Source organism: uncultured Ramlibacter sp., assembly GCF_936925435.1.
Taxonomy (GTDB): Bacteria; Pseudomonadota; Gammaproteobacteria; order Burkholderiales; family Burkholderiaceae_C; genus Ramlibacter.
Window position 1 is genome coordinate 1 of the sequence record NZ_CAKZHQ010000038.1, and the last position, 55,123, is coordinate 55,123.

Genomic DNA, 55,123 nt, shown 5'->3' on the forward strand with positions numbered 1-55,123 from the left:
TCGCCAACCGCAGCCACCGGGAATCTTCAGAATGACGACAACAAGCGACAACATGATCGAGATCTACACCGATGGCGCCTGCAAGGGCAATCCCGGCCCGGGCGGCTGGGGCGTGCTGCTCAAGTCCGGCGGAACCGAAAAAGAACTGTTCGGCGGCGAACTGGGCACCACCAACAACCGCATGGAGATGATGGCCGTGATCCAGGCCCTGCAGGCCCTCAAGCGCCCCTGCGAGGTCACCCTGTACCTGGACAGCCAGTACGTGCTCAAGGGCATCACCGAGTGGCTGCCCGGCTGGAAGGCCAAGGGCTGGCGCACCGCTTCCAAGCAACCGGTCAAGAACGTGGAACTCTGGCAGCAGCTCGATGCTCTTGTCTCCAAGGGGGGGCACAAGATCGACTGGCGCTGGGTGCGCGGCCACAACGGCGACCCGGGCAACGAGCGGGCCGACATGCTGGCCAACCGCGGGGTGGACATGGCACTGGGCCGGGCCTGAGGCGAGCGCAATGTAAAGCGCTGGTGAAGACGGCACGGGAGTTGCGTGTTTGCCACCCGGCGCAGTCCGTTTTCTTAGGCATTTCAGGGGTCGGCCTGCTACATTGGCAGGTTAGTTGCATGTTGTAACCGGCGGGCAGAAGTACTTTTCGACGGACTCTCTTTTCATGGCATCCAAACCCCTTTACATCGTGGTGGCCGCGGTCGGCATCGTGGCCGCTTCCGGCGCTGCCTGGTGGTTCCAGAACAAATCCGGCGGCGCCAAGGCCGGCGCCAGCAGCGAGGCCAGCGCCCCGCAAGCGGCCGCCAGCGGCCCCGGCGGCGGCAGGGCCCCGGCGGTGGAGGTGGCCCGGGTCGAGACCATGAAGCTCACCGATGACGTCCAGGCCGTGGGCAGCCTGCGTTCGCGCCAGGGCGTGATGCTGCGGCCCGAGATCAGCGGCCGCGTCACCAAGCTCAATTTCCGCGACGGCGACCGGGTGCGCAAGGGCCAACTGCTGGTGCAGCTGGACGACCAGTTGCCCCAGGCCCAGGTCCAGCAGGCCCAGGCCGAACTGTCCATCGCCCAGGCCAACCACAAGCGCAACCAGGAACTGGTGGCGCAGAACTTCATCAGCCAGCGCTCGGTCGACGAGAGCGCGGCCAACCTGCTGGTGGCCCAGGCCAAGCTGTCGCTGGCCCAGGCGAGCGCCGCGCGCCTGCGCATCCTGGCGCCTTTTGACGGCATCGCCGGCATCCGCACGGTCAACGTCGGCGACTACCTCAAGGATGGCGCCGACATCGTCAACATCGAGGACATCGACGCCCTCTTTGTCGACTTCCGCCTGCCCGAACGCTTCCAGTCCAAGCTGCAGCGCGGCCAGCGCGCGCTGATCGACATCGACGCGCTGCCCGGCCGCAAGTTCAACGCCGTGGTGCAGGCGGTCGACCCGCTGGTCGACGCCAACGGCCGCTCGGTCGGCGTGCGCGGCTGCATCGACAACCGCAGCCTGGCCCTGCGCCCCGGCATGTTTGCCCGCGTCACCACGGTCTTTGGCGAGCGCAATGAGGCGCGTGTCGTGCCCGAGGAGGCCATCGTGCCCCAGGGCAACCGCCAGTCGGTGATCAAGCTGGTCGACGGGCCCGACGGCGACACCAAGATCGCCCAGCGCGTCGAGGTCAAGGTTGGCATCCGCCGACCCGGTCAGGTGGAGATCACCGAGGGGCTGCAGCCCGGCGACATGGTCGTCACGGCCGGCCAGCAGCGGGTGCAAAAAGACGGCATGCCGGTGCGCGTGATCGAGCTGGCCAAGGCGCCGGCCGGCGGCCCCCGGCCGGCCGGCGCACGTCCCGCAGCAGCAGCGGCCGCCGCCCCGCAGGCCGCTGCCTCGGCGCCTGCAGGCGCCAATCCCTGCGCGATGACGGCATCGGCCGAAGCCCGGCCCGCCAAGTCCTGATCCCGCGGAGAGCTCGCAATGCAACTGGCCGAAATCTCGATCCGCCGCCCGGTCTTCGCCACCGTGCTGTCCCTGCTGATCCTGCTGGTGGGGGCGGTGAGCTTCAACCGCCTGACGGTGCGCGAATACCCCAAGATCGACGAGCCGGTGGTCACGGTGAGCGTCAAGTACCCCGGCGCCTCGGCCGAGGTGATCGAGACCCAGATCTCCAAGCCGCTGGAAGACTCCATCGCCGGCATCGACGGGGTGGACGTCATCACCTCGATCAGCCGGGCCGACCAGAGCCAGATCTCGGTGCGCTTCCGCCTGGAGAAAGACGCCGACGCCGCGGCCGCCGAGGTGCGCGACCGCACCTCGCGCGTGCGCAACCGCCTGCCCCAGGCGATCGAGGAGCCGGTGATCGCCAAGGTCGAGGCCGATGCCTTCCCGGTGATCTTTCTGGCCTTTTCCAGCGACACGCTGACGCCGCTGCAGATCAACGACCTGGTCAACCGCGTCGTCAAGCCGCGCCTGCAGACCGTCACGGGCGTGGCCGACGTGCGCATCTACGGCGAGCGCAAGTACGCCATGCGCGTGTGGCTGGATGCCGAGAAGCTGGCCGGTTACCGGCTGACGCCCCAGGACGTGGAAGACGCCATCCGCCGCAGCAACCTGGAGCTGCCCGGCGGGCGCATCGAGTCGCGCCAGCGCGAGTTCAGCGTCACCTCGCAGACCGACCTGGTGCGGCCGGCCCAGTTCGGCGACATCACCATCAAGACCGCCAACGGCTTCCCGATCAAGATCCGCGATGTGGCGCGGGTGCAGGAAGCCGCAGCCGACGAGCGCAGCGCGGTGCGCCTCAATGGCCGCGACGCCATCTCCGCCGGCGTGATCCGCCAGGCCACCGCCAACCCGCTGGACCTGTCGACGGGCGTGCGTGAGATGCTGCCCAAGCTCAAGCAGGACCTCCCGGCCGACGTGGTGATCGACATCGCCAACGACAACTCGGTGTTCATCGACCGCTCGATCAAGAACGTCTACCGCACCATCGTCGAGGCGGTGGTCCTGGTGGCACTGGTGATCTTCGTCTTCCTGCGCACCTTCCGCGCCTCCATCATCCCCATCATCACCATCCCGGTCAGCCTGATCGGCACCTTCGCCCTGATGGCGATGGCGGGCTTTTCCATCAACACCCTGACCCTGCTGGCCCTGGTGCTGGCCATCGGCCTGGTGGTGGACGACGCCATCGTGATGCTGGAGAACATCTTCCGCCACATCGAGGAGGGGCTGGACCCGTTCTCCGCGGCCATCAAGGGCGCGCGCGAAATCGGCTTTGCGGTCATCACCATGACCATGACCCTGGTGGCGGTGTACGCGCCGCTGGCCTTCACACCGGGGCGCACCGGCCGCCTGTTCATCGAGTTCGCTCTGGCGCTGGCCGGCGCGGTGGTGGTCTCGGGCTTTGTCGCGCTGACGCTCACGCCCATGCTGTGCGCGCTGCTGCTGCGCCACAACCCCAAGCCCAATCGCTTTGACCGGGGGATGGAAAGCATTCTGAACAAGGTCTCGGACAGCTACGGCAGTTTGCTGCGCTGGATCGTGACCACCGGCTACAAGCGCGCGCCGGGCGAGCGCGGCATCGGTGCGCGCGTGCGCAGCTTCTTCGTCCAGGCCCGCTGGATCGTTCTGGGCACGATGCTGGCCAGCGCCCTGGGCATCTTCGTGGTCTATCCGAGCATGCGCGCGGAGCTCTCGCCGATGGAAGACCGCGGCGTCATCTCGGCCACCATCACGGCGCCGGACGGCGCCACGCTGGAGTACACCAATCGCTACGCCACGGCGCTGGAGAAGCTGGGCACGCAGTACAAGGAGTTCGACCGCATCTTCGGCAATGTCGGCAATCCCTCGGTGTCGCAGGCCAACGTGACCTACCGCACGGTCGACTGGGAAGACCGCAAGCGCAGCACCATCGACCTGGCGCGCGAGCTGGGCTCCAAGTTCGGCGCGTTGCCGGGCGTCACTGCCATCCCGATCACACCGCCCTCGCTGGGCCAGGGCTTCCGCGACCGGCCGGTCAACTTCGTGATCCAGACCTCGGACAGCTACCAGAACCTCAACCAGGTGGTGCGCCAGATGATGGACGAGATCGCCAAGCAGCCCGGCATCCTGCAGCCCGACGTCGACCTGCGGCTGAACAAACCCGAGCTGCGCATCGACATCGACCGCGCGCGCGCCGCCGATCTGGGCGTGGGCGTGGACGTGGTGGCCCGCGCCATCGAGACCATGCTGGGCGGGCGCAACGTGACACGCTACAAGCGCGACGCCGAGCAGTACGACGTGATCGTCCAGGTGCAGTCCTCGGGCCGCACCACGCCGGAGGACATCGACAGCATCTATGTGCGCGGCCGCAACGACACGGTGATCCCGCTGTCGACCCTGGTCAAGGTGCGCGAGAGCGTCAGCCCGCGCGAGCTCAACCACTTCGGCCAGCGCCGCTCGGTCACCATCTCGGCCAACCTGGCGCCCGAGTATTCGCTGGGCGAGGCGCTGACCTACCTCAACGGCGCGGCCTCGCGCGTCCTCAAGCCCGGCTACAGCACCGACCTCAACGGCACCTCGCGCGAGTTCCGCAACTCGCAGGGCGCGCTGGCCGTGGTCTTCGTGCTGGCCCTGGTGTTCATCCTGCTGGTGCTGGCGGCGCAGTTCGAGAGCTTCGTCGACCCGCTGGTCATCATGCTGGCCGTGCCGCTGTCCATGATCGGCGCGCTGCTGGCCCTGAAGTGGTCCGGCGGCTCGCTCAACGTGTACTCGCAGATCGGCCTGATCACCCTGGTGGGCCTGATCACCAAGCACGGCATCCTGATCGTGGAGTTCACCAACCAGTTGCGCGAGCAGGGCATGGAGATGGTCGATGCCCTGGTCAAGGCTTCGTCGCAGCGGCTGCGCCCCATCCTGATGACCACCGGTGCCATGGTGCTGGGCGCACTGCCCCTGGCCCTGGCCACCGGCGCCGGCGCCGAGAGCCGCCAGCAGATCGGCTGGGTCATCGTCGGCGGCATGTCGCTGGGCACGCTGCTGACCATCTTCGTCGTCCCCACCATGTACTCGCTGTTCGCTCGCCACAAGGTGCCGGGCGCCAACAAGGCGCAAGCGAAAGAGACGGCCCTGGGGCACCACGACGAGCTGGTGGCCAAGTAAAGGCTTGCGGGGCCATCTTGAGAAGAAAATCGGCCGCCAGACCCCGCCAGATTTGCTGCAAGCGCTATGAAATCGAGAGCGCTGACTGCGCTTGCGCATGCTGAAGCGCCTGCACCACGCCGCCATCATCTGCTCCGACTACGCGGTGTCGAAGCGCTTTTACACGCAGGTCCTGGGCTTGCGCGTCGTGGCGGAAAATTTCCGCTCCGACCGCAACTCCCACAAGCTGGACCTGGCCCTGCCCGATGGCACGCAGATCGAGCTGTTTTCCTTTCCCGGCGCGCCGCCTCGTCCGTCCTACCCCGAAGCGCGCGGCCTGCGCCATCTGGCTTTCGAGGTGGACGATGTCGCGCAGTGCAAGCAGCGCCTCGAATCCATGGGCATTGCGGTCGAAGCAGTCCGCACCGACGAGTACACGCAGCGGCGCTTCGTCTTCTTCGCCGACCCCGACGGCCTGCCGCTGGAACTCTACCAAGCATCGCCATGAAGATCGAACTGGACGACCTGTCGCGCGCGCAGATCCACGCTCTGCTCGAGGAGCACCTGCGCGACATGCGCGCGCAGTCGCCGCCAGAGAGCGTCCACGCCCTGGACCTGGACAGACTGCGCCGGCCTGAGATCAGTTTCTGGTCGGCCTGGGAGGGCCCGCTGCTGCTGGGCTGCGGCGCGCTCAAGGAACTGGACGCGTCGCATGGCGAGGTCAAGTCCATGCGCACGCCGGCGGCGCTGCGCGGTCGCGGCGCCGGGCGCGCCATGCTGGCCCACATCATCGCCACCGCGCGGGCACGGGGCTACCAGCGCCTCAGCCTGGAGACCGGCGCACAGCCGGCCTTCCAGCCCGCGCAGCAGCTGTATGCCAGCGTCGGCTTCACGGTCTGCGGGCCGTTTGGTGACTATGCGCCGGACCCCAACAGCGTCTTCATGACGCTACGGCTGTAGCCGGCTTGCACCTGTCGCTGCATTGACAGCCAGGCTGCGCGCCTGAACCTACATTGGCGCATCTCCTCTCCACAGGGATTCGCCATGCCCAGCCCGGACGACACGCTCGCGCAGATCCGCGCCATCAACCGCAGCGCCGCCTTCAACAGCTGGTGCGCCATCGTGGTCGACAGCGCCGACGCCGGCCAGGCGCAGATCAGCATGGCCTGGCGCGCCGACATGGGCCAGTACGCGGGCTTCCTGCATGCCGGCCTGGTGGGCGCGCTGATCGACACGGCCTGCGGCTTTGCGGCGGCCACGCTGTCGGGCCGGGTGCTGGCCTCGCACTACGCGGTCAACTGCCTGCGCCCGGCGGTGGGCGAGCGCTTCATCGCCCGCGCCCGCGTGGTCAAGCCGGGCAAGACCCAGGTCTTCACCGCCTGTGAGCTGTTTGCCGTGACGGCGGGCGAAGAAAAACTGGTGGCGACGGGCGAGACGCTGCTGGTGCCCGTGGCAGCCTAGCCGCGGGCGGCCAGCGTGGCGGAGGGCGTTTCGCCGAAGCGGCGCTGGTAGTCCTGCGCAAACCGGCCCAGGTGGCCAAAGCCGCAGTCCAGCGCCACCGTCGAGACCCGCGTGCCCTCGTCCGCAGCCTGCAACTGCTCGCGGGCGCGCTGCAGGCGCACATCGCGCAGCTGCTGCATGGGGCTGCGGTCGCGAAAACGCTGGAAGGCATCGAGCAGGGTGCGCACGGGCACGCCGGCCGCGTCGGCGATGTCGGCCAGCCGCACCGGCTCGCCGGCATGCTCCTCGATGTAGACCTCGGCGCGGCGCACGCAGCCTGCCGCAGGCGCCCGGAATTCCGTGTGGTCGCGCCGCCCCGAGGCGGGCGCGTCGCTCCAGGCCTGGCCATCGAGCAGCAACTGCACCAGCAGCCGCTCCAGCTCGGCGGCGATCAAGGGGCGCCGCTGCGCCGTCAGCAGCAAGGTGTCGGAGGTGCTGAGCAGCCGCAGCTGCTCGAACCAGGCCTGCAGTTCGGGGCGGCCCAGGTCCAGCAGGGGGTCGAAGGCGATGGCGCGGCCGCAATGCGCCTCGACGGCGCGCCGGTCCAGCCGCACGACGAATTGCTCGCAGTCGGCCGACAGGTCGGCCACGAAGGTCTGGCCCGGCGCGCAGATCACGCCCTTGCTGGCGCTGGTCTGGACCTGGCGGTCGCCGGTGCGCACCTCGGCGCGGCCCCGCAGGCAGAACATCAGCAGGTGGTAATCCTGCACCGTGCCGACGTCGACCTGCACCGCCTCGCCGAAGCCTATCGTGCCCAGGCCCAGAGCCCCGATGCGCGTGAAGTCCATGTGCGAATGGGGCCGCAGCGCCGGACTCGCCAGCGGGCGCAACTGGTGCGGCTGCATGACGCGCGAGATGCGCTCGCGGGCGTCGTCCAGGTCGTGGGACTCGAACAGCCTGTGCGCGCGCAGGGCAGTGGGATCGAAGGTGCTGGCGGTGGACATCGGCCGGGATGCAGGCAAGAACCAAGCCGCTGGCGTCGGGAAAGCTGACAAAAAGCCTGCGACATCCGGATAGCCGGCGCCGTTGCCTGCGTTGCGTGGATAGCGGCGCGGGGGAGGGCGCCAAACAATGGCTGCAACCCCCCTGCGTAGCTGGAAAGGACCCCAATGGACCAGGCAGTCATCGACACGAGCGCACTCAAGCGAGACACGGACGGCACGCCCGCCGCTCGCGTGGTGCATTTCCCGCACTCCGACGGTTCACGCGTTCCGTACGAGGTATTTAGTTCGCGCGAAGTCTACGAGCGCGAACAGGAGCGCATCTTCCGCGGCCCGGTCTGGAGCTTCGTGGCCCTGGAGGCTGAAATCCCCCAGCCGGGTGACTACAAGAGCACCTTCGTCGGCGACACGCCGGTGGTGGTCACGCGCACGGAAGACGGCGGCCTGGCCGCCTGGGTGAACCGCTGCGCCCACCGCGGCGCCGTGGTCTGCCGCAATGCGCGCGGCAACGCCAAGAGCCATACCTGCGTCTACCACCAGTGGAGCTTCGACACGCGCGGCAACCTGCAGGGCGTGCCCTTCCGCCGCGGCCAGAACGGGGCGCCCGGCATGCCGGCGGACTTCCAGCTCAAGGACCACGGCCTGCGCCAGCTGCGCGCCGACAGCTACAAGGGCCTGGTGTTCGCCACCTTCAGCGAGGACAGCCCGCCGCTGGAGGAGTACATCGGCGAGCAGATGCGGCCCTGGGTCGACCGCGTGATGTGCAAGCCCATCGTCTACCTGGGCTGCACCCGCCAGTACGCCAAGTCCAACTGGAAGCTGTACTACGAGAACGTCAAGGACCCGTACCACGCCAGCCTGCTGCACCTGTTCCACACCACCTTCAACATCTTCCGCGTCGGCATGAAGGCGCGCTCGCTGCCCGACGCCAGGCACGGCCTGCACAGCATCATCACCGCCACCAAGGTGGATGAGTCGGACACCGCCAGCGCCTACAAGAGCCAGGCCATCCGCTCGATGGACGACGGCTTCAAGCTGGAAGACGACTCGGTGCTGGCCTTCGTGTCGGAATACGAGGAAGACTGCACCAACCACATCCAGACCATCTTCCCGCAGCTGGTGCTGCAACAGATCCACAACACCCTGGTGGCGCGCCAGGTGCTGCCCAAGGCGCCGGGGGAGTTTGAGCTGGTGTTCCACTTCTTCGGCTACGCCGACGACACGCCGGAGATGCGGGCGCTTCGCATCAAGCAGGCCAACCTGGTGGGACCGGCGGGCTACATCTCGATGGAAGACACGGAGGCCACCGAGCTGGTGCAGCGCGGCACGGTGCGCGACCGCGATGCCACCTCGGTCATGGACCTGGGACTGGCCGACCCCAACCGCCAGGACACGATGGTGACGGAGAACCTGATCCGCCGCTTCTGGTCCGGCTACCAGCGCCTGATGGGCTATTGAGGAACGTGCCATGAATGCCTTCACCGAAGAAAAAGCCGTGCCCGCCTCACTCGCTTCCATGCTGCTGTGGTTCGAGATCCAGCAGCTGCAGGAGCGCTACAGCGCCGCGCTGGACAACGACCGCCTGGAAGAATGGGCCAGCCTGTTCACGCATGACTGCAACTACGAGATCGTGCCGCGCGAGAACGCCGACCTGGGCCTGCCCATCGGCCTGATCCATTGCGACAACCAGCGCATGCTGCGCGACCGCGTGCTCTCGCTGCGCCATGCCAACATCTACGAAACCCACTCCTGCCGCCACCTGACCTCGGGCCTGCAGATCACCGCGGTGGACGACGACACGGTGGAGGCGGCCTCCAGCTATGTGGTGGTGCAGACCCGCACCGACGGCGCTTCTTTCGTGTACCAGGCCGGCCGCTACCACGACCGCATCGTGCGCACGCCGGAAGGCTGGCGCTACAAGTCGCGCCGCGCCATCTACGACACCTCGCGCGTGATGACGCTGCTGGCCACCCCGATCTGAGCGCCATTCCCATGACACAAGCAGAAGTCCCCGTGGCCCTGGCGGCCTGGCACGACGTCGGAGAGCCCGACGACTTCCAGGACGGCGCGGCCTGGCCGGTGGTGGTCGAGGGCGTGGCGATCGCCATGTTCCGTGACGGCAGCCTGCTGCACGCGCTGCACGACCTGTGCACCCACGGCGCCGCCCGGCTGTCCGACGGCTATATCGAGAACGGCTGCGTCGAGTGCCCGCTGCACCAGGGCCTGTTCAAGCTGGCCACCGGCGAAGCCTGCGGCGGCCCCGTCACCGAGGGCGTGCGGACCTACCCGGTGCGTGTGCACGAGGGCCGCGTCCAGGTCGCCGTGCCGGCCCATCCCTGACATCAACGTTTCAACCCCTGTCTGGAGTTCCCCATGAAGCTCGTGAAAACCACCCGCCACCTCGCCACCGGCCTGGCCCTCGCCCTGGGGGCCGCCCTGGCCACCGGCGTGCAGGCTGCGGACCCCATCAAGGTGGGCCTGGCCCTGGACATCTCCGGCCCCTTCGCCTCCGGCGGCGCCGAGGCGCGTGACGCCATCAACCTGGCGGTCAAGCTGCTGGACGGCAAGCTCGGCGGCCTGCCGGCCGAGTTCCTGCAGGTCGACACCGCCGGCAGCCCGGACCAGGCCAAGCAGGTGGTGGACCGCTTCATCCAGCAAAACAAGATCGACTTCTTCACCGGCCCCACGCCGTCCAACGTGGCGCTGGCCGTGGGTCCGGCGCTGTTCGCCGCCAAGGTGCCCTACATCAGCGGCAACCCCGGCCCCAGCCAGTACGCCGGCGCCCAGTGCAACCCCTACTTCTTCGGCCTGTCCTACCAGAACGACACCTGGGACGAGGCCGCCGGCCAGTACGCCAGCGACAAGGGCTTCAAGAGCGCTTTCATCATCGCCCCCAACTACCCGGCCGGCCGCGACCACCTGACCGGCTTCAAGCGCCGCTTCAAGGGCACGATCGCCGCCGAGGTCTATGGCAAGGTAGGTCAGCTGGACTACGCGGCCGAGCTGGCCCAGATCCGCGCGGCCAAGCCCGAAGCGGTCTTCTTCTTCCTGCCCGGCGGCATGGGCATCAACTTCATCAAGCAGTTCGTCGCCGCCGGCCTGTCCAAGGACGTCACCCTGGTGACCGGACCGGCTTCGGCCGACGAGGACACCATCGCCGCCGTCGGCGAACCCATGCTCGGCCTGTTCAGCACCTCGCCGTGGTCGCATGACCTGACGAATCCGGCCAATGTGAAATTCGTCAGCGAGTTCCGCAAGGCCTACAACCGCTACCCGACCTTCTATGCCGCCCATGCCTACGACGCCATCATGTCCATCGATGCCGCCGTGCGCGATGTCAAGGGCAATGTGAAGGACAAGGAGGCCGTGCTCAAGGCCCTGAAGGCCGCCAACTTCCAGTCCAACCGTGGCAGCTTCAAGTACGGCAACAACCAGTTCCCGGTGCAGGACTACTACCTGCGCGTGATCGGCAAGAACGCCCAGGGCCAGATCACCAACAAGACCTTGTCGACGCCGCTCAAGGGCTACCGCGACGCCTACTTCGAGCAATGCAAGATGAAGTGAGCGTCCTGACGCCCACCGCCAGACCCCAGGTTCACATTCCCCATGACAGGCATCCTCCTCGTCGAGCAACTGCTCAACGGCATCGGCTACGGCCTCATGCTGTTCCTGCTGGCCGCCGGCCTGACCCTGGTGTTCGGCATCATGGACGTGATGAACCTGGCGCATGGCTCGCTGTTCATGGGCGGCGCCTACGTGGCGGCGCAGGTGCACACGACGTCGGGCTCCTTCGTCGGCGGCGTGCTGGCGGCCATCGCCGTCATCGTGCTGGTGGCCCTGGTGCTGGAGGCGCTGCTGGTGCGCCGGCTCTATGGCCGTGACCATCTGTCGCAGGTGCTCGCCACCTTCGGAATCATCCTGGTGGCCGATGACGTGGTCAAGATGATCTGGGGCCCGGCGCCCATCATGGCGGGCACGCCGGCGCTGCTGGCCCAGCCCATCACCATCCTGCCGGGCTTGCCGTACCCGGCCTACCGGCTGGTGATCCTGGCCAGCGGCGTGCTGGTGGCGCTGGGGCTGTACCTGCTGGTCAACCACACGCGTGTGGGCATGCTGGTGCGCGCCGGGGCCTCCAACCGCCCCATGGCCGAACTGATGGGTGTGCGCGTCGGCCGGATCTTCTCCCTGGTGTTCATGCTGGGCGCGGCACTGGCCGCGCTGGCCGGCGCGCTGATGGGGCCGATCACGGCGGTGCAGGTCGGCATGGGCGAGGAGATCCTGATCCCGGCCCTGGTGGTGCTGGTGATCGGCGGCATCGGCTCGGTGCGCGGGGCCTTCGTCGCGGCGCTGCTGGTCGGCCTGGTCGACACCCTGGGCCGGGCCTTCGTGCCGATGGCGCTGCGCACGGTTCTGCCGCCCACGCTGGTGTCGGACCTGGCGCCCGCGCTGGCCGGCCTGGCCACCTATGCGCTGATGGCCGGCGTGCTGGCCTTCAAGCCGGCCGGCCTGTTCCCGGCGAGGGGCTGAGCCATGGCAAAGCCCTTTCCCCTGCTGCGCTGGGCGCCCTGGCTGGCGCTGGCCCTGCTGGCCGCCTTTCCGCTGGTGGCGCCCCTGCTGGGCATGGATTTCTACATCGGCTTCGTGCGCCGCGCCCTGGTCTTCGCGCTGGCGGCCGCCTCACTGAATTTCATCCTGGGCTTCGGCGGCATGGTGGCCCTGGGCCATGCGGGCTTCATGGGCCTGGGCGCCTACACCCTGGTGGCCCTGGCCGATGCCGGCGTGGCCTCGGCCTGGCTGCTGTGGCCGGCGGCGCTGGCCGTCGCCGCGCTGGCGGCCCTGGCCATCGGCGCTGTGGCGCTGCGCACCCGGGGCGTCTACTTCATCATGATCACCCTGGCCTTCGCCCAGATGCTCTACTACATCTGCGTGTCGCTGCGCACCTACGGCGGCGACGACGGCTACAACCTGCAGCAGCGGCCGGCGCTCGGCCTGGGGCTGGACAGCGCCCACGGGCCGACGTTTTACTGGGTCGTGCTGGTCCTGTTCGCGCTGGTGATGGCCTTGTTCAACCGCGCGACCCAGGCGCGTTTCGGCCAGGCCTTGCAAGGCATCCGCGACAACGAGACGCGCATGCACGCCATGGGCTACCCCGTACTGCGCGTCCAACTGGTGGCTTTCGCCATCGCCGCCGGCGTCGCCGGACTGGCCGGCGCGCTGCTGGTCTCGCACAACAGCTTCGTCAGTCCCGGCGTGATGCACTGGACCCAGTCGGCCACGCTGATCGTGATGGTGGTGATCGGCGGTGTCGGCCGGCGCTGGGGCGGCCCGGTCGGCGCGGCGGTGTGGATCCTGCTGGAGGAGGTCGTCAAGCAGCACACCGACTACTGGCACCTGCCGCTGGGCCTGCTGTTGATCGCCATCGTCTTCCTGGCGCCGCGCGGCATTGCCGCGGTGTTCGACCGCCGGGCGGAGGCCGCGCGATGAGCCTGTTCAGCGTGCAAGGCCTGTGCAAGAACTTCGGTGCCCTCAAGGCCACCGACAACGTCGGCCTGGCGGTGGACGCCGGCCAGATCCATGCGCTCATCGGCCCCAACGGCGCCGGCAAGTCGACCCTGGTCAACCTGATCTCCGGCCTGCTGCCGGCCGACGCCGGCTCCATCGTCCTCGCCGGCACCGACCTGACGCCGCTGGGCATGCACCAGCGCGTGCGCGCCGGGCTGTCGCGCTGTTTCCAGATCACCAGCATCTTCCGTGGCGCCAGCGTGCGGGCCAACCTGCTGCTGGCGGCGCAGGCCCACGCCGGCAGCTCCATGCGCTTCCTGCGCCCGCGCGACGCCGAGGCTGCGCTGCAGGAGGCCGCCGCGGCCCTGGCGCAGCGTGTCGGTCTGGCGCACGAGATGGACCGCATCGCCGGCACGCTGCCGCACGGTGCGCAGCGCAAGCTCGATGTCGCGCTGGCCCTGGCCTCGCGGCCCCAGCTGCTGCTGCTGGACGAGCCCATGGCCGGCATGGGCCCGGAAGATTCCGAGCGCATGACCGAGTTGATCCAGGTGCTCAAGGACGACATGGCCATCCTGCTGATCGAGCACGACATGAAAGCGGTGTTCGCGCTGGCCGACCACATCACGGTGCTGGTGTACGGCAAGGTCCTGGTCAGCGGCGATGCCGAGGCGATCCGCGGCAACGCCCAGGTGCAGGCGGTCTACCTGGGCACGGAGGAGGTCGCATGAGCACGCCCGCACCTTTGCTCGAATGCCGGGGCCTGGAAGCCGGTTACGGCGCCAGCCAGGTGCTGTTTGGCATCGACCTGGCCATCCGGTCCGGCGAGGTCGTGACCTTGCTGGGCCGCAATGGCATGGGCAAGAGCACGACCATCAAGACCATTGTGGGCGCGCTCGCGCTGCGCGGCGGCGAGATCCGTTTCGGCGGCACGGCGCTGGGCGGCTGGCGGCCCGACGCCATCGCCCGCCTGGGCGTGGCCATCGTTCCCGAGGGGCGCCAGTGCTTTCCCAACCTCACGGTGCAGGAGCACCTGGTGGCTTTTGCCGACAACCGCAACGGCCAGCGCGACGCCTGGACGCTGGAGCGGCTGTATGCCTTGTTCCCGCGGCTGCGCGAGCGCGCCCGCAACATGGGCAACCAGCTGTCGGGCGGCGAGCAGCAGATGCTGGCCATCGCCCGCGCGCTGTCGACCAATCCGCGCCTGCTGATCCTGGATGAGGCCACCGAGGGCCTGGCACCTGTCATCCGCGAAGAGATCTGGCGCTGCCTGCGCCAGCTCAAACAGGCGGGCCAGACCACGCTGGTGGTGGACAAGTACATCGACCGCCTGATGGGCCTGGCCGATCGCCATGTGGTGCTCGAGCGCGGCCGGGTGGTCTGGAGCGGCAGTTCGCAGGAGCTGGCGGCCGACCGCTCGGTCTGGCAGGACCACCTGGGCGTGTGAACGCAGGCTGTGGCTAGATCGCGCCGTCGAACATCTGCACCTGGACCTCGTCGCCCACGGCCATATTGCCCTGGTCGTGGGCCAGCACGATCAGGCCGTTGGCCTGGACCATGGACGAGAGCACGCCCGAGCCCTGGTTGCCGGTGATGCGCACCTGCAGGCTGCCGTCGGCGGCCGTGCTGACGATGCCGCGCTGGTACTCGGTGCGGCCGGGCTTCTTGCGCATGGCTTCCTGGCTGCGTGCGCGCAGCAGCGGTGGCGCCTGCTCGCTGCCGCCCATCATGCGCAGCAGGGCAGGGCGCACGAAGGCCAGGAAGGTGACCATCACGGCCACCGGATTGCCGGGTAGGCCGAAAAGAACAGACTTGCCGATCCTGCCCACCGCCATCGGCCGGCCCGGCCGCATGGCGATCTTCCAGAAGGCCACATCGCCCAGCTTTTGCATCATGGCCTTGGTGTAGTCGGCCTCGCCCACGCTGACGCCGCCGCTGGTGATGATGGCGTCGGCGCTGGCCGCTGCTTCGCGGAAGGCCGCTTCCAGCAGGGCCGGTTCGTCGCGCACCACGCCCATGTCGATGACCTCGCAGCCCAGGCGCGTCAGCAGGCCATGCACGGTGTAGCGGTTGCTGTCGTAGACGGCACCTTCGCGCGGCGCTTCGCCCAGGCTGAGGATCTCGTCGCCGGTGGAGAAGTAGGCCACCTTCAGGCGCCGCGCGACGTTCACCGTTTCCAGGCCCAAACTGGCCGCCAGCCCGCATGCGGCGGGCGTGAGACGCTCTCCTTTTCGTAGCGCTGGCAGGCCTTGCTGCAGGTCTTCGCCCTTGTGGCGGCGGTTGTCGCCGGGCTGCAGCAGCCCGGCCGGGATGGCGATGCGGCCTTCACCGGCGGCCTGGGTGAACTCCTGCGGCACCACCGTGTCCAGGCCGGCCGGCATGATGGCGCCGGTCATGATCTTGACGCACTGGCCGGGGCCCACGCTGCCCTGCCAGGCCTTGCCCGCCAGGGCCGTGCCCACCACCTGCAGCTCCAGCGCCGTGCCGGCGGCCAGCTGGGCGCCGTCGAAGGCGTAGCCGTCCATGGCGGAGTTGTCGTGCGGCGGCACGCTGATGGGCGAGATGACGTCCTGCGCCAGCACGCGGCCCAGTGCGCCGAAGATAGCGACGTCCTCGCTGCCTTGCACAGGCGCCACCAACTGGTCCAGGAAGGCGTTGGCCTGGTCGGCGCGCAGGGCCTGCGGGTCATAGCCCTGCAGCCGGGCGGCGATATCGGCAATCCTGTTCACGGCTGTTCGAGCTGGTGCAGCTCGGCCAGGGTGTTGGCGTTGAAGAAGGCCCGGGCCTGGTCACCCGGCGCGTCGAAGGGCACGAGCACCGTCTTGTGCTGGGCGGTCCAGGCGTCGATCTTGCGGCCACCGCCGTGGGTGAACTTCACCAGGCTGTCCAGCAGGTCCACGCGCAGCAGGCTGAACACCGGCTGCGCGCGCAGCTGGCCGTCTTCCTCGCGCGCCGCCGCCATGGCGATGTCGGCGTCCTGCGCTTCCAGTGCAGCGCCCAGGCGGGCCACCAGGTCCTGCGGGAACAGCGGCGTGTCGCAGGGCACGGTCACCAGCCAGGGCGTCTCGCAGCGCTCCAGCCCGGTGAGAAAGCCCGCCAGCGGGCCGGCGTAGTCGGCCAGCACGTCGGGCCAGACCGGCGAACCGAAAGCCTCGTAGGCCGACAGGTTGCGGTTGGCGTTGACCATCAGCTCGCCCACCTGCGGGCCCAGCCGCAGCAAGGTGTGCAAGGCCAGCGGCATGCCGTGGAAATTCTGCAGCCCCTTGTCGACCCCGCCCATGCGCGAGCCGCGCCCGCCGGCCAGCACCAGGCCCGTGACTTCGTTCTTGTCCAACTAGCCTCCGATGTAGCTCATTTCAACGCGCCGGGCGCCGCTGCCGCTGTCGGCGGGGAGCGAGGCGCGCAGTTGCGAATACTGGTCCTTGCGGCCCTGCCAGATGTGGCCAATCGCCGAAGCGATGTCGGCATCGCTGGCGCCTGCGCGCAGCAAGGCCTTCAGGTCATGGCCCTGGCTGGCGAACAGGCACAGGTAGAGCTGGCCCTCGGTCGACAGCCGGGCGCGGTTGCAGTCGCCGCAGAAGGCCTGGGTCACGCTGCTGATGACACCGATCTCGCCCGAGCCATCCTTGTACCCCCAGCGTTCGGCGGTTTCGCCGGGCGCGGAAGGATCGAGTTGCACCAGCGGCAGTTGCGCGTGGATGCGTTGGACCACCTCGGCCGAGGGCAGGACCTCGTCCATGCGCCAGCCGTTGGTGGCGCCCACGTCCATGTACTCGATGAAGCGCAGCACCGTCCCCGTGCCCTGGAAGTGGCGGGCCATCGGCAGGATCTCGTGCTCGTTGGTGCCGCGCTTGACCACCATGTTGACCTTGATCGGGCCCAGGCCGGCCGCGCGCGCGGCGTCGATGCCCTTGAGCACCTCGGCCACCGGGAAGTCGACGTCGTTCATCTGGCGAAAGACCGCGTCGTCCAGGCCGTCCAGGCTCACCGTCACGCGCTGCAGCCCGGCGGCCTTGAGCGCCTGGGCCTTGCGTGCCAGCAGCGAGCCGTTGGTGGTCAGGGTGATGTCCAGCGGCTCGCCGTCCACCGTGCGCAGGGCGGCCAGCTGTTCGATCAGCACCTCGATGTTCTTGCGCAGCAGGGGCTCGCCGCCGGTCAGGCGGATCTTGCGCACGCCATGCGCCACGAACTGCCGCGCCAGCCGGGTGATCTCCTCGAAGCTGAGCAGGTCCGCATGCGGCAGGTAGGGGTAGTCCTTGTCGAACACCTCCTTGGGCATGCAGTAGCTGCAGCGGAAGTTGCAGCGGTCGGTGACGCTGATGCGCAGGTCGCGCAGCGGCCGGCCCAGCTGGTCGCCCAACAGCCCGCTGGCGGGAATGGGCTGGGCGGGAACGCCAGCGGCCAGCGTGCTGGCACGCCGGTCGACGATGGGGATGATGCGTTCGGCCATGTGCCGATTCTCAGGCTTCAGACGCAGCGCGCGCCGTCGACCTCGATGCAAACCCCTGAAATGAAAGCGGCTTCGTCGCTGGCCAGGTAGAGGGCGGCATTGCCCACGTCCAGCGCGGTGGAGAAGCGCCCCAGTGGGATGGTGGCCAGGAACTTGGCGCGGCGCGCGTCGTCCACCGGGCCGCCGGCGAATTCCGCTGCCAGGCCGGTGTCGGGGTTGAACACCGGGTTGATGCAGTTGACGCGGATGTTGTCGGGGCCGAACTCGGCGGCCAGCGACTTGCTGGTGGTGATGACAGCGCCCTTGGAGCCGTTGTACCAGGCCAGGCCGGGGCGTGGCCGCACGCCGGCGGTCGAGGCGATGTTGATGAAGCTGCCGCCCTTGTTGGCGCGAAACGCCGGCACGGCGTGGATGGTCGACAGGTAAATGCTCTTCATGTTGACCGCGAAGCACTTGTCGAACTCTTCTTCGGACACTTCCAGCGCCGGCCGGTTGCGGTGCGTCCAGCCGGCGTTGTTGACCATGACATCGAGCTTGCCGTGGCGCTGCACGGCGGCCTCGACCAGGGCGTTGACGTCGGCCGACTTCGTGACGTCGGCGGCGAAGAACGAGGCCTTGCCGCCGGCCTGGACGATGGAGTCCACCACCTTTTCGCCGGCTGCGGGGTTGATGTCGTTGACGATGACGCTGGCGCCTTCCTGCGCCAGCCGCTTGGCGATGCCTTCGCCGATGCCGCCGCCCGAGCCGGTGACGATGATGGATTTGCCTTGAACGCGCATGTCTGTCTCCTCTGTACTACTGATTTGATAGCGGCCTGTGCCCATTGGACGGGAGCTACAGGCCGATAAGGCTTGAAAAACGGCTCAGCCGTGCTTGATCGCCACCGTCTTGAGGGTGGTGAAGCCGTACAACGCCTCGAAGCCCTTCTCGCGGCCGTAGCCGGAGGACTTGACGCCGCCGAAGGGCAGCTCCACGCCGCCGCCGGCGCCGTAGTTGTTGATGAAGACCTGGCCGCTGCGCACGCGCTTGGCCATGCGCAGCTGGCGGCCGCCATCGCGCGTCCAGACGCCGGCCACCAGGCCGAACTGGGTGGCGTTGGCCAGTTCCACCGCGTGGTCCTCGTCCTGGAAGCTCATGGCGCACAGCACCGGGCCGAACACTTCTTCCTGCGCCAGCCTGTGCATCACCGGCACGTCGCGCAGCAGGGTGGGGGCCTGGTAGAAGCCTGTCTCGGGCGCCTCGTCCACCACCTGGCCTTGCGCCACCATGGGGATGTTGGCGACCTGGGCATCGGACAGGAAGTCCCAGACCCGTTGCTGCTGGCTGGCGCGGATCAGCGGGCCCACGTCCAGGTCCATCGCCGCGGGACCGACGCGCAGGGCGGTAAAGGCCTGGCCCAGGCGCTCGAGCAGGGGCTCGTAGATGGCCTGGTCGACCAGCAGGCGCGAGCCGGCCGAGCAGGTCTGGCCGGCGTTTTGCACGATGGCGTTGGTCAGCATGGGGATGGCGGCGTCCAGGTCGGCATCGGCAAAGACGATCTGCGGGCTCTTGCCGCCCAACTCCAGCGTCACCGGGCAGTGGCGCTCGGCTGCCACCTGCTGGATCAATGTGCCGACCTTGGGGCTGCCGGTGAAGCTGATGTGGTCGATGCCGGCGTGGCGGGCCAGGGCGTCGCCCACCTCGTGGCCGTAGCCGGTGACGATGTTGATGGCGCCGGCCGGAAAGCCCACCTCGGCAGCCAGCTGCGCCACCCGGATCAGCGACAGGCAGGCGTCCTCGGCCGGCTTGACCACGCAGACGTTGCCAGCGGCCAGGGCGCCGCCCACGCTGCGCCCGAAGATCTGCATCGGGTAGTTCCAGGGAATGATGTGGCCGGTGACGCCGTGCGGCTCGCGCCAGGTCAGTACGCTGTAGCCGTCCAGGTAAGGAATGGTGTCGCCGTGCAACTTGTCGCAGGCGCCGGCGTAGAACTCGAAGTAGCGCACCAGGGCCAGGGCGTCGGCTTTGGCCTGCTTGGTGGGCTTGCCGCAATCGCGCTGCTCGAGGGCCGCCAGTTCGTCGGCGTGCTCGGCCACCTTGGCCGACAGGCGCATCAGCAGGCGGCCGCGCTCGGCGCCACTGAGCTTGCTCCACACGGCGCCGTAACACTGGCGGGCGGCGCGCACAGCCTGGTCGATGTCGTCGGCCGTGCCGCGCTGCAGTTCGTCGAAGACCTGGCCGTCGGACGGGTCGATGACGGGGATGGTGCGGCCTGAGGAAGAGGCCTGGGAAGCGTTGGCGATGTAGTGGAGCTGCATGCCAATATTTTGCTTGATCGACGCAGCGGACCTATCGCACAAGAATTTGTCGGAGAAAAGTTCTCGTAAGTTACTATATGTAAGGTTTTGCCTACAGCCGCAACGAATTGGCCGTGCTCTAATTTTTGCTGGCCGGACACAAGGACTGACGATCAATGGGAGCCAAGGGCGGTTTTGCCGACAGCGTGTTCACGCATGGCGGTGACCATAAGGTGCAGGGCATGCGGCTGTGGTATCTCGCCCTGGCCGGCATGGCGCTGGCGCTCGTGCCCGTCCTGGTGCTGGCCGGCCTGGCCTGGTACGCAGCCCTGCACAGCGAGCCAGCGACTGCCTCCGCTGCGTTGCCCTGGTTGATTGCCGGCGTCGCCCTCTTCCTGGGGTTGTACGCGATGTTTCTGGGCTGGCTGGCCAACCGCTGGGTGGTGGCGCCCCTGCGCGAACTGGCGCGCGGCATGCGGGCCATCTCCCAGGGCAACTATCCGGGGACGACCGCCTCGGGCGAGGGGCGCGTGCGCGAGGTCGAGCAGCTGCGCCGCGGCCTGCACAGCATGTGGCAAGGCCTGGAGCGCCGCCGCAACGAGCGCGACGCGGCGCTGCTGGCCTCGGATGCGGCGCGCCAGCGCATGCATGGCGTGCTCGATCAGATGGACGAGGGCTTCATGATCCTGGACGGGGAGTGGAACCTGAAGTACTGCAATCCCCGCGGTGCCCAGCTGGTGCTCAAGCCGGGCGGCAGCCTGGTGGGCCTGCCGTTCTGGGACCTGTTTCCCGACGAGAAGATGGGCGGCCGGCGCGAGCGCTGCCAGCGCGAACTGGAGCACGGGCGCAACTGGGTGGTGGAGGACTACCACTCGCGTTACCGGCGCTGGCTGGAGCTGCGCCTGAGCCCCTCGTCCGGCGGCATCGGCGTGTTCGTGCGCGACGTCAGCGAGCGGCGCCAGCTGATGGACGAACTGGTCGAGCGCGAGCAGCGCTACCGCGAGCTGTTCGAGGCCAATCCCAACGTGATGTGGATCTTCGACACCGAGACCCTGCGCTTCCTGGGAGTCAACGGCGCTGCCATCGCCCGCTATGGCTACAGCCGCGAGGAGTTCCTGGCCATGTCCATCACGGACATCCGGCCACCGGAGGACGTCGCGGGCCTGACCGAGACGCTGCAGGACAAGGACGTATCCGACACGAGCAGCCTGAGCCACGGCGCGCGCATCTGGCGCCATGTCACCAAGGACGGCGCCGTGATCCTGGTGGAGGTCGCTCGCCATCCCATCCAGTTCCAGGGCCGGTCGGCACGCCTGGTCATGGTCAATGACATCACGGCGCGGCTGCTGGCCGAGTCGCGGCTGCGCCAGCGCCATGAGAAGCTCAGCGCCGAACACAGCGAGGCCAGCCGCACGTTGAAGGCGGCGCAGCAGGTGGTGGCCGGCTATGCGCGCCTGCTGGGCGACGACGTGCTGCCGCTGCTGGCGCAGCTGCAGGCCGGTGCCGACGCGGCGCAGACGCGCCAGCGCGCGGGCCAGCTCGAGCGCCTGCTGCGCGCCGCCCAGCGCCTGACCCAGGTGCCGGTGCTACCGTTCCGGCCGGCGACGGTGGACCTCAGCGCCATTGCCCACGCGGAAATCCAGCAGCTGCGGCTGGCGCAACCCCAGTACCGGGTCCATGTGGAAATCGCGCCCGACCTGCGCTGCGAAGGCGACGAGGTGCTGCTGCGCCTGCTGCTGCAGGCGGTGCTGGACAACGCCTGGAAGTTCAGCGCGCGCGGCCACGACCCCTGGATCCGCATGGCGCGGCTCGAGCGTGAAGATTCGCCCGAGGCCTCCTTCTTCGTCTCGGACAGCGGCATCGGTTTTGACGAGGCCCAGCAGGGCCGGGCCTACCTGCCCTTCGAGCGCCTGCATTCGGAGGCCGAATACGAAGGCCTGGGACTGGGCCTGGCCGTGGCCCGCGCGGTCGTTGCGCGCCATGGCGGCCGGCTGTGGGCGCGCTCCAGCCTGGGGCAGGGCGCGACCTTCTGCTTCGAGCTGGCGCCGCGGCCGCAGAACGACGCGTTCCACGTCAGCGAAGTGGTGATCGACAGCCTGCCGTCGGACGATGATTAATGCCCCCGCGCTTGCTCACTGGGTGTGGCTCGCTGCGCCCGAGGGGCCTTCGCGCTAGGGGCGGCCCGTCGGCGCTCAATGCCTGATCAAGCGCCCACCGGGGTGTAGCGGTCGGCATGCTCGGCCAGCCAGCGCTCTGACGGGCTGCTGTCCTGCTGGCCGGGATGGAAGTCTTCCCGCAGGTAGTCGCGCCAGGGCTTGTAGGTCTGGCGGATCAGGCCGCGCTGGCCAAACAGGGTGCTCACTGCGCTCTTCCAGGTGCTCCATTTCCACAGCGTGCCGTCGCGGTGCAGGTTGTTGAGCGTCTGGCGTGCGACGTCGCCCAGGAAGACCGTGGTGATGCGGCGAAACCATGTGATGCGCCAGGCATGGCTGCCGCCCAGGGCCTGGTACAGGTCGAAGGCCGTGCACTTGTGTTCGGACTCCTCGGCGCTGTGCCACAGCCACAGCGTGGTCAGGCGCTCGTCCTGCTGGCCCAGCATGTCGGGGTTGCGCAGCATCCAGTCGGCCATGATGGCGGTGAAGTGCTCGTTGGCCGCCGTGATGCCCAGCGCGTGACGCGGGTCCTGGCCTTCGAGCAGCGCCAGGCGCTGCTGCGCACGCGGCGCCCAATCGTTGACCAGGCCCTGCTTTTCCAGGTGGCCGTTGTACAGGGCGTGCAGGCGGCGATGCGTGGCTTCCTGGCCGATGAAACCCTGCACCTCGACGCGGAATTTCTCCTGCGCCTGCGCCGGCAGGGCCTTGAAGCCGCCGCGCACCGCATCGATGAAAAACTGCTCGCCCACCGGAAAGCTCATGGACAGGGCGTTGAACAAGGCCGTGCGAAAGGCATCGCCGGCGCACCAGTGGCGCGGGATCGGCGCTTCCATGTCGACAAGCAGGCGGCGGACGACGAGGTCGGTCATGCGGACTCCAGAAGAAGGGCCGGTACCAGTCGGTACCGGTGCCTGGCATGATGGGGTGGAGGTCGGGTACTGTCAAGTACCAGCCATCAATTGCCGGAAAATCCCGCCATGCCCGACACCGAAGCGCCCGTCCACGAACACCGCAGCCGCCTGCTCGAAGGCATGGCCCATGCCGTCGCCGCCAAGGGCTATGCAGACACCACCATCGCCGACGTGGTGCGCGAGGCCAGCGTGTCGCGCCGCACCTTCTACGAGCATTTCCAGGACAAGGCCCAGTGCCTGGTGGCCTTGTACGAGGCGGCCAGCCACAACGCCCTGAAGGTGCTGCGCGAAGCCATCGACCCGCGCCACGAATGGGAAACCCAGGTCGAGCAGGCGCTGGGCGCCTACCTGGGCGCGATGGCCACCAACCCGCTGTTGATGCGCACCCTGTTCATCGAAATCCTGGGGCTGGGGGCGCAAGGCCTGGCCTCGCGGCGCCGCGTCAACCAGGAGATCGCCGGCTTCATGCTGGGTGTGGTCAATGCAGGCGGGCGCAGCGCGCCGCTGTCGCCCGGCATGGCCATGGCGGTGGTGGGGGGCATCAACGAGCTGGTGCTCGAATACATCGAGCAGGACCGGGTGGCCGAGTTGGGCCAGCTGGTGGGGCCGGCCAGCCAACTGGTGCGGGCCGTGACCCACGCGCACGGCTGAGACCGGACGGCCGCCCCAATGCAGAAAGCCCGCGCGAGCGGGCTTTCTGTTTGGAAGGCAACAGGCTGGTTGCCCAGCCGGCGTGCTTACTTGGCTTCGGGTTGCTTGGCGGCCTTGCTGGGGGTCTTGGCCTTGGAGTCAGCCTTGGCTTGACCCTTGGCTTCGGACTTGGCATCGCCAGCCTTGTTGGCTTCCGTACCGGGTTGTTGGGCGAAGGCGGTGACGGCGAACAGGGACAGGACGAGTGCGGACAGCTTGATCATTTTGGAATCCTCGTTAAAAGATAGATGAGGGTTGAGACAGGCTCCTCCGAGGAAGCCGACTTCTACAACGCGGCGGGCCGGATCGGGTTGACTCAACCGCAGGATCGTCGCGTTCAGCATGTCAAAAAGTTGTATCGGAGGAATCGGAGCTGGGGTAAACCCTGGTTACTTGGCGGTGGAAGCAGGGGTTGCGGGCGCCGGCATTGCCCCTGCCACGGGGGTGACTGGCGTGGCGGCGGGCGCGCTGATGGCGGCCGGCGCAGCCACCGGCGCGCTCGCCGGGGCGGCCTCGGCACCATGGAACTTCACCACCAGGGGCACGATGAGCAGGGCCACGATGTTGATGATCTTGATCAGCGGGTTGACGGCCGGGCCGGCCGTGTCCTTGTAGGGGTCGCCCACGGTGTCGCCGGTGACGGCGGCCTTGTGCGCCTCCGAGCCCTTGCCGCCGTGGTTGCCGTCCTCGATGTACTTCTTGGCGTTGTCCCAGGCGCCGCCGCCGGTGCACATCGAGATCGCCACGAACAGGCCGGTGACGATGGTTCCCATCAGCAAGCCGCCCAGCGCCTTGGGGCCCAGGGCCAGGCCGACCACGATGGGCACGACCACCGGCAGCAGCGAGGGGATCATCATTTCCTTGATGGCCGCCTTGGTCAGCATGTCCACGGCGACGCCGTATTCGGGCTTGGCCGTGCCTTCCATGATGCCCTTGATCTCGGCGAACTGGCGGCGCACTTCCACCACCACCGCACCGGCGGCGCGGCCCACGGCCTCCATCGCCATGGCGCCGAACAGGTAAGGGATCAGGCCGCCAATGAACAGGCCAACGATGACCATGGGATCCGACAGGTCGAAGCTGATTGCCTGGCCGTAGCTTTCCAGCTTGTGGGTGTAGTCGGCAAACAGCACCAGGGCGGCCAGACCGGCCGAGCCGATGGCATAGCCCTTGGTCACGGCCTTGGTGGTGTTGCCCACGGCGTCCAGCGGGTCGGTGACGGCCCGCACTTCAGGCGGCATGTCGGCCATCTCGGCGATGCCGCCGGCGTTGTCGGTGATGGGGCCGTAGGCGTCGAGAGCCACCACGATGCCGGCCATGCTCAGCATGGAGGTCGCGGCAATCGCAATGCCGTACAGGCCGGCCAGCTTGAAGGACACCAGGATGGCAATGCACACGAAGATCACGGGCCAGGCCGTGGAGCGCATGGACACGCCCAGGCCGGCAATGATGTTGGTGCCGTGGCCGGTGGTTGAGGCCTGCGCGATGTGCTTGACCGGCGCGTACTGCGTGCCGGTGTAGTACTCAGTGACCCAGACCAGGGCGCCGGTCAGGACCAGGCCGACGGCGCAGGCACCGAACAGCCGCATCTGCGTGCCGCTGGCCGTCACCGCGTTGTCGGGCATCAGCCAGGTGGTGACGAAGTAGAAGGCGACCAGTGACAGCACGCCGGCGATGGCCAGGCCCTTGTACAGGGCCGGCATCACGTTCTTCATGCCGGGCGAGGCCTTGACGAAAAAGCAGCCGATGATGGACGCGATGATGGACACGCCGCCCAGCGCCAGCGGGTACAGCGCGGCGGTGGCGCCGGCGCCTTGCAGCAGCAGGGCGCCCAGCACCATGGTGGCGATCAGGGTCACGGCGTAGGTCTCGAACAGGTCGGCCGCCATGCCGGCGCAGTCGCCCACGTTGTCGCCCACGTTGTCGGCGATCACGGCGGGGTTGCGCGGATCGTCCTCAGGGATGCCCGCTTCCACCTTGCCCACCAGGTCGGCGCCGACGTCGGCGCCCTTGGTGAAGATGCCGCCGCCCAGCCGCGCGAAGATCGAGATCAGCGAGGAGCCGAAGGCAAAGCCGATCAGCGGGTTCATCAGCGTGGCCAGCTTGCGGTCCGGCGTGAAGTTGCCGTTGCCCACCAGGAACCAGTAGAAGGCCGTCACGCCCAGCAGGCCCAGGCCGACCACCAGCATGCCGGTGATGGCGCCGCCGCGGAAAGCCACGTCCAGCGCTGGCCCGATGCCCTTGGTCGCCGCCTGCGCGGTGCGCACATTGGCGCGCACCGAGACGTTCATGCCGATGAAGCCGCAGGCGCCCGAGAGCACGGCGCCGATGATGAAGCCGACGGCGGTCTGGCCGTCCAGGAAGATGCCGATGAGGACCGCCAGCACCACGCCGACGATGGCGATGGTCTTGTACTGCCGTGCGAGATAGGCCGCCGCACCGGCCTGGATGGCCGCGGCGATCTCCTGCATGCGGGCATTGCCCGCGTCCTGGGAAAGAATCCAGCCGCGCGCCCAGAAGCCGTATGCGACGGCGGCGAAGCCACAGATGAGCGCCAAAATCAGCGCCGAGTTGCCTGTCATGTCTTCTCCTTCGTTGTTTCGCTTGGAGGGGGCAACGCTTGGGGTACCCCCGCTGCGTTGCTTCCTCGCCGCATTCCCAACATCAGGAGACGATTGGCCAACGGGCGGAATATAAGCGCAAAGGCGTGACAGGCGCGTGCATTCGGCGGGAACGATGCGCGCGCCCAACTAAAATCAGGGTTTTTCCCAAGCACTCTCCCTCACCACCATGTCCCTCGAAAAAGTCACCCCCGGCAAGAACGTTCCCGAAGCTTTCAACGTGATCATCGAGATCCCGATGAACGCCGACCCCGTCAAGTACGAGGTGGACAAGGAGTCCGGCGCCATTTTCGTGGACCGCTTCATGAGCACGTCCATGCACTACCCCACCAACTACGGCTACGTGCCCAAGACCATCAGCGGCGACGGCGACCCGGTCGACGTGCTGGTGATCACGCCGGTACCGTTGATTCCCGGCGTGGTGGTGACCTGCCGCGCCATCGGCATCCTGAAGATGACCGACGAGGCCGGCGAAGACGGCAAGGTGCTGGCCGTGCCGGTGGACAAGAAGTGCTCGCTGTACACCCAGTGGCAAAAGCCCGAAGACATGAACCCGCTGCGCCTCAAGACCATTGCGCACTTCTTCGAACACTACAAGGACCTGGAAGAGGGCAAGTGGGTCAAGGTCAATGGCTGGGAAGGCCCGGATTCCGCCAAGAAGGAAATCACGGACGGCATCGCCAACTACAACAAGGCCAACGGCGGCTGAAACTGCTGCAGGCGCCAGCCACAAGCCGGCCCGCGGGCCGGCTTTTTCATGGGCGCTCTGGGTCGGGGTAGAGCAGGCCCTTGAAGCCGGCCAGACCGGGCTCGAAGCGCCGCCAGAGGCCTTCGGGCTGGGCCAGGCGGTCGGCCACGGCCCACCAGGCGCTGGGATTGACGCCGATGCCGATGTGGCTGGAGCGCACCTCGATGTTCTCGGTGTGCGGATTGTCCGCGGCCGCCTGCTGCACGCTGCCCTGCCAGGCAACGATGCCATCACTGCGCGAGTAGATGCTGGTGGTGGGCACGGGCGGCGCCGCGGGCAGGTCGTAGCTGCCGTGCTCGCGCTCGATGTCGCGGCCGCTGGCCAGCTCATAGAGGCGCCAGGCATTGGTGGACTTGGGATGGCTGGAGAAGGGCGAGCCCAGGGTGACCACACAGCGCACCAGCTGCGGCAGCTCCTTGGCCAGCTCGCGCGCATAGACGCCGCCCAGGCTCCAGCCCACGAGGCTGAGCTTGCGGCCGCTGGTGGCAAAGGCGTCCTCGATGCCTTTTCTGGCGGCTTCCAGCACGCCGTTGCGCGGGCCGAAGTTGAAGCCCTGGCTCCAGCCGCGCGCCTGGTAGCCCAGCGAACCCAGGTAGTGGCGCAGTGGCGCGGTGGTGGTGTCGTTGGCAGCCAGGCCGGGGAAGACCAGGACGGTGTGGCCGTCGCCCGGAGGTGCGCGCCGCAGCAGCGGCCAGGCCGGCAGCACCGCGCCGAACTCCAGGGGCGCGCGGCATTCCATGGCCAGCAGCCTCAGGCCAGGGGGTGGTGCTTGTGTGTTGTCCGTGTGTCGTGACGTTGCCATCTGCATGCGCGAAGCGTGTGCTTGTTGTCTCGTTCCACCCTAACAGTGTTTGCTCTCCGGCCGGATGACAGCGGCCGGCTTTAGAGAGGGGCGTCAAGCATTGCGCCGGAACGGCGTGCGCTCATCGAGGTGGTCCATGTAGCTGGCGATGCCCTGGCCTTCGCGCTCCAGGAAGCGCGCCACCGCATCGGCAAAGGCCGGATGGGCCAGCCAGTGGGCGCTGCTGGTCTTGACCGGCATCAGAGCCCGCGCCATCTTGTGCTCGCCCTGGGCGCCGCCTTCGAAGCGGTCGAAGCCCTGTTCGATGCACCACTGCAGAGGCTGGTAGTAGCAGGCCTCGAAGTGCAGGCAGTCGACCCGCTCCAGTGCGCCCCAGTAACGGCCGAATGCCACCTTGTCGCGCTTTGGAGCATCGGATTGGTCTGTAGCCCCCGGTAAATGGCCGTCGATAGCTATCAAACTTGTAGCAATGGGCATGCCGTCGCGCTCGCCGGTGAACAGCAGCCAGTGCTCCGGCATGGCGTCGGCCATGCGGCGGAAGAAGTCGCGCTTGAGGTAGGGCGCGTTGCCGTGCTCCAGGTAGGTGCGCTCATAGCAGCGGTAGAAGAAGTCCCAGTCCGCCGCGCCGATTTCGCGGCCCTGCTGGACGCGAAAGCGCACGCCGGCGTCCATCACCTTGCGCCGCTCCTGGCGGATCTTCTTGCGCTTGTCCTGCGCCAGGCTCATGAGGAAGTCGTCGAAGCTGGCATAGGCGGTGGGCGCTGCGTTTTTCCAGTGGAACTGCACGGTATGGCGCTGCATCAGGCCGGCTTGTGTGCAGGCAGCCGCGTCGTCATCCGACAGAAACAGCAGATGCAGCGACGAGAGATTTTCATCGCCGCACCAGCGCAGCAGGGCCTGCAGCAACGCTGCGCGGGCCCCGGCGTCACGTGCCAGCAGGCGCGCGCCCGGCACCGGCGTGAAGGGCGGCGCCACCAGCGCCTTGGGGTAGTAGGCCAGACCGTGCTGCTCATAGGCGTTGGCCCAGGCCCAGTCGAACACGTACTCGCCGTAGGAATGGTCTTTCAGGTATAGCGCGCAGGCCGCGTGCAATTGGTCGCCGCGCCACAGGGTCAGCAAGCGCGGCGTCCAGCCGCTGGCCGGCACAGCGCTGCCGCTATCGTGCATCGCCGCCAGGTAGGCATGGCGCATGAAGGGCGTGGCGGCGCCTTGCAATGCGAGCAGCGCGTCCCAGGCCTGCGCGTCCACCTCGCCCGGCGTGGCACAGAGGCGGGTGACATAATCATCCGGCTTGTTTTTCACTGCTCCATGACTCTCAAAATCTGCATTGCCCAACTCAATTTCCTGGTGGGCGACACCGCAGGCAATGCGCAAAAAATCATTGCCGCCGCGCGAAATGCCCATGCGCAAGGCGCGCGCCTGGTGCTGACGCCCGAACTGTCGATCTGCGGCTATGCGGCCGAGGACCTTTTCCTGCGGCCGGCCTTTGTCGCTGCCTGCGATGATGCCGTGAAAACCGTGGCCCGCGAGCTGGCCGGGTTAAAGGGCCTGCATGTGGTGGTCGGCCATCCCCAGGGCGGTGACGTGCGCAGCAAGTCGGTGGCAGTGCAGCGCCGCTTCAATGCCGCCAGCGTGCTCAGCGAAGGCCGCATCCTCGAGACCTACGCCAAGCGCGAGCTGCCCAACTACCAGGTCTTCGACGAGCGCCGTTACTTCACGCCGGGCCAGGGCAGCTGCGTGTTCCAGGTCGAGGGGGTGAATGTGGGCCTGCTGGTGTGCGAGGACGCCTGGTTCGAGGAGCCGGCCCTGCTGGCCAAGGAGGCCGGCGCCGAGCTGCTGGCCGTCATCAACGCCTCGCCCTTCCATGTGGGCAAGGGCGGCGAGCGCATCGTCCGCATGGCCGATCGCGCGCGCGCCGTGGGCCTGCCGCTGGTCTATGCGCACCTGGTGGGCGGCCAGGACGAAGTGGTCTTCGACGGTGGCTCCTTCGCCGTCGACGCCGATGGCACGCTGGCCGCACGGGCGCCGGGCTTCCAGGAGGAGCTGTTTGGCCTGCAAGCCGAACGACAGTCCCAGGGCATCAAGCTGGGCGGCATGGTGGTGCCCGAGCGCAGCCCGGAGGCCGACCTGTGGGATGCGCTGGTGCTGGGCGTGCGCGACTACATAGGCAAGAACGGTTTCCCCGGCGTTCTGCTGGGCCTGTCTGGCGGCATCGATTCGGCCCTGGTGCTGGCGATCGCCGTCGACGCGCTGGGGCGCGACAAGGTGCGTGCGGTGATGATGCCTTCGCCCTACACGGCCGACATCTCCTGGATCGACGCGCGCGACATGGCGGCGCGCCTGGGCGTGCGCTACGACGAGATCTCCATCGTGCCGCAGTTCGAGGCCTTCAAGGCGGCGCTGGCCGGCGAGTTCCAGGGCTTGCCCGAGGACACGACAGAGGAGAACATCCAGGCGCGCATCCGCGGCGTGCTGCTGATGGCGCTGTCCAACAAGTTCGGCTCCATCGTGCTGACCACCGGCAACAAGAGCGAGATGGCCACCGGCTACTGCACGCTGTACGGCGACATGGCGGGCGGTTTTGCCGTCATCAAGGACGTGCTCAAGACCACGGTGTTCCGGCTGGCCCACTGGCGCAACGTCCATGACCCCTACGGTACGGGCATCAACCCCATCCCCGAGCGCATCATCACCCGCCCGCCCAGCGCCGAGCTGCGGCCGGACCAGACCGACCAGGACAGCCTGCCGCCTTACGAGGTGCTCGACGCCATCCTGGAGCGTTACATGGAGAACGACCAGGGTGTGGAGGAAATCATCGCCGCCGGCTTCGAGCGTGCGGTGGTCGAACGCGTGGCGCGCCTGATCCGTCTCAACGAGTACAAGCGCAGGCAGGCGCCGGTGGGCATTCGCGTGACCCACCGCAGCTTCGGCAAGGATTGGCGCTATCCTATTACTGGAAAATTCCGCGCCTGAGCAAACACCATCCTGGAGTCAGAGTCATGAAACAGATCACCGCCGTCGTCAAACCCTTCAAGCTCGAGGAGGTGCGCGAGGCCCTGGCCGAGTGCGGCGTCACCGGCCTGACGGTGACCGAGGTCAAGGGATTCGGGCGCCAGAAGGGTCACACCGAGTTGTACCGCGGCGCGGAGTACGTGGTCGACTTCCTGCCCAAGGTCAAGGTGGAAGTGGTGGTCAAGGACGGTGACGTCGACCGCTGTGTCGACGCCATCGTCAAGGCCGCACGCACCGGCAAGATCGGCGACGGCAAGATCTTCATCACCACGGTCGAGCGCGTCGTGCGCATCCGCACCGGCGAGACCGACGAATCGGCGGTTTGAGCGCCTAGATCTGCGACAGGTCCTGTGGCCGGGTGGTCATGCCCGCTTCATGGACCAGGTCCGCAAGCAGCATCGGCACATCGTCGCCGATGCGCACCAGTTCCATCTGCCAGTCGTTCATGAAGCCGTGCGCCACGCTGGAGCGCAGGAACTGCAGCAGCGGCTGGTAGTAGCCGCCGGCGTCCAGCAGGCCGATCGGCTTGTCGTGGTAGCCCAACTGGCGCCAGGTCCAGACCTCGAACAGCTCCTCGAAGGTGCCGATGCCGCCGGGCAGTGCCAGGAAGGCGTCGGCACGTTCGGCCATCATGCGCTTGCGGTCGTGCATGCTGTCCACCACGTGCAGTTCGGTGCAGTCGCGCTTGGCCCATTCCTTCTCGACCAGCGCATGGGGAATCACCCCGACCACCTTGCCGCCGGCCGCCAGGGTGGCATCGGCCACCGTGCCCATCAGGCCGTTGTTGCCGCCGCCATAGACCAGCTGGCCGCCCTGCCGGCCGATCCAGCTGCCGACATCGATGGCCGCCTGGCGGAACTGTTCGGTCACGCCAGGGCGCGAGCCGCAATAGACGCAGATGGAAAACGTTGGGGTCATGCGATCACCCTGTGGGCGATGGCGGCAAGCCAGATGCCGGCTGCCAGCAGCAGGCTCAGCAGCACGGCGGCGCTGCCCATGTCCTTGGCGCGCTTGGACAGGTCGTGCCACTCGGGGCCGATGCGGTCGATCGCGGTCTCGATCCCGGTGTTGAGCAACTCGACGATCATGACGATCAGCACCGAGCCGGCCAGCAGGGCGGTTTCCACCCAGCTGCGGCCCAGCCAGAAGGCCAGCGGCAGCAGCACCACGGCGGCCAGGGCCTCCTGGCGGAAGGCCGGCTCATTCCAGCCGGCGCGCAGGCCTTCCAGCGAATAGCCGGTGGCGTGCCAGACGCGGTTCAAGCCGGTGCGCAGTTTCTGGGGATTGGCGGGGGAGGGGGCTTCAGGCGTCAATGACATGCGGCCATTGTGGCCCAGGCATATGACGGCCCGTTCAGGCGCGGGCGGCCGGCGGCGGCGCCTCGACCAGCCGCGTGCCCGCGAGCGCATCGTGCAGGAACTGCCGCTGTGGATGCCAGCGGCTGAGCGCGGCCCAGAACACCACCCACGCGAGGATGGCGATAGCCGCCTGCTTTGCGCTCAGATGGCCTGCCTGCAGGGCGGCCAGCGGCGGCAGGAACCAGAGCCAGGAACACAGGTAGCGAAAGAAGGCGCGCAACTGCCCCACCGGCTGGCCCGCACGGTCGACCATGCGGATGCGCCAGGTGCGCATGGCCAGGGTCTGCCCGCGTGACCAGCACCATGTGAAGTAAATGCCGCAGACCACGAACAGGAAAGCCTGAAACAGCGGCTGGCGTGAATCCATGGCGTTGCGCATCTGGCCGGCGATGCTGAAGACCAGTCCGGCGGTGAAGACCAGCCCGAACAGCAGCATGCCCTCGTACAGCCAGCAGGCCATGCGACGGCGCAGTGCAGGGGCCATGAGGTCGGCGGGGCTGGATGCGGACAGGGGGCGCGTCGCGGCGCCGCCGCCGGCCTCTTGGGGCGCTGCAGTCATGGCTGGACAGATTTCAGTTGGGGCCAGCAGGTGCCGTGGCGGCACCTGGGTTGAGGGCGCTGGCATCGGGTTGCGGGCCGGCAGCGATGCGCGGGGTTTTGGCGTCGGGCCCGGACTTGGGCACAGTCGCCAGCTTTTGCGCCGGCACAGGCTTGACGGCGGCCGCCGTGCCTGGGGTCTTCTTGGCGGCGGAGTCGGCCAGCTTGCTTTTTTCTTCGGGCGGCAGGGCCTGGTAAGCCTCCCACTTGGCCTTCTTGTCGTCGGGCGACAGGCTCTTGGTCTCGGCGAAGTTCAGGCGGGCCTGCGTGCGCTGCTGCGGGCTCAGGGCCACCCACTCGGTCATGCGGCTGCGCAGCGTGGCCTGCTCGGCCGGCGCCATCTTGGGATAGTTACTCGACAGAGCCAGCCACTTGCGCTTTTGCGCCTCGCTGATGCTGTTCCAGGCGCTCGCCAGTGGCGCCAGGGCCTGCTGCTGGGGAGGCGTCAGCTCTGTCCAGGAAGGCTTGGATTCGACCGGTTTGGCCTGCTGGGGCGCTGCCGCCACCTTGACGGGCTGGGCGCGCGGTGCGGCCTTCACGCTGGCGGGGACGGCAGGGGTGGCGGACGAGGGCGCCTGGGCCTGGGCCAGCGCCCAGGTCGGTGCATCCGCCAGGGCCAGCAGCAGGAAAACGGAGGCGAGGCGGTGAACGCGCATGGCCCGGCCTAGGGCGCGGATTTAAGGAATTGCAGGAAACCCGGGTCGGCGTAAGCCGCGGGCGGCAGGTCGTCCGTCAGCAGGGCTGCGTCGACCTCGGCCACCTCGTTGGCGCGGCGTTCGTTCTGCACCACGTGGATGGTGATCAGCCCGGCGGCCAGCACGATCAGGGGCAGGGCGGAGGCGATGCGGTTCCACCAGCCCAGCTCGCCGGAGCCGAGCGTGGCCTGGCCGGCGGAGCCGGACACGGAGGTGGCCGGCTGCAGGCTGGATTTGCGCTGGGCCAATGCTTGCACGCGGGCGGCGCGCAGGCGTTCGGTGATGTCACGGGGCAACTCGGCCGCACCGGCGTCCAGGCGGGCGGCGACCCGCCGGCCAAACCGGTCTTGCGACTGCAGTGCGTCCTGGAGGAGGTGCAGATTCGTCATGGTTGTAATCCCTTTGCCTTCAGTGCTTTGCTGAGGGCCTGGACAGCCCGGGAACAGTGCGTCTTGACACTGCCTTCCGAGCAGCCCATGGCCGCCGCCGTTTCGGCCACGTCCATGTCTTCCCAGTAACGCATCAGGAACGCTTCCCGTTGACGGCCCGGTAATTCCAGTATTTCTGTTTCGATTTCCCGCAAGATTTGCGCCCGTTTTGTGGAATCTTCCGCGCTTTCGATCTGCTGGGAGTTGCTGGCTGCGGAGTAAGTTTCCAGCAGGTCGAAATCGCCCTCTCCCTCGGCCGGTTCGAAATCGCTGAGGTTGGAAAACAGGGCCTTGCGGGTTTTCTGGCGGCGGAACCAGTCCAGCGTGCAGTTGGACAGGATGCGCTGGAACAGCATGGGCAGCTCGGTCGGCGGCTTGTCGCCATAGTGCTCGGCCAGTTTCATCATGCTGTCCTGCACGATGTCCAGCGCGGCTTCCTCGTCGCGGACGTGGTAGACCGAGCGTTTGAAAGCTCTTTTTTCGACGCTCTTGAGAAAGTCGGAGAGTTCGCGTTCGGTTGCCAAGAATCGTGGGCCTGGGGCCGGCTTCGTGCTGTGGTGATGTCTCGTTTTCGACGCGTTTGCGCGCCGCTGAAGGCGCCGGTGGTCGGAAATTATCGCATCGCGGAAGCCGGCGCTGGAGCAGTCATGTGTTGCAGTGCGATAATGTGGCTTGCAAGTCAAAAGGCAAACGAGCCCTGATCCGGTGGCGCTATTCGGTCACCCATGGTTTTGGCTCTAAGTTCCGACACAGCTTCACGAGAGCGTGTGAAGGGGCACCCAAGGTTTTTCGTCAGAGAAATTCGCAAAGGTTGATCATGGAAATCTCCAAAGCCGAAATCACGTCGGCCGCCGCGGCCCAGTCCGCGCAGAGCAACAGCCCGCAGGAACTGCGCGGCGCCGAAATCCTTATCAAGTCCCTGCAGGCCGAGGGCGTCAAGTACATCTGGGGTTACCCCGGTGGTGCAGTCCTGCACATCTACGACGCTTTCTACAAGCAGGACAGCATCCAGCACGTTCTGGTGCGCCATGAGCAGGCCGCGGTACACGCTGCGGACGGCTATGCCCGTGCCACCGGCGACGTCGGCGTGGCCCTGGTGACCTCCGGCCCTGGCGTCACCAACGCGGTGACCGGCATCGCCACGGCCTACATGGATTCGATCCCGATGGTGATCATCACCGGCCAGGTGCCGGTGGCGGCCATCGGCCTGGACGCCTTCCAGGAGTGCGACACCGTCGGCATCACGCGGCCCATCGTCAAGCACAACTTCCTGGTCAAGGACGCGCGCCAGATCGCCGAGGTCATGAAAAAGGCCTTCCACATCGCCCGCAGCGGCCGTCCCGGCCCGGTGGTGGTGGACATCCCCAAGGACGTCTCCTTCAACAAGACGGCCTGGAACGGCTACCCGGACAAGGTGGAGATGCGCTCCTACAACCCGGTGCGCAAGGGCCATGGCGGCCAGATCCGCAAGGCCCTGCAACTGCTGCTGGCGGCCAAGCGGCCCTACATCTACACCGGCGGCGGCGTGCTGCTGGGCAACGCGTCGCAGGAACTGCGCGAGCTGGTGGACATGCTGGGTTACCCCTGCACCAACACGCTGATGGGCCTGGGCGCCTACCCGGCCAGCGACCGCAAGTTCCTGGGCATGCTGGGCATGCACGGTACGGTGGAAGCCAACAACGCCATGCAGAACTGCGACGTGCTGCTGGCCGTGGGCGCGCGCTTTGACGACCGCGTGATCGGCAACCCCAAGCACTTCGCCCAGAACGAGCGCAAGATCATCCACGTCGATATCGACCCGTCGAGCATCTCCAAGCGGGTCAAGGTCGACATCCCCATCGTGGGCGACGTCAAGGACGTGCTGACCGAACTGATCGCCATGATCAAGGAGTCGGGCCTCAAGCCCGACGCCGACGCCCTGGGCGGCTGGTGGGAGACCATCGAGGGCTGGCGCAAGCGCGACTGCCTGAAGTACGACCGCGACGCCAAGGACGTGATCAAGCCGCAGTACGTGGTCGAGACGCTGTGGAACATGACCAAGGACGTCGACACCTACATCACGTCCGACGTCGGCCAGCACCAGATGTGGGCCGCCCAGTACTACCGCTTCGACGAGCCGCGGCGCTGGATCAACTCCGGTGGCCTGGGCACCATGGGCGTGGGCATCCCCTATGCCATGGGCATCAAGCTGGCCAAGCCCGATTCCGAGGTGTTCTGCATCACCGGCGAAGGCTCGGTGCAGATGTGCATCCAGGAGCTGTCCACCTGCCTGCAATACAACACGCCGATCAAGATCGTCTCGCTGAACAACCGCTACCTGGGCATGGTGCGCCAGTGGCAGGAGATCGACTACGAAGGCCGTTACAGCCACAGCTATATGGACGCGCTGCCCAACTTCGTGAAGCTGGCCGAGGCCTACGGGCACGTGGGCATGCTGATCGAGCACCCGCGCGATGTGGAGCCGGCGCTGCGCGAGGCGCGCAAGCTCAAGGACCGCACGGTGTTCATGGACTTTCGCACCGACCCGACCGAGAACGTCTTCCCGATGGTCAAGGCCGGCAGGGGCATCACCGAGATGCTGCTCGGCTCGGAAGACCTCTGACAGGAGTTAAACAAGGCCCCAGCCCCCGTGGGCTGGACTTGACGCGCTACCAATTCAGTAGCATCCCTTCGACGAATCTATTGGCCTGCCGAGCCTGCGCATTACCGTGCGCAGGGGAGGGCACCGAAAAGAGGAATCTGACATGAAACACATCATTGCCGTTCTGCTCGAGAACGAACCCGGAGCGCTGTCCCGGGTGGTGGGCCTGTTCTCGGCCCGTGGCTACAACATCGAATCGCTCACCGTGGCGCCGACGGAAGACCCGTCGCTGTCGCGCATGACCATCCAGACCACCGGCTCGGACGACGTGATCGAGCAGATCACCAAGCACCTGAACCGCCTCATCGAGGTCGTCAAGGTGGTCGACCTGACCGAAGGCGCCTACACCGAGCGCGAGCTCATGATGGTCAAGGTGCGCGCGGTGGGCAAGGAGCGCGAGGAGATGAAGCGCATGGCCGACATCTTTCGCGGCCGCATCATCGACGTGACCGAGAAGAGCTACACCATCGAGCTGACCGGCGACCAGGGCAAGAACGACGCATTCCTGGAAGCCATCGACCGCAGCGCCATCCTCGAGACGGTGCGCACGGGCTCCAGCGGCATTGGCCGCGGCGAGCGAATCCTGAGAGTCTGAGCCGCCGAGCCCGACCTACTTCCTAAATTTCAACCCGGAGAAAAGACCATGAAGGTTTATTACGACAAGGACTGCGACCTGAGCCTGATCAAGGGCAAGACGGTTGCCATCATCGGCTACGGTTCGCAGGGCCATGCCCACGCCCAGAATCTGAACGACAGCGGCGTCAAGGTCGTCGTCGGCTTGCGCAAGGGTGGTGCTTCCTGGCCCAAGGTCGAAAAGGCCGGGCTGAAGGTCGCCGAAGTCGCCGACGCGGTCAAGTCCGCCGACGTGGTCATGATCCTGCTGCCCGACGAGCAGATCGCCGAGGTCTACAAGAAGGACGTCGAGCCCAACATCAAGCAGGGCGCCTCGCTGGTGTTCGCCCACGGCTTCAATGTGCACTACGGTTTTGTCGCCCCGCGCGCCGACCTGGACGTGTGGATGGTGGCGCCCAAGGCTCCCGGCCACACCGTGCGCGGCACCTACGCCCAGGGCGGCGGCGTGCCCCACCTGGTGGCGGTGCATCAGGACAAGAGCGGCAAGGCCCGCGACCTGGCCCTGTCGTACGCGATGGCCAATGGCGGCGGCAAGGCCGGCATCATCGAGACCAACTTCCGCGAAGAGACCGAGACCGATCTGTTCGGCGAGCAGGCCGTGCTGTGCGGCGGTACGGTGGAGCTGATCAAGGCGGGCTTCGAGACCCTGGTGGAAGCTGGCTACGCACCCGAGATGGCCTACTTCGAGTGCCTGCACGAGCTCAAGCTGATCGTTGACATGATCTATGAAGGCGGCATCGCCAACATGAACTACTCGATCTCCAACAACGCCGAGTACGGCGAGTACGTCACTGGCCCGCGCATCGTGACGGACGAGACCAAGAAGGAAATGAAGCGGGTCCTCAAGGACATCCAGACCGGCGAATACGCCAAGAGCTTCATCCTGGAAAACAAGGCCGGCGCGCCGACGCTCTTGAGCCGCCGCCGCATCATGGGCGAGCACCAGATCGAAGTCGTTGGCGAACAGCTGCGCGCGATGATGCCCTGGATCAAGAAGAACAAGCTGGTCGACCAGACCAAGAACTGACGCCGCGCGCGGCCGCTGGCCGCAAGCGACGTCATCCCGGCGCAGGCCGGGATCCACAAGGCCGCCCCCTGGGCGGCCTTTCTTTTGCCCCTTACACTCGCTCCATGCACAACCGTAACGATTCGCAGAACCAGAGCCAGGATGGCGTGGTGGTGCGCAAGCGCCGCAAAGGTATCTACATCCTGCCCAACCTGTTCACGCTGGCTGCGCTGTTCGGCGGTTTCTATGCGGTTGTCATGGCCATGAACGGGCGCTTCGATCTGGCGGCTGCCGGCGTGTTCTGCGCCATGGTGCTCGACAGCCTGGACGGCCGCGTGGCGCGCATGACCAACACGCAAAGCGCCTTCGGCGAGCAGATGGACTCGCTGTCCGACATGGTGTCCTTCGGCGCGGCGCCAGCGCTGATTGCCTACGAGTGGGGGCTCAAGGGCCTGGGGCGCTGGGGCTGGATTGCCGCCTTTGTTTACTGCGCCTGCGCGGCACTGCGCCTGGCGCGCTTTAACGTCAACACCGGCGTGGTCGACAAGCGCTGGTTCCAGGGCCTGCCCTCGCCGGCGGCGGCGGCACTGCCGGCCGGCTTCATCTGGCTGGCCAACGACCTGGGCATCAAGGGCTACGAGGTCCAGTGGGTGATGTTCGCCGTCGCTCTGTACGCGGGCCTGACCATGGTGACCAACGTGCCGTTCTACAGCTTCAAGGACGTGCAGATGAAAAAGAGCGTGCCGTTTGCCGTGATCGTGCTGATCGCGCTGGGCATCGCGGTGATCAACATCCATCCGCCCATCGTGCTGTTCGGCCTGTTCGTGGTCTACGGCGTGTCCGGTTACGTGGTCTACGGCATGCGCAAGGCCAGGGGCCAGCAGACCAGCATGATCAGCACCTCGACCGACGAGCCCGACGAGCGCGGCCTGCACAAGTGACTTTCCATTGACCTGTGCTACATTCCCGGACATGAACCGAATTTCGCTGGCACTACTGCTATCTCCCCACGGGCGGAGACGGTAGCGCACGCGCATTCCCACCAGTCGACGGCCCGTCTGCACACGCAACGGGCCGTTTTTCTTTTTCCGGAGCCAAAACCATGATGTTGAAGACCCCAGCCACCAAGTACCGCGCCTTCCCCCCGGTGCGTCTTGTCGACCGGACCTGGCCCGACACGGTGCTCAGCCGCCCGCCCGTGTGGTGCAGTGTGGACCTGCGCGACGGCAACCAGGCGCTGATCGAGCCCATGGACATCCCGCGCAAGCTGCGCATGTTCCTGGCGCTGGTGAAGATCGGCTTCAAGGAGATCGAGGTGGGCTTCCCATCGGCATCCCAGGTGGAATTCGACTTCCTGCGCAAGCTGATCGACGAAAACCTGATCCCCGAAGACGTGACCATCCAGGTGCTGACCCAGGCGCGCGAGCCCCTGATCCGCCGCACCTTCGAATCGCTGCAGGGGGCGCCGCGCGCCATCGTGCACCTGTACAACGCCACAGCCCCCGTGATGCGCAAGGTGGTCCTGGGAATGGACGAAGAAGGCATTGTCGAACTGGCCACCAGCCAGGCCCGGCTCTTTGTGGAACTGGCTGCACAACAGCCCCGGACGCAATGGACCTTCCAGTATTCCCCCGAGATGTTCTCCGGCACCGAGCTGGCGTTTTCCAAGCGGGTCGTCGATGCCGTGACCCAGGTGTGGCAGCCGACGCCGCAGCGCAAGTGCATCGTCAACCTGCCTTCGACGGTGGAGCATTCCACGCCCAACATCTTCGCGGACATGATCGAGTGGATGCACCGCAACCTGGCGCGGCGCGAATCCATCGTGTTGTCGGTTCACCCGCACAACGACCGGGGCACCGGGACGGCCGCCGGTGAATTCGCGGTGATGGCCGGTGCCGACCGGCTGGAAGGCTGCCTGTTCGGCAACGGCGAGCGCACCGGCAATCTCGACCTGGTCAACGTGGCGCTGAACCTCTACAGCCAGGGCGTGGACCCGCAGCTGGACTTCTCCGACATCGACGAGATCCGTCGCACGGTGGAGCACTGCAACCAGCTGCCCGTGCATCCGCGCCATCCTTATGCCGGCGACCTGGTCTACACCTCGTTCTCTGGCTCGCACCAGGACGCGATCAAGAAGGCCTTCGCCGCGCGCAAGGACGGCGACATCTGGGACATGCCCTACCTGCCGCTGGACCCCAAGGATCTGGGCCGCAGCTACGAGGCGGTGATCCGGGTCAACAGCCAGTCGGGCAAGGGCGGCATCTCCTACCTGCTGGAAAGCGAATATGGGCTGGAGCTGCCGCGCCGGCTGCAGATCGAGTTCAGCCAGGTGGTGCAGGCTGCGATGGATGCCACCGGCAAGGAGTTCACCGCGCAGGACCTGTTCGGCCTGTTCGAGCGAGAGTACGGCGTGCGCAGCATTACTGCGCCGCAGCACCAGGTGCTGGAGGAAGCGCAGGGCGCCGACGGCAAGCTGGTGACGCTGGCGGCTGACGTCGAAGTGGCCGGCCACAAGCACAGCATCCGGGGCGCCGGCACTGGCCCGATCGACGCCTTTGTCGAGGGACTCGGTGTTGCCACGGGTGAAAGCATCCGCGTGCTCGACTACCATGAGCACGCCATCGGTTCCGGCGCCAACGCGCAGGCCGTGGCCTACCTGGAGTTGCGGGTGGGCCAGCAGACGCTGTTTGGCGTCGGCATGGATGCGAACATCGTGTCCGCGTCGCTCAAGGCCATCGTTTCGGGCCTGCAGCGTGCGCAGGCCGACACCCACGAAAAGGAGCCGACATGGCAGACAAACTGATCATCTTCGACACCACCTTGCGCGACGGCGAGCAATCGCCCGGCGCCTCCATGACCAAGGACGAGAAGGTGCGCATCGCGCGCCAGCTCGAGCGGCTCAAGGTGGACGTGATCGAGGCCGGCTTCGCGGCCAGTTCCAACGGCGACTTCGAGGCCGTGCAGGCGATTGCCAACACGGTGCGCGAGTCCATCATCTGCTCGCTGTCGCGGGCCAACGACCGCGACATCTCGCGCGCAGCCGAGGCGCTCAAGGGCGCCGAGCGGGCTCGCATCCACACCTTCATCGCCACTTCGCCGCTGCACATGGAAAAGAAGCTGCGCATGTCGCCTGATCAGGTGCTGGAGCAGGCCAAGCAGTCGGTGCGCTTTGCACGCAACCTGTGCGCCGACATCGAGTTCTCCCCGGAGGACGGCTACCGCAGCGAGATGGATTTCCTGTGCAAGGTGCTGGAGGCGGTGATCGCCGAAGGCGCGACCACCATCAACGTGCCTGACACCGTGGGCTATGCCGTGCCCGAGCTGTACGGCAACTTCATCAAGACCTTGCGCGAACGCGTCCCCAACTCGGACAAGGCCGTCTGGTCTGTGCATTGCCACAACGACCTGGGCATGGCGGTGGCCAATTCCCTGGCCGGTGTGAAGATCGGCGGCGCGCGCCAGGTCGAGTGCACCATCAACGGCCTGGGCGAGCGCGCCGGCAACTGTTCGCTGGAAGAAGTCGTGATGGCGGTCAAGACGCGCAAGGACTACTTCGGTCTGGAGCTGGGCATCGACACCCAGCACATCCTGGCGGCCAGCCGCATGGTCAGTCAGACCACCGGCTTTGTCGTCCAGCCAAACAAGGCCGTGGTCGGCGCCAATGCCTTTGCCCATGCCAGCGGCATCCACCAGGATGGCGTGCTCAAGGCGCGTGACACCTACGAGATCATGCGTGCCGAGGACGTGGGCTGGAGCGCCAACAAGATCGTGCTGGGCAAGCTGTCGGGCCGCAACGCCTTCAAGCAGCGCCTGCAGGAACTGGGCGTGCAACTGGAGAGCGAGCAGGAAGCCAATGCCGCTTTCGCCAAGTTCAAGGAACTGGCCGACCGCAAGAGCGAGATCTTCGACGAGGACATCCTGGCCCTGGTGAGCGACGAAAGCGTGTCGCCGGAGCAGGAGCAATACGGGTTTGTCTCACTGTCGCAACACAGCGAAACCGGTGAACGGCCGCATGCCAGCGTGGTGTTCACTGTGGGCGGCAAGGAAGTGCGCGGCGAATCCGACGGCAACGGGCCGGTCGACGCGTCGCTCAAGGCCATCGAGACCCACGTCAAGAGCGGTGCGGAGATGGTGCTCTATTCGGTCAACGCCATCAGCGGCTCAACCGAGAGCCAGGGTGAGGTGACGGTGCGGCTGCAGAACTCGGGCCGGGTGGTCAACGGCGTGGGTGCGGACCCCGACATCGTGGTGGCTTCCGCGAAGGCCTACCTGAGCGCGTTGAACAAGTTACAGAGTAAAGCTGATCGGGTGGCTGCACAGGGTTAGGGCGTTTCCCTATACTTTGATGCTGAATATAGGAAACTTACCTAAGTCATTGATCTTGTGTAACTTTTTTAGCTTGGGTACACTTCAGGTCATCTTTCGGTTTCCAGGAGTTCCTTGATGCACCGTTTCGCACCGACTGCAGTGAGTAAGTCTTTGAGCCGATTCCTACAGACCGTTGCACTTGCCGCCTTTGTGGCAAGCGTCCTGCCCGCCGTCGCCCAGGCAGCCGCCAGCGACAAGGTGGTCAAAAAGCAACGCGGCGCTACCGCTGGCAAGCGGGTTTCCCAAAATGCCGTTGTGACTGCCAAGCGGAGCCCAGCAGCGCTGCGGGTTGCCGCGCCAGCGCGCCTGTCCTTCGGCCAGCTTTTAGGCTTGCACAGCACGCAGGACCAACTGGACCTCAAGTCCAGCGTGGCCCTGGTGATCGACCAGGACACCCGCGAAGTGCTGTTTTCCAAGAACGATTCGGCCGTGCTGCCGATCGCCTCGCTCACCAAGCTGATGACCGGCATGGTCATCAGCGAGGCCAAGTTGCCGATGGACGAGGTCATCACCATCAGCCAGGACGACGTGGACACCGAGAAGGGCAGCAGCTCGCGCCTGAAGGTGGGCACCACCCTGACGCGCGGCGAAGCCCTGCACCTGGCGCTGATGTCCAGCGAGAACCGCGCCGCCCATGCCCTGGGCCGCACCTTTCCGGGCGGCATGACGGCCTTCGTCACACTGATGAATTCCCGTGCCGGCTTGCTGGGCATGAACGACACGCGCTACGTCGAACCCACCGGACTGTCCAGCCGCAACCAGTCCAGCGCCAAGGACCTGGTCACACTGGTGAGCAAGGCCCACCAGGATCCGGTGCTGCGCGAGTTCAGCACCTCGCCGGGCTACCAGATGGCCGTGGGCAACCGCACCCTGCAGTACAACAACACCAACCGCCTGGTCAAGAACCCGGACTGGGACATCGGCCTGCAGAAAACCGGCTACATCTCCGAAGCCGGCCAGTGCCTGGTGATGCAGGCCAAGGTCTCTGGCCGTAAGCTGATCATGGTGTTCCTGGACTCGGCGGGCAAACTCAGCCGCATCGGCGATGCCGAGCGCGTGCGCAAGTGGGTGGAGTCCAATCCCGTCACGGCGCCGGCTGTCGGCACGGTGGTCCGCCAAGTCAACGGATAACCCGCTTCGCTCCAGAAACACGGCCCCGATGGGGCCGTGTCCTTTTGGAGGGGCAGGAAGTCAGGGGGCTTTGTGGCCCAGGGCGGCCGAGATCTCGTTGGCGGTTGCCTGCAGTTTGCTCAGCCATCCCTCGTCCAACCGGTCGGCCGGCGCCGAGATCGACAGGCCCGCCACCAGGCGGCTCTGGTCGTCATAGATGCCGGCAGCCATGCAGCGCACGCCCAGTTCCAACTCCTCGTTGTCACGGGCGATGCCGTACTGCCTGGCCTTGGCCAATTCGCGTTCAAGCTGTGGCAACTGGGTGATGCTGTTGCGGGTGTGGCCCGCCAGGCCGGTGCGGGTGGCATAGGCGCGCACACGCTGGGTTTCATCCGCAGCCAGGAAGAGTTTGCCGGTGGACGTCAGGTGCAGCGGCGCCCGCCCACCGATGGCCCGCACTACCTGCATGCCTGAGCGCTCGCTGTAGGCGCGCTCGATGTAGACGATCTCATCGCCCTGGCGCATGCTCAGGTTCACCGGTTGCTGGATCAGCTTGTGCAACTCGCGCATGGGCAGCAGCGCGGCATCGCGCACGTTCAGCCGTCCCTTGACGAGGTTGCCCAGTTCCAGCAGACGCATGCCCAGGCGGTAGTTGCCAGCTTCGGGACGGTCAACGAAGCGGCCGGAAGCCAGGTCGTTGAGGATGCGGTGTGTGGTGGAGGGATGCAGGCCGGTGCGTTCGCTGATTTCCTTGAGGGACATCGCTTCCTCGCGCGAGGCCAGCACATCGATCAGCGAGAACATGCGCTCGATGACCTGGATGGTGGGGGTGGCGTGGGCGCCGGGAGCGGACTTTCTCATGCGGGGACTCGGTGGTGTCCCGCGATTTTACTTTGTGAAATCAGAGCCTGCCAACCAGCGGCCGTCTTTGAGCGTTTCATGCGGGACGAAGCGGGCCTTGTAGTTCATCTTCGGGCTCTCGGAGATCCAGTAGCCCAGGTAGACGTGGGGCAGCTTGAGCTTGCGGGCCTGGTCGATCTGCCACAGGACGCTGTAGGTCCCATAGTTGGCCGCACTGTCAGGCTCGTAGAAGGTGTAGACGGCCGAGATGCCGTCCCCCAGCACATCCAGGATGGACACCATGCGCAAAGGCCCCTGCGAGCCGTCGGCCTGCGTTTCCCGGAACTCGACCAGGCGCGAATTGACGCGGCTTTGCAGCAGGAACTGGGTGTACTGATCGATGCTGTCGTGGTCCATGCCGCCGCCCGCATGGCGGCCGGTCTGGTAGCGCAGGTAGAGCTGGTAGTGCTCCGGCACGAAGCACAGCTTCAGGACCCGGGCCTGCAGGTTCTGGTGCCTGGTCCAGGCACGGCGCTGGCTGCGGTCCGGTTTGAACTGTTCGGCGAGCACGCGCATCGGCACGCAGGCGCGGCAACCGTCGCAATACGGCCGGTAGGTGAACATGCCGCTGCGCCGGAAGCCGTTGGTCACCAGTTCGGAATAGGCATCGTTGTGGATCAGGTGGCTGGGCGTGGCGACCTGGGAGCGCGCCTGCTTGCCCGGCAGGTAGCTGCACGGGTAGGGCGCGGTGGCATAGAACTGCAGGGTCTGGAGCGGAAGATCCTTGAGGTGGGTCATGCGAGGCTCATCGCGTCAGGCTTCACACCAGTATACGCACACCGGTTCTGCGCGACAGCGCGTTCAATCTGCAAGCAGCTGCGCCCAGAGGCTGCGCTCGAAGCGCCACGCAACGGGGGGCTTGGCCACGTTGTACGCCACCTGCCGGACAAATTCATCACGCGGCACTTCACGCGCGCCCAGCGACGCCAGGTGCCGCGTGTTCTGCTGGCAGTCGATGGGCCCGAGGCCATGGGCGCGGCAGAACGCAACGAGCGCCGCCAGCGCGATCTTGGAGGCGTCCGGTACGCGGGTGAACATCGACTCGCCGAACACGGCCTGGCCGATCGCCACGCAATACAGCCCGCCGGCCAGTTGGCCGTCGATCCAGGTCTCCACACTGTGCGCGAAGCCCGCGCGGTGCAAGTCGCTGTAGGCGCGCACCATGGCCGGCAGGATCCAGGTGCCGGCCTGGCCCTCGCGCGGGCTGGCCGAACAGGCGCCGATGACATCGTCGAAGGCCGTGTCCATGCGCACTTCGCAGTGCGGGCTGGAGGCGAATCTGACCAGGGTCTTGCGTAGCGAGCGGTGCAGCCTGAAGTCGCCGGTGTGCAGCACCATGCGGGGGTCGGTGCTCCACCACAAGATGGGCTGACCCTCGCTGAACCAGGGAAAGATGCCCGCCGTGTAGGCGCGCCGCAGGCTTTCCACGTCCAGCGCGCCGCCGGCAGCCAGCAGGCCGGGCGCGGGCTGCACTGCATCCCATGCCGTGCTCACGGGGGGAAAGGGTTCACCAGGGTCCAGCCAGGGCAGTTGCATGGGCACAAAGAAAAAGGCCTGCAACACGCGTTGCAGGCCTTTATTGTGGTGGCTCCTCGACCTGGGCTCGAACCAGGGACCTACGGATTAACAGTCCGGCGCTCTACCGACTGAGCTATCGAGGAACAAGCCTCAGATTATAGCGTCATTTTTGAACCATTCCTGGCGTGAGGTGGCCGGAGAAACAGCATGTGGCAACCCACCTTTTCCCCGCGCCCTTTTTCGGGGGCTGTGGTATCGCTGCGATAATCCGGCCAGCTAGAGGTGTCCCGGGTGGCGCAAGCCACAGGGGACTGAGAAACACTCTTAGAACCTGATCTGGGTCATTCCAGCGGAGGGAAGCGTCACCAGTCTGGCCTTCCTGTCGCGCGGTCCCCGGGTCGCAACCCGACAAGGACTCCATGGCCGCCACCCTTACCGCTTCCGATCTCTGGGCCGACATCACCGCCGTCCGCGCGCGTTCGCCGCTGGTGCACAGCATCACCAACCTGGTGGTGATCAACCTCAACGCCAATGTGCTGCTGGCCGCCGGCGCCTCGCCGGTGATGGCGCATGCGCATGAGGAAGTGGCCGACATGGTGGGCATCGCCCAGTCGCTGGTGGTCAACATCGGCACGCTCGATCCCTACTGGGTGCGCAGCATGGAACTGGCCATGCAGGCCGCCGGCGCGCGCGGCATCCCCATGGTGCTGGACCCGGTGGGCGCGGGCGCCACCCCTTACCGCAACCAGACCCTGGAGCGCCTGCTCGACGCCGCGCTGCCCAGCGTCATCCGCGGCAACGGCTCGGAAATCATGAGCACCGCCGGCGCCGCCATCAAGACCCGCGGCGTGGACAGCAGCGCGGCTGCGAACGACGCCCTGGGCGCGGCGCAGGCCCTGGTGCAGCGCACGCGCGGCACGGTCTGCGTCAGCGGCGCGACCGACCATGTGCTGGACGCCCAGCACCGCTGGAGCCGCCTCTCCAACGGCCATGAGTGGATGACGCGCATCACCGGCGTGGGCTGCTCGGCCACGGCGTTGATCGGTGCCTTCTGCGCGGTGCAGCCCGACGCCTGGCGCGCCACCACGGCGGCCATGGCCTTGCTGGGCGTGGCCGGCGAGGTGGCGGCTGAGAAGGCGCAGGCGGCGGGCCAGGGCGTGGGCAGCATGCAGGCCCTGCTGTTGGACGCGCTGCAACTGCTGGACCAGACCAGCTTCGAGCAGCGCCTGCGCCTGGAGACGGCCCAGTGGTGAAAGATCCTGCTGCCTTGCGCAGCCTGTTGCGGCTCTACCTGGTCACCGACCAGGCGCTGTGCCGCGGCCGCACGCTGGCCGAGATCGTCGATGCGGCCGTGCAAGGCGGCGTCACATGCGTGCAGTTGCGCGAAAAGCAGCTGGCAACGCGCGACTTTCTGGCCCAGGCCCTGATGCTCAAGACCTTGCTGGCGCCCCGGGGCATCCCCCTGGTCATCAACGACCGCATCGATGTGGCCCTGGCCTGCGGCGCCGAGGGCGTGCATCTGGGCCAGGGCGACATGCCGGCCGACGAGGCCCGCCGCCTGTTGCCGCCCGGTGTCTTCATCGGCTGGTCGGTGGAGACAGCGCAAGATGTGGAGCGCAGCGCCGCCATGCCGGTCGACTATCTCGGCGTGAGCCCGGTGTTCGCCACGCCCACCAAGACGGACACCAAGACACCCTGGGGCCTGGAAGGCCTGCGCCGCGTGCGTGCCGCAAGCGGGCTGCCCCTGGTGGCCATAGGCGGCATCCATCCCGGCAACGCGGCGGACGTGCTGCGCGCCGGCGCCGACGGCCTGGCCGTGGTCAGCGCCCTGTGCGCCGCCGACGACCCGCGCGCCGCGGCCCTCGACTTCCACCAACACATGGCCCACGCATGAGCCACCGGGCCGCCCCAAGGCGAATTCACCGCAGCGCGCCGCGCGAAGGTTTCCTATGAGCGAATCGCAATACCCCAGAGTCCTGTCCATCGCCGGTTCCGACAGTGGTGGCGGCGCCGGCATCCAGGCCGACCTCAAGACCTTTTCCGCGCTGGGCTGCTACGGCATGACGGCGATCACCGCGCTGACGGCGCAGAACACTTGTGGCGTCAGCGGCATCCATGCCGTGCCGCCGGCCTTCCTGAAGGCTCAGCTGCAGGCCGTGATCGAGGACATCGGTGTGCATGCGGTGAAGATCGGCATGCTGCACGCGCCGGAGATCGTCGAGGTTGTGGCCTGGGCCATCGACACCTACAAGCTGCCCAACGTGGTGCTCGATCCGGTGATGGTCGCCACCAGCGGCGACCGGCTGATCGCGCAGGAGACGGTGCAGGTGCTGGTGCGTGAACTCTTCCCGCGCGCCGTGCTGGTCACGCCCAACCTGGACGAGGCGGCGCTGCTGCTGGGCCGGGAGCTGCCCGACGTGGACTCCCTGCAGCCGGCAGCGGTCGACCTGCTGGCCCTGGGCGCCCGCGCCGTGCTGCTCAAGGGCGGCCACCTGCCTGGTGATGATCTGGTCGATCTGCTGGCCCAGGAGGGGCAATTGCTGGAAAGCATGCACGGCAGACGCATTGCCAGTAACAACACCCACGGCACGGGCTGCACGCTGTCGTCGGCGATCGCTTGCGGCCTGGCCCTGGGCCAGAGCCTGCCGCAGGCGGTGGTCCAGGCGCGTGCCTATGTGCGTGCCGCATTGGCAGCGGGGGCGGGCGTGCGCACCGGCCACGGCCACGGTCCGCTCAACCACGGCCACGCGCCGCTGCCGGCGCGCTTGCTGCCGGTCTAGCCTGGCCGCTTCATGCGGCCTTGGGCCGCGTGGCCCAGGCCAGGGTGAAGCTCAAGACCAGCGCCGGCAGGGCGGCGCCCAGGCTGGGCGCCAGTTCCTTGCACAGGTAGTAGGTGGCGATGCCGGCAAACCAGATCGCAATCGGCACGGCCTTGGCCTTGGGCGCGCGCGCCAGCAGCGCCACCGCATCCGTGCCGAAGGCCAGGCGGCCGAGGATCACGCCGAACAGCGGCACGAACACCGAGCTGAGCATCAGCAGGAAGGGCTCCAGGCTGTGCATGGGCAGGGCCAGGGCCAGCAGCGTGCACACTGCTGCCATCGCCAGGCCCCAGCGCCGGATGCTCCAGCGCGGCAACAGGCTGTGGCTGGAGACCGCGCCGGAATAGGCATCGCCGTAGGCGTTGTCCACTTCATCGATCAGGATCAGCGACAGCGCCAGCAGGCCGCCCTGGGCCAGCAGCAGGGCCGTCACCAGGTCGGTGCTGGGCAGGGTGATGGCCACCAGCACGCCCAGGGCATAGCACCAGATGTTGGCGATGGCGTAACCCAGCCAGGTGCCGCGCAGCGCGGCGCGGCCGTCCGAACCGTGGCGGGCGTAGTCGGCCACCAGGGGCAGCCAGGAGATCGGCATGGCGATCACCAGGTCCAGCGCCGGCAGCACGCCCATGCCGCCTTCGCCCTTGCGTTGCCACAGCGTTTCCCAGCCCTGGGCCTGGGCCAGTGACAGGAACTGCCAGGTCAGCCAGACCAGCGACAGCACCACCAGCGGCAGCGCGATGCGCGAGACCAGGCGGCGCACCAGGGTCACCATGGAGCCGCTGACCAGCAGGGCGACCAGGCCGCCCCACAGCAGCGTCGCGGCCAACGGCCACCAGGCCGCCGGTGTGGCACCGCCTTGCTTGGCGATAGCCAGCGTGGCGTCGCGCATGACGACGATCTCGAAGCTGCCCCAACCCACCAGCTGCACGATGTTCAGAACGATGGGCAGGCCGGCGAAGCCGCTGCCGTAGACGGCGTGCATCAGGCCGGCGCTGGCCAGGCCGCTGTCGCAGCCCAGCTTGGCCACCCAGGCCAGCAGGCCGGCGCCGATAACGGAGCCGACGACGATGGCCAGCAAGGCCTGCTGCGGGCCCAGGGCCGGCACCAGATACGCGCCGACCTGCATCACCAGCAGGCCCACGCCCAGGCTGAACCACAGGGCCGCGTGGTCGCGCCAGGCAAAGGCGCGCTCGGCACTGGCCACGGGGGTCAGCGCCAGGTTGGCGGGTGAGGAAGGCAGCGTTGCTGCGGAAGACGTGTTGGCCATCAAACTGCTCCGGGCGAAGTGATGGCAGGTCGGCGGCATGCGTGGCGATGCGCCCTGCGATGCCTGCTTCCCTGCGCGAGGATTACCTCAATCAGGTTCAAAGGGACTTTCTCAGCCGCAGCCTGGCAACAGGCGCAGCACCCCTAGCGAAGGGCAATCTTAATCGAAGACCGGTGTCTCGACGCCCAGCACCTTGTGCAGCTTGCGGCTGGTGGTGGTGTACTGCAGTTGCACCTTGCGGTCCGGGAAGATGAAGGGCGCGGCGCCAAAGGCGGCCAGCGCGCATTCGTGGAAGCCCGAGAGGATCAGCTTCTTCTTGCCCGGATAGGTGTTGATGTCGCCGACGGCAAAGATGCCGGGCGTGCTGGTGGAGAAGGTCTCGGTATCGACCTGCAGCTGGCGCCGCTCGATGGCCAGGCCCCAGTCGGCGATCGGGCCCAGCTTGGGGCTCAGGCCGAAGAACACCAGCAGCACGTCCAGCGGCAGCGTGCGCACCGATGCATCGCTGCCCGTGACGCTGACGCCGGTCAGCCGGCCATCGCGTTCCTCCAGGCCGGTGATCTGGCCAACGGCGAACGCCATGGCGTTCTCGGCGCACAGCGCGCGCATCCTGGCCACCGAGGCCGGCGCGGCCTGGAAGCCGTCACGGCGGTGCAGCAGGGTCAGGCTGCGTGCGCGCTGCGGCCCCGGCTGGGCGAAATGCAGGGCCCAGTCCAGCGCCGAGTCGCCGCCACCGACCAGGACGATGTCCTTGCCGGCGAAGTCCTGCGGGTTCTTCACGCTGTAGTGGACCTGTGTGCCCTCGAAGCGCTCCAGGCCCTCGACCGCCAGCTTGCGCGGCTGGAAGGCGCCGACGCCGGCGGCAATGAAGACGGTGCGGGCCAGGAAGCGGGTTCCCTTGGAGGTCTCCAGAAAGAAGCGGCCATCGGCCTCTTGCCGCACGGTGCTGACTTCCTGGCCGAAGTGGAACGTGGCGCCGAAGGGCTCGATCTGCTTGAGCAGGCTGGCGGTCAGCTCGCGGCCGGTGCACACCGGCACGGCGGGGATGTCATAGATCGGCTTGTCGGGGTAGAGCTCGATGCACTGGCCACCCGGGTAGGCCAGCGAGTCGATGACATGGGTCTTGATTTCCAGCAGGCCCAGCTCGAAGACCTGGAACAGGCCCACCGGGCCGGCGCCGACGATGACGGCGTCGGTCTCGATCGGCGCCTGGGGCGTGTCCATCGCCTTCAGCGGACCAGCTCGGACAGCTTGCCGGTCTTGTCTTTCCATTCATCGGCATCGGCCAGCGCCGGCTTGCGCTTGGTGATGCTTTTCCAGCCGTCGGCCTGGGCCAGTTCGACGTTGATCTTGATGAAGTTCATCTGGTCGGCCGGAATATCTTCCTCGGCATAGATGGCGTTGACCGGGCACTCGGGGATGCAGACCGCGCAGTCGATGCACTCGTCCGGGTCGATCACCAGCATGTTCGGGCCTTCGCGGAAGCAGTCCACGGGGCAGACATCCACGCAGTCGGTGTATTTGCAGCGGATACAGGATTCGGTGACGACGTGGGTCATGGAGAGTTTTTTCTTGGCTCGGGGAAACCCTGAATTTTAGCTTCCCGCGAAAGCCCTTAACGGACCAGGACGGCGCCGGAGGTCTTGTGGCTGGCGGTATCGACCAGCACCAGCGAGCCCAGCACGCGCGAACGCGTGTAGGGCAGGGTGGCCAGGGGTTCCTGCAGGGCCAGTTCCACGTGGCCGATGGCGTTGGGCTCCAGGCGGTCGGCGTCCGACTCGGCCAGCGTGTGGATGTCCAGCCTGTGGACGATGCGCTGCACCTTGGCCTTGACCCAGCGGTGGCCGTGCAGGGCCCAGTAGACGCGGCCCGCCAACAGCGGCTCGTCGTCCATCCAGGCCACGGTGGCCGACAGCTGGCGCGAGGCTTCGAAGCCGGCCGCCAGCAGCCAGTCGCCGCGCGAGACGTCGACTTCGCGGTCCAGAACGATGCCTGCGCTGTGGCCGGCCGCCACGTCCTTGGGCTGGCGCACGTGGTCCAGCACCTGGGCCACGGTGGCGGTCTGGCCGCTGGGCAAGACCGTGACCTGCTGGCCGGCTTGCACGCTGCCTGTGGCCACCCGGCCCCAGAACACGCGGCGGCCCTGGCTGGTGTCGGCCGAGGCGGAGAACTTCTCCACCCACTGCACCGGGAAGGAAAAGGCTTCTGTGCCTTCGGCCTGAGTCACCGGCAGGGTTTCGAGCAGCTGCAGCAGGGACGGGCCGTGGTAGCCGCACCAGCCGGGCTGGACATCGACCACGTTGTGGCCCAGCAGCGCCGACAGCGGCACGGTGGCGCGCACCGTGATGCCGGCTTCGGCGCTGAACTTCGCCAGCGCGCCGCTGATGTTGTGGAAGGCCAGGACCGGGTCTTCCACCGCGTCGAGCTTGTTGACGGCAAAGACGATGGAGGGCACGCGCAGCAGGTTGACCAGCAGGCTGTGGCGGCGCGTTTGCGCCAGCAAGTCCAGACCCGGGTTCTGCCATTGCAGTTTGGTCGCGTCGACCAGCACCACGGCGGCGTCGGCGCCGGAGGCGGCCGTGACCATGTTGCGGGTGTACTGCTCGTGGCCGGGGGCGTCACCGATGATGAACTTGCGGCCCGGCGTGGCGAAGTAACGCCAGGCCACGTCGATGGTGATGCCTTGCTCGCGCTCGGCCGACAGGCCGTCGGTCAGCAGGGCCAGGTCGGTGGAGCCCGAGCGCTGCACGCCGGCCAGCTGGTCGGCCAGCACCGCCTTGCTGTCCACCAGCAGGCGGCCGATCAGGGTGCTCTTGCCATCGTCGACCGAGCCGCAGGTGATGAACTTCAGCGCGGAAAAATGGTCGTTTTGGCCTGTAGCCTCCGTCGATTGGACCTGGGGTGCTATGGATTGCGTAGCAGACATCAGAAGTACCCGTCTTTCTTGCGCTTCTCCATGGAGGCGTCGGAGGTTTTGTCGTCCATGCGGGTGGCACCGCGTTCGCTGACTTCCACCGTCAGCGTCTCCAGCACCACGCCGGCGGCATCGGTCGCCGGGCTTTCCACCGGGCAGGTGCAGGTAATGTCGCCCACGGTGCGAAAGCGCACGGTGCGGGTCACGATCTGCTCGCCATCCTTGGGCGGCGTCAGTTCCGTCACAGGCACCAGCAGGCCCTTGCGTTCCACCACCTCGCGCTGGTGGGCGTAGTAGATCGAGGGCAGGGCGATGTTCTCGCGCTCGATGTACTGCCAGACGTCCAGCTCGGTCCAGTTGGAGATGGGGAAGACGCGAAAGTGCTCGCCCGGCGCCAGCCTGGTGTTGAACAGGGTCCACAGCTCGGGCCGCTGGGCCTTGGGCTGCCACTGGCCGAAGCTGTCGCGGTGCGAAAAGATGCGTTCCTTGGCCCGGGCCTTTTCTTCGTCGCGGCGGGCACCGCCGATCAGGGCGTCGAAGCGGAATTCCTCAATGGCCTCCAGCAGGGTGACCGACTGGTGCACGTTGCGCGACTCGCCGGGGTGGGCCAGGCGCACCGTGCCGCGGGCCATGGAGTCTTCCACGCTGCGCACGATCAGCTGCGCGCCCAGTTCCTTGGCGCGCTGGTCACGGAAGTCTGTCACTTCCTTGAAGTTGTGGCCGGTGTCGATCATCAGCAGCGGGTAGGGGATGCGGCCTACGCCGAACGCCTTCTCCGCGCAACGCAGCATGACCAGCGAGTCCTTGCCGCCCGAGAACAGCAGGGTGGGGCGCTCGAAGCTGGCAGCGACCTCGCGCAGGATGAAGATGGTCTCTTCTTCCAGCGCATCGAGGTGGGCGTTGCTCAGGTGGCCGAGCAGTTGGGGTTCGGTGCGTGCGTTCATCAATGGGAGTGCTGGTTCAGTGTTCGAGGTGCAAGCCGCATTCGCGGTTGTCCTCGCCCTTGGTCGGATCCACGTAGTCGAAGTTATTGGGCAGGCCATGGGCCTGGCAGTAGCTGTGCAAGTCCTTGGACGACCAATGCAGCAGCGGCGCGACCTTGATCAGGCCGTCCGGATTCACCGAGACCGGGTCCATCTGCGCGCGCACCGCGGTGTCGGTGGCGCGCAGCGCGGTGAACCAGACCTGGGGTGCCGTCTCGCGCAGGGCACGGGCAAACGGCTCGAGCTTGACCTCTTCGGTGAAGGCCGCGTGGCGCGGGTCATCGAGCGCCGGCGCCGGGCCTTCGACGGCTTCCCGGTGTGCGCGGGAGCGGCGCGGCAGGTAAATCTTCAGGTTCAGCGCGAGCTGCTGGCTCACCTCGTCGGCAAAGCGATACGTCGCTTCCGTGTTGTAGCCGTTGTCCATCCAGATGACGGGCACACCGGGCTGGATGCGCGTGACCATGTGCAGGATCACCGCCTCGAAGGGCCGGAAATTGGTTGTGACGATGGCCGGGCGACCCAGGTCCAGGGCCCACTTCACCAGGCCCTGCGCATCGCGGCCGAGGCCGGCGTTGACCGTTGCGAGATCGACGGCACCCATCAGGCTGCTTCCTTGAAGAAGGGGTTCACGTGCACCGCGTCGCCCTGGTAGAAGCCGGCGAAGCGGTCGAACTGGCGCTTGGCAAAGCCAATGTCCTGGTCGGCGCGCAGCACGGCGCTGCTAAAGCCCGTGCGCTGCATCTGCACCAACTGGTCGATCAGCACGTCGCCGGTGGCGCGGATCTCGCCGGCAAAGCCCAGGCGTCGGCGCAGCAGAAAGGCCTGGCTGTAAGCGCGGCCATCGGTGAACTTGGGGAAGTGCAGCTCGATGCGTTGCACGCCATCGAGCTGGAGCTCCAGGGGGTTGGCGTCGTTGGCGAGCTGCAGCGTGTGTGCGCCGGCGTCCAGCGCTGCGGCGTCGTTGGCGGAGAGGATGTTCAGCGTGGTGGCGGTCATGGCTGCTGTCCTCAGGCGGTGGCGGTGGAATGGTCGACCACGGCGTGGCGCGCGCCGTTGGCGGCGGCCTTGAAGGGGTCGATGCCCACGCGGCGCAGGGTGGAGATGAAACTCTCCAGCTTGCCGCCTTGGTCGCTTCGACGCTCGCGGCGGTAGGTGTCGAGCACGGCCTCGATCACTTCCACCACCTCATGGGCCGA

At 67.1% G+C, this 55,123-nt stretch carries 57 protein-coding genes, 1 tRNA gene and 2 riboswitches (1 of these 60 cut by a window edge); of the genes, 29 read left to right on the top strand and 29 right to left on the bottom strand.

Features of this window, described 5'->3' with window-relative positions:
- Positions 1–31: 31 nt before the first annotated feature.
- From rnhA to Q0632_RS15480, 6 genes are all read left to right on the top strand, one after another.
- Entirely contained in the window at positions 32–496 is a 465-nt protein-coding gene (gene rnhA, locus Q0632_RS15455; protein ID WP_298931773.1) for a ribonuclease HI, read from the top strand.
- Between the two features lie 166 nt (positions 497–662).
- Positions 663–1,931 carry an efflux RND transporter periplasmic adaptor subunit gene (locus tag Q0632_RS15460; protein ID WP_298931775.1) on the top strand — a complete coding sequence of 423 codons (1,269 nt, stop codon included), beginning with the start codon at positions 663–665 and terminating at the stop codon, positions 1,929–1,931.
- An 18-nt stretch (positions 1,932–1,949) separates the two neighbouring features.
- Positions 1,950–5,108 carry an efflux RND transporter permease subunit gene (locus Q0632_RS15465; protein ID WP_298931777.1) on the top strand — a complete coding sequence of 1,053 codons (3,159 nt, stop codon included), beginning with the start codon at positions 1,950–1,952 and terminating at the stop codon, positions 5,106–5,108.
- A 97-nt stretch (positions 5,109–5,205) separates the two neighbouring features.
- Positions 5,206–5,595, top strand: a complete 390-nt coding sequence (locus Q0632_RS15470) for a VOC family protein (protein WP_298931779.1) — start codon at positions 5,206–5,208, stop codon at positions 5,593–5,595.
- Positions 5,592–6,047: a GNAT family N-acetyltransferase gene (locus Q0632_RS15475; RefSeq protein ID WP_298931781.1), complete on the top strand. Its 456-nt coding sequence runs from the start codon at positions 5,592–5,594 to the stop codon at positions 6,045–6,047. The genes Q0632_RS15470 and Q0632_RS15475 overlap by 4 nt, the downstream gene beginning before the upstream one ends.
- An 84-nt stretch (positions 6,048–6,131) precedes the next feature.
- Positions 6,132–6,548 carry a PaaI family thioesterase gene (locus Q0632_RS15480; RefSeq protein WP_298931783.1) on the top strand — a complete coding sequence of 139 codons (417 nt, stop codon included), beginning with the start codon at positions 6,132–6,134 and terminating at the stop codon, positions 6,546–6,548.
- On the opposite strand, the gene andR is transcribed toward Q0632_RS15480, so the two are convergent.
- A complete protein-coding gene (gene andR / locus Q0632_RS15485) occupies positions 6,545–7,531 on the bottom strand; it encodes an anthranilate 1,2-dioxygenase regulatory protein AndR (RefSeq protein ID WP_298931785.1) in 987 nt (328 codons plus the stop codon). The genes Q0632_RS15480 and andR overlap by 4 nt on opposite strands.
- Positions 7,532–7,696: 165 nt before the next feature.
- On the opposite strand from andR, the gene andAc reads away from it, so the two are divergent.
- Genes andAc through Q0632_RS15525 form a run of 8 tightly spaced genes read left to right on the top strand, consistent with a single transcriptional unit; the run spans position 7,697 to position 14,474 of the window.
- Entirely contained in the window at positions 7,697–8,986 is a 1,290-nt protein-coding gene (gene andAc / locus Q0632_RS15490; RefSeq protein ID WP_298931787.1) for an anthranilate 1,2-dioxygenase large subunit AndAc, read from the top strand.
- Positions 8,987–9,044: 58 nt separating this feature from the next.
- Positions 9,045–9,509: an anthranilate 1,2-dioxygenase small subunit AndAd gene (gene andAd / locus Q0632_RS15495; RefSeq protein ID WP_298931897.1), complete on the top strand. Its 465-nt coding sequence runs from the start codon at positions 9,045–9,047 to the stop codon at positions 9,507–9,509.
- Positions 9,510–9,520: 11 nt separating this feature from the next.
- Complete coding sequence (locus tag Q0632_RS15500; protein WP_298931789.1) at positions 9,521–9,868, top strand: non-heme iron oxygenase ferredoxin subunit; 348 nt, start codon at positions 9,521–9,523, stop codon at positions 9,866–9,868.
- Positions 9,869–9,901: 33 nt separating this feature from the next.
- Positions 9,902–11,092, top strand: coding sequence for an ABC transporter substrate-binding protein (locus Q0632_RS15505; RefSeq protein ID WP_298931792.1), 1,191 nt, complete (start codon positions 9,902–9,904; stop codon positions 11,090–11,092).
- Between the two features lie 42 nt (positions 11,093–11,134).
- Complete coding sequence (locus tag Q0632_RS15510; RefSeq protein WP_298931795.1) at positions 11,135–12,055, top strand: branched-chain amino acid ABC transporter permease; 921 nt, start codon at positions 11,135–11,137, stop codon at positions 12,053–12,055.
- 3 nt (positions 12,056–12,058) lie between these two features.
- Complete coding sequence (locus Q0632_RS15515) at positions 12,059–13,012, top strand: branched-chain amino acid ABC transporter permease (RefSeq protein ID WP_298931797.1); 954 nt, start codon at positions 12,059–12,061, stop codon at positions 13,010–13,012.
- Positions 13,009–13,758, top strand: a complete 750-nt coding sequence (locus Q0632_RS15520; RefSeq protein WP_298931799.1) for an ABC transporter ATP-binding protein — start codon at positions 13,009–13,011, stop codon at positions 13,756–13,758. The genes Q0632_RS15515 and Q0632_RS15520 overlap by 4 nt, the downstream gene beginning before the upstream one ends.
- Positions 13,755–14,474, top strand: a complete 720-nt coding sequence (locus Q0632_RS15525) for an ABC transporter ATP-binding protein (RefSeq protein WP_298931801.1) — start codon at positions 13,755–13,757, stop codon at positions 14,472–14,474. Before Q0632_RS15520 ends, Q0632_RS15525 begins: the two co-directional genes overlap by 4 nt.
- A 13-nt stretch (positions 14,475–14,487) precedes the next feature.
- Here the strand turns inward: Q0632_RS15525 and glp are convergent, their stop codons facing one another.
- From glp to Q0632_RS15550, 5 genes are all read right to left on the bottom strand, one after another.
- On the bottom strand, positions 14,488–15,756 hold the full coding sequence (gene glp, locus Q0632_RS15530; protein ID WP_298931803.1) for a gephyrin-like molybdotransferase Glp: 1,269 nt from the start codon (positions 15,754–15,756) through the stop codon (positions 14,488–14,490).
- Entirely contained in the window at positions 15,753–16,361 is a 609-nt protein-coding gene (mobA, locus tag Q0632_RS15535; RefSeq protein WP_298931805.1) for a molybdenum cofactor guanylyltransferase MobA, read from the bottom strand. Before mobA ends, glp begins: the two co-directional genes overlap by 4 nt.
- Complete coding sequence (gene moaA / locus Q0632_RS15540) at positions 16,362–17,477, bottom strand: GTP 3',8-cyclase MoaA (RefSeq protein WP_298931807.1); 1,116 nt, start codon at positions 17,475–17,477, stop codon at positions 16,362–16,364.
- A 17-nt stretch (positions 17,478–17,494) separates the two neighbouring features.
- Positions 17,495–18,256: an SDR family oxidoreductase gene (locus Q0632_RS15545; RefSeq protein ID WP_298931809.1), complete on the bottom strand. Its 762-nt coding sequence runs from the start codon at positions 18,254–18,256 to the stop codon at positions 17,495–17,497.
- A gap of 84 nt (positions 18,257–18,340) precedes the next feature.
- Positions 18,341–19,774 (bottom strand): aldehyde dehydrogenase family protein, encoded by a 1,434-nt coding sequence (locus Q0632_RS15550; RefSeq protein ID WP_298931812.1) that lies wholly within the window; start codon positions 19,772–19,774, stop codon positions 18,341–18,343.
- A gap of 155 nt (positions 19,775–19,929) precedes the next feature.
- Between Q0632_RS15550 and Q0632_RS15555 the strand changes: the two genes are divergently transcribed.
- Positions 19,930–21,870: a PAS domain S-box protein gene (locus tag Q0632_RS15555; protein WP_298931814.1), complete on the top strand. Its 1,941-nt coding sequence runs from the start codon at positions 19,930–19,932 to the stop codon at positions 21,868–21,870.
- A gap of 86 nt (positions 21,871–21,956) precedes the next feature.
- Here the strand turns inward: Q0632_RS15555 and Q0632_RS15560 are convergent, their stop codons facing one another.
- Positions 21,957–22,775: a metal-dependent hydrolase gene (locus Q0632_RS15560; protein ID WP_298931815.1), complete on the bottom strand. Its 819-nt coding sequence runs from the start codon at positions 22,773–22,775 to the stop codon at positions 21,957–21,959.
- A gap of 108 nt (positions 22,776–22,883) precedes the next feature.
- Between Q0632_RS15560 and Q0632_RS15565 the strand changes: the two genes are divergently transcribed.
- Positions 22,884–23,468: a TetR/AcrR family transcriptional regulator gene (locus tag Q0632_RS15565; RefSeq protein ID WP_298931818.1), complete on the top strand. Its 585-nt coding sequence runs from the start codon at positions 22,884–22,886 to the stop codon at positions 23,466–23,468.
- 86 nt (positions 23,469–23,554) lie between these two features.
- Here the strand turns inward: Q0632_RS15565 and Q0632_RS15570 are convergent, their stop codons facing one another.
- Both Q0632_RS15570 and Q0632_RS15575 read right to left on the bottom strand, forming a co-directional pair.
- Complete coding sequence (locus Q0632_RS15570) at positions 23,555–23,851, bottom strand: hypothetical protein (protein WP_298931820.1); 297 nt, start codon at positions 23,849–23,851, stop codon at positions 23,555–23,557.
- A 45-nt stretch (positions 23,852–23,896) separates the two neighbouring features.
- Positions 23,897–26,089, bottom strand: a complete 2,193-nt coding sequence (locus Q0632_RS15575) for a sodium-translocating pyrophosphatase (protein ID WP_298931822.1) — start codon at positions 26,087–26,089, stop codon at positions 23,897–23,899.
- 208 nt (positions 26,090–26,297) lie between these two features.
- On the opposite strand from Q0632_RS15575, the gene ppa reads away from it, so the two are divergent.
- Positions 26,298–26,837: an inorganic diphosphatase gene (ppa, locus tag Q0632_RS15580; protein ID WP_298931824.1), complete on the top strand. Its 540-nt coding sequence runs from the start codon at positions 26,298–26,300 to the stop codon at positions 26,835–26,837.
- A gap of 46 nt (positions 26,838–26,883) precedes the next feature.
- Here ppa and Q0632_RS15585 read toward each other — a convergent pair whose 3' ends face one another.
- Together Q0632_RS15585 and Q0632_RS15590 are read right to left on the bottom strand one after the other, a co-directional pair.
- Positions 26,884–27,615: an alpha/beta hydrolase gene (locus tag Q0632_RS15585; protein WP_367181206.1), complete on the bottom strand. Its 732-nt coding sequence runs from the start codon at positions 27,613–27,615 to the stop codon at positions 26,884–26,886.
- Between the two features lie 156 nt (positions 27,616–27,771).
- On the bottom strand, positions 27,772–28,980 hold the full coding sequence (locus Q0632_RS15590; RefSeq protein ID WP_298931830.1) for a GNAT family N-acetyltransferase: 1,209 nt from the start codon (positions 28,978–28,980) through the stop codon (positions 27,772–27,774).
- A 6-nt stretch (positions 28,981–28,986) separates the two neighbouring features.
- Between Q0632_RS15590 and Q0632_RS15595 the strand changes: the two genes are divergently transcribed.
- The gene (locus Q0632_RS15595) at positions 28,987–30,651 is read left to right on the top strand and encodes an NAD+ synthase (protein ID WP_298931831.1); all 1,665 of its coding nucleotides are present in this window, start codon (positions 28,987–28,989) and stop codon (positions 30,649–30,651) included.
- A 26-nt stretch (positions 30,652–30,677) separates the two neighbouring features.
- Positions 30,678–31,016, top strand: a complete 339-nt coding sequence (locus Q0632_RS15600) for a P-II family nitrogen regulator (RefSeq protein ID WP_298931833.1) — start codon at positions 30,678–30,680, stop codon at positions 31,014–31,016.
- 4 nt (positions 31,017–31,020) lie between these two features.
- On the opposite strand, the gene Q0632_RS15605 is transcribed toward Q0632_RS15600, so the two are convergent.
- Genes Q0632_RS15605 through Q0632_RS15630 form a run of 6 tightly spaced genes read right to left on the bottom strand, consistent with a single transcriptional unit; the run spans position 31,021 to position 34,292 of the window.
- Positions 31,021–31,608 (bottom strand): TIGR00730 family Rossman fold protein, encoded by a 588-nt coding sequence (locus Q0632_RS15605; protein ID WP_298931835.1) that lies wholly within the window; start codon positions 31,606–31,608, stop codon positions 31,021–31,023.
- Complete coding sequence (locus tag Q0632_RS15610; RefSeq protein WP_298931838.1) at positions 31,605–32,009, bottom strand: diacylglycerol kinase; 405 nt, start codon at positions 32,007–32,009, stop codon at positions 31,605–31,607. Before Q0632_RS15610 ends, Q0632_RS15605 begins: the two co-directional genes overlap by 4 nt.
- Positions 32,010–32,043: 34 nt before the next feature.
- Positions 32,044–32,607: an RDD family protein gene (locus Q0632_RS15615; protein WP_298931840.1), complete on the bottom strand. Its 564-nt coding sequence runs from the start codon at positions 32,605–32,607 to the stop codon at positions 32,044–32,046.
- Between the two features lie 13 nt (positions 32,608–32,620).
- Positions 32,621–33,301, bottom strand: coding sequence for a DUF3106 domain-containing protein (locus Q0632_RS15620; RefSeq protein ID WP_298931842.1), 681 nt, complete (start codon positions 33,299–33,301; stop codon positions 32,621–32,623).
- A gap of 8 nt (positions 33,302–33,309) precedes the next feature.
- Positions 33,310–33,729: a DUF3619 family protein gene (locus Q0632_RS15625; RefSeq protein WP_298931844.1), complete on the bottom strand. Its 420-nt coding sequence runs from the start codon at positions 33,727–33,729 to the stop codon at positions 33,310–33,312.
- Entirely contained in the window at positions 33,726–34,292 is a 567-nt protein-coding gene (locus tag Q0632_RS15630) for an RNA polymerase sigma factor (RefSeq protein WP_298931846.1), read from the bottom strand. Before Q0632_RS15630 ends, Q0632_RS15625 begins: the two co-directional genes overlap by 4 nt.
- Before the next feature lie 293 nt (positions 34,293–34,585).
- Here Q0632_RS15630 and Q0632_RS15635 point away from each other — a divergent pair, with 293 nt between their 5' ends.
- The 7 genes from Q0632_RS15635 to Q0632_RS15665 all read left to right on the top strand — a co-directional run bounded on the left by Q0632_RS15635 (position 34,586) and on the right by Q0632_RS15665 (position 43,547).
- Complete coding sequence (locus Q0632_RS15635) at positions 34,586–36,370, top strand: acetolactate synthase 3 catalytic subunit (RefSeq protein ID WP_298931849.1); 1,785 nt, start codon at positions 34,586–34,588, stop codon at positions 36,368–36,370.
- Between the two features lie 142 nt (positions 36,371–36,512).
- A complete protein-coding gene (ilvN, locus tag Q0632_RS15640) occupies positions 36,513–37,004 on the top strand; it encodes an acetolactate synthase small subunit (RefSeq protein ID WP_298931851.1) in 492 nt (163 codons plus the stop codon).
- A 48-nt stretch (positions 37,005–37,052) separates the two neighbouring features.
- Complete coding sequence (gene ilvC / locus Q0632_RS15645; RefSeq protein WP_298931853.1) at positions 37,053–38,069, top strand: ketol-acid reductoisomerase; 1,017 nt, start codon at positions 37,053–37,055, stop codon at positions 38,067–38,069.
- A gap of 104 nt (positions 38,070–38,173) precedes the next feature.
- Positions 38,174–38,989 (top strand): CDP-diacylglycerol--serine O-phosphatidyltransferase, encoded by an 816-nt coding sequence (pssA, locus tag Q0632_RS15650; protein WP_298931855.1) that lies wholly within the window; start codon positions 38,174–38,176, stop codon positions 38,987–38,989.
- 164 nt (positions 38,990–39,153) lie between these two features.
- Entirely contained in the window at positions 39,154–40,851 is a 1,698-nt protein-coding gene (gene leuA, locus Q0632_RS15655) for a 2-isopropylmalate synthase (RefSeq protein ID WP_298931899.1), read from the top strand.
- Complete coding sequence (locus tag Q0632_RS15660) at positions 40,836–42,374, top strand: 2-isopropylmalate synthase (protein WP_298931858.1); 1,539 nt, start codon at positions 40,836–40,838, stop codon at positions 42,372–42,374. The genes leuA and Q0632_RS15660 overlap by 16 nt, the downstream gene beginning before the upstream one ends.
- 117 nt (positions 42,375–42,491) lie before the next feature.
- Positions 42,492–43,547 (top strand): serine hydrolase, encoded by a 1,056-nt coding sequence (locus Q0632_RS15665; RefSeq protein ID WP_298931860.1) that lies wholly within the window; start codon positions 42,492–42,494, stop codon positions 43,545–43,547.
- 60 nt (positions 43,548–43,607) lie between these two features.
- Here the strand turns inward: Q0632_RS15665 and Q0632_RS15670 are convergent, their stop codons facing one another.
- The 4 genes from Q0632_RS15670 to Q0632_RS15685 form a co-directional block, all read right to left on the bottom strand.
- On the bottom strand, positions 43,608–44,387 hold the full coding sequence (locus Q0632_RS15670) for an IclR family transcriptional regulator (protein ID WP_298931863.1): 780 nt from the start codon (positions 44,385–44,387) through the stop codon (positions 43,608–43,610).
- A 27-nt stretch (positions 44,388–44,414) separates the two neighbouring features.
- Positions 44,415–45,164, bottom strand: a complete 750-nt coding sequence (locus Q0632_RS15675) for an arginyltransferase (RefSeq protein WP_298931865.1) — start codon at positions 45,162–45,164, stop codon at positions 44,415–44,417.
- A gap of 63 nt (positions 45,165–45,227) precedes the next feature.
- Positions 45,228–45,962, bottom strand: coding sequence for a leucyl/phenylalanyl-tRNA--protein transferase (gene aat, locus Q0632_RS15680; RefSeq protein ID WP_298931867.1), 735 nt, complete (start codon positions 45,960–45,962; stop codon positions 45,228–45,230).
- Positions 45,963–46,011: 49 nt separating this feature from the next.
- Positions 46,012–46,087 (bottom strand) — tRNA-Asn (locus Q0632_RS15685).
- Positions 46,088–46,212: 125 nt separating this feature from the next.
- A riboswitch (TPP riboswitch) is annotated at positions 46,213–46,319 on the top strand.
- 44 nt (positions 46,320–46,363) lie between these two features.
- On the opposite strand from Q0632_RS15685, the gene thiM reads away from it, so the two are divergent.
- The 3 genes from thiM to thiD are packed head-to-tail and all read left to right on the top strand — an operon-like array spanning position 46,364 to position 48,724.
- The gene (gene thiM, locus Q0632_RS15690) at positions 46,364–47,197 is read left to right on the top strand and encodes a hydroxyethylthiazole kinase (protein ID WP_298931869.1); all 834 of its coding nucleotides are present in this window, start codon (positions 46,364–46,366) and stop codon (positions 47,195–47,197) included.
- Positions 47,194–47,838, top strand: coding sequence for a thiamine phosphate synthase (gene thiE, locus Q0632_RS15695; RefSeq protein ID WP_298931871.1), 645 nt, complete (start codon positions 47,194–47,196; stop codon positions 47,836–47,838). The genes thiM and thiE overlap by 4 nt, the downstream gene beginning before the upstream one ends.
- A 55-nt stretch (positions 47,839–47,893) precedes the next feature.
- Positions 47,894–48,724 carry a bifunctional hydroxymethylpyrimidine kinase/phosphomethylpyrimidine kinase gene (thiD, locus tag Q0632_RS15700; protein WP_298931873.1) on the top strand — a complete coding sequence of 277 codons (831 nt, stop codon included), beginning with the start codon at positions 47,894–47,896 and terminating at the stop codon, positions 48,722–48,724.
- 10 nt (positions 48,725–48,734) lie between these two features.
- On the opposite strand, the gene Q0632_RS15705 is transcribed toward thiD, so the two are convergent.
- From Q0632_RS15705 to Q0632_RS15740, 8 genes are all read right to left on the bottom strand, one after another.
- A complete protein-coding gene (locus tag Q0632_RS15705; RefSeq protein ID WP_298931875.1) occupies positions 48,735–50,030 on the bottom strand; it encodes a cytosine permease in 1,296 nt (431 codons plus the stop codon).
- Positions 50,031–50,081: 51 nt separating this feature from the next.
- Positions 50,082–50,185, bottom strand: a riboswitch (TPP riboswitch).
- A gap of 4 nt (positions 50,186–50,189) precedes the next feature.
- Positions 50,190–51,254: an NAD(P)/FAD-dependent oxidoreductase gene (locus tag Q0632_RS15710; RefSeq protein ID WP_298931877.1), complete on the bottom strand. Its 1,065-nt coding sequence runs from the start codon at positions 51,252–51,254 to the stop codon at positions 50,190–50,192.
- Between the two features lie 5 nt (positions 51,255–51,259).
- Complete coding sequence (fdxA, locus tag Q0632_RS15715) at positions 51,260–51,589, bottom strand: ferredoxin FdxA (RefSeq protein ID WP_298931879.1); 330 nt, start codon at positions 51,587–51,589, stop codon at positions 51,260–51,262.
- 56 nt (positions 51,590–51,645) lie between these two features.
- Complete coding sequence (locus Q0632_RS15720; protein ID WP_298931881.1) at positions 51,646–52,956, bottom strand: GTP-binding protein; 1,311 nt, start codon at positions 52,954–52,956, stop codon at positions 51,646–51,648.
- Positions 52,956–53,888, bottom strand: coding sequence for a sulfate adenylyltransferase subunit CysD (gene cysD / locus Q0632_RS15725; protein ID WP_298931884.1), 933 nt, complete (start codon positions 53,886–53,888; stop codon positions 52,956–52,958). Before cysD ends, Q0632_RS15720 begins: the two co-directional genes overlap by 1 nt.
- Before the next feature lie 16 nt (positions 53,889–53,904).
- Positions 53,905–54,528: a phosphoadenosine phosphosulfate reductase family protein gene (locus Q0632_RS15730; RefSeq protein WP_298931886.1), complete on the bottom strand. Its 624-nt coding sequence runs from the start codon at positions 54,526–54,528 to the stop codon at positions 53,905–53,907.
- Positions 54,528–54,908, bottom strand: a complete 381-nt coding sequence (locus Q0632_RS15735) for a DUF934 domain-containing protein (RefSeq protein ID WP_298931901.1) — start codon at positions 54,906–54,908, stop codon at positions 54,528–54,530. The genes Q0632_RS15730 and Q0632_RS15735 overlap by 1 nt, the downstream gene beginning before the upstream one ends.
- 26 nt (positions 54,909–54,934) lie before the next feature.
- Positions 54,935–55,123, bottom strand: the end of a protein-coding gene (locus Q0632_RS15740) for a nitrite/sulfite reductase (RefSeq protein ID WP_298931888.1). The gene runs 1,623 nt beyond the window's last position; only the last 189 of its 1,812 coding nucleotides appear in the window; its start codon lies off the right edge, out of view; the stop codon is at positions 54,935–54,937.

Coding starts and splice junctions, on each gene's coding strand:
- Q0632_RS15555 (WP_298931814.1), top strand. CDS start 19,930: ATGGGAGCCAAGGGCGGTTTTGCCGACAGCGTGTTCACGCATGGCGGT.
- fdxA (WP_298931879.1), bottom strand. CDS start 51,589: ATGACCCACGTCGTCACCGAATCCTGTATCCGCTGCAAATACACCGAC.
- Q0632_RS15465 (WP_298931777.1), top strand. CDS start 1,950: ATGCAACTGGCCGAAATCTCGATCCGCCGCCCGGTCTTCGCCACCGTG.
- Q0632_RS15610 (WP_298931838.1), bottom strand. CDS start 32,009: ATGTCATTGACGCCTGAAGCCCCCTCCCCCGCCAATCCCCAGAAACTG.
- Q0632_RS15605 (WP_298931835.1), bottom strand. CDS start 31,608: ATGACCCCAACGTTTTCCATCTGCGTCTATTGCGGCTCGCGCCCTGGC.
- ilvN (WP_298931851.1), top strand. CDS start 36,513: ATGAAACACATCATTGCCGTTCTGCTCGAGAACGAACCCGGAGCGCTG.
- aat (WP_298931867.1), bottom strand. CDS start 45,962: ATGCAACTGCCCTGGCTGGACCCTGGTGAACCCTTTCCCCCCGTGAGC.
- pssA (WP_298931855.1), top strand. CDS start 38,174: ATGCACAACCGTAACGATTCGCAGAACCAGAGCCAGGATGGCGTGGTG.
- Q0632_RS15565 (WP_298931818.1), top strand. CDS start 22,884: ATGCCCGACACCGAAGCGCCCGTCCACGAACACCGCAGCCGCCTGCTC.
- Q0632_RS15665 (WP_298931860.1), top strand. CDS start 42,492: ATGCACCGTTTCGCACCGACTGCAGTGAGTAAGTCTTTGAGCCGATTC.
- Q0632_RS15470 (WP_298931779.1), top strand. CDS start 5,206: ATGCTGAAGCGCCTGCACCACGCCGCCATCATCTGCTCCGACTACGCG.
- Q0632_RS15475 (WP_298931781.1), top strand. CDS start 5,592: ATGAAGATCGAACTGGACGACCTGTCGCGCGCGCAGATCCACGCTCTG.
- Q0632_RS15620 (WP_298931842.1), bottom strand. CDS start 33,301: ATGCGCGTTCACCGCCTCGCCTCCGTTTTCCTGCTGCTGGCCCTGGCG.
- ilvC (WP_298931853.1), top strand. CDS start 37,053: ATGAAGGTTTATTACGACAAGGACTGCGACCTGAGCCTGATCAAGGGC.
- Q0632_RS15705 (WP_298931875.1), bottom strand. CDS start 50,030: ATGGCCAACACGTCTTCCGCAGCAACGCTGCCTTCCTCACCCGCCAAC.
- Q0632_RS15515 (WP_298931797.1), top strand. CDS start 12,059: ATGGCAAAGCCCTTTCCCCTGCTGCGCTGGGCGCCCTGGCTGGCGCTG.
- Q0632_RS15500 (WP_298931789.1), top strand. CDS start 9,521: ATGACACAAGCAGAAGTCCCCGTGGCCCTGGCGGCCTGGCACGACGTC.
- Q0632_RS15525 (WP_298931801.1), top strand. CDS start 13,755: ATGAGCACGCCCGCACCTTTGCTCGAATGCCGGGGCCTGGAAGCCGGT.
- Q0632_RS15560 (WP_298931815.1), bottom strand. CDS start 22,775: ATGACCGACCTCGTCGTCCGCCGCCTGCTTGTCGACATGGAAGCGCCG.
- thiD (WP_298931873.1), top strand. CDS start 47,894: ATGAGCGAATCGCAATACCCCAGAGTCCTGTCCATCGCCGGTTCCGAC.
- Q0632_RS15520 (WP_298931799.1), top strand. CDS start 13,009: ATGAGCCTGTTCAGCGTGCAAGGCCTGTGCAAGAACTTCGGTGCCCTC.
- leuA (WP_298931899.1), top strand. CDS start 39,154: ATGTTGAAGACCCCAGCCACCAAGTACCGCGCCTTCCCCCCGGTGCGT.
- thiM (WP_298931869.1), top strand. CDS start 46,364: ATGGCCGCCACCCTTACCGCTTCCGATCTCTGGGCCGACATCACCGCC.
- rnhA (WP_298931773.1), top strand. CDS start 32: ATGACGACAACAAGCGACAACATGATCGAGATCTACACCGATGGCGCC.
- Q0632_RS15625 (WP_298931844.1), bottom strand. CDS start 33,729: ATGACGAATCTGCACCTCCTCCAGGACGCACTGCAGTCGCAAGACCGG.
- andR (WP_298931785.1), bottom strand. CDS start 7,531: ATGTCCACCGCCAGCACCTTCGATCCCACTGCCCTGCGCGCGCACAGG.
- cysD (WP_298931884.1), bottom strand. CDS start 53,888: ATGAACGCACGCACCGAACCCCAACTGCTCGGCCACCTGAGCAACGCC.
- Q0632_RS15575 (WP_298931822.1), bottom strand. CDS start 26,089: ATGACAGGCAACTCGGCGCTGATTTTGGCGCTCATCTGTGGCTTCGCC.
- Q0632_RS15550 (WP_298931812.1), bottom strand. CDS start 19,774: ATGCAGCTCCACTACATCGCCAACGCTTCCCAGGCCTCTTCCTCAGGC.
- Q0632_RS15600 (WP_298931833.1), top strand. CDS start 30,678: ATGAAACAGATCACCGCCGTCGTCAAACCCTTCAAGCTCGAGGAGGTG.
- Q0632_RS15710 (WP_298931877.1), bottom strand. CDS start 51,254: ATGGACACGCCCCAGGCGCCGATCGAGACCGACGCCGTCATCGTCGGC.
- Q0632_RS15660 (WP_298931858.1), top strand. CDS start 40,836: ATGGCAGACAAACTGATCATCTTCGACACCACCTTGCGCGACGGCGAG.
- Q0632_RS15615 (WP_298931840.1), bottom strand. CDS start 32,607: ATGACTGCAGCGCCCCAAGAGGCCGGCGGCGGCGCCGCGACGCGCCCC.
- moaA (WP_298931807.1), bottom strand. CDS start 17,477: ATGGCCGAACGCATCATCCCCATCGTCGACCGGCGTGCCAGCACGCTG.
- Q0632_RS15730 (WP_298931886.1), bottom strand. CDS start 54,528: ATGGGTGCCGTCGATCTCGCAACGGTCAACGCCGGCCTCGGCCGCGAT.
- Q0632_RS15480 (WP_298931783.1), top strand. CDS start 6,132: ATGCCCAGCCCGGACGACACGCTCGCGCAGATCCGCGCCATCAACCGC.
- andAd (WP_298931897.1), top strand. CDS start 9,045: ATGCTGCTGTGGTTCGAGATCCAGCAGCTGCAGGAGCGCTACAGCGCC.
- Q0632_RS15595 (WP_298931831.1), top strand. CDS start 28,987: ATGACTCTCAAAATCTGCATTGCCCAACTCAATTTCCTGGTGGGCGAC.
- Q0632_RS15635 (WP_298931849.1), top strand. CDS start 34,586: ATGGAAATCTCCAAAGCCGAAATCACGTCGGCCGCCGCGGCCCAGTCC.
- Q0632_RS15505 (WP_298931792.1), top strand. CDS start 9,902: ATGAAGCTCGTGAAAACCACCCGCCACCTCGCCACCGGCCTGGCCCTC.
- andAc (WP_298931787.1), top strand. CDS start 7,697: ATGGACCAGGCAGTCATCGACACGAGCGCACTCAAGCGAGACACGGAC.
- ppa (WP_298931824.1), top strand. CDS start 26,298: ATGTCCCTCGAAAAAGTCACCCCCGGCAAGAACGTTCCCGAAGCTTTC.
- Q0632_RS15570 (WP_298931820.1), bottom strand. CDS start 23,851: ATGCTGAACGCGACGATCCTGCGGTTGAGTCAACCCGATCCGGCCCGC.
- Q0632_RS15460 (WP_298931775.1), top strand. CDS start 663: ATGGCATCCAAACCCCTTTACATCGTGGTGGCCGCGGTCGGCATCGTG.
- Q0632_RS15545 (WP_298931809.1), bottom strand. CDS start 18,256: ATGCGCGTTCAAGGCAAATCCATCATCGTCACCGGCTCGGGCGGCGGC.
- Q0632_RS15510 (WP_298931795.1), top strand. CDS start 11,135: ATGACAGGCATCCTCCTCGTCGAGCAACTGCTCAACGGCATCGGCTAC.
- Q0632_RS15670 (WP_298931863.1), bottom strand. CDS start 44,387: ATGAGAAAGTCCGCTCCCGGCGCCCACGCCACCCCCACCATCCAGGTC.
- Q0632_RS15585 (WP_367181206.1), bottom strand. CDS start 27,615: ATGGAATGCCGCGCGCCCCTGGAGTTCGGCGCGGTGCTGCCGGCCTGG.
- Q0632_RS15720 (WP_298931881.1), bottom strand. CDS start 52,956: ATGTCTGCTACGCAATCCATAGCACCCCAGGTCCAATCGACGGAGGCT.
- Q0632_RS15675 (WP_298931865.1), bottom strand. CDS start 45,164: ATGACCCACCTCAAGGATCTTCCGCTCCAGACCCTGCAGTTCTATGCC.